Origin of the sequence: Hymenobacter metallicola (assembly GCF_004745645.1) — a bacterium.
GTDB lineage: Bacteria > Bacteroidota > Bacteroidia > Cytophagales > Hymenobacteraceae > Hymenobacter > Hymenobacter metallicola.
Genome location: NZ_SRMB01000001.1, coordinates 2,239,900 through 2,293,910, shown reverse-complemented (window position 1 = coordinate 2,293,910; position 54,011 = coordinate 2,239,900). Strand labels below are relative to the sequence as shown.

Here is a 54,011-nt window from a genome sequence, read left to right as displayed (position 1 = left end):
GGAGGTGGGGTAAAACGTCGCGCAGTTTGGGAAGAAGGCAAAAAGGCTTCCTTCGTCACCTTCTAGCCGTTGCAGAGTGGCTGCGAACCTAAACCACCGTTACCCTGAACGCTTAGACACTATTCTGACGCAGGTAATTGGGAAAGTAGCAAAATACCCAAAACTGGGTATGGGAAAGGGCCCGAACTACGCGTAGCTTTGGAGCTTCCAGGCCGTCAGATAACCCGTTGGTTATCAAGTTTCTTATCGATTTCATGCCCTACTGCTCCACTTTCACGCCCCCTTCTATCTCCCGCCGTCTGCTCTGGCTCCTTAGTTGGCTGCCTGTGCTACTGCTGGCCTTGGCAATGGCCTCATCGGCCCACGCCCAAAGCCAAACCTGCGCCCTTCGGTTCAACACCCAGGAAGAGCTGAACAACTACCTTGGCTCTGGAACTCGCTGCTCCACCGCTCAGTCCATCTTTATCCGGGGCTACAACCGCAACGCCGACGGCACGCCGGACGGAGGTGTTACAGACGTGAGCGGCTTGCTACACATCACTGCTGTGACAGGGGACGTAATTATTCAAAAGAACCTGCTGGCCAGCTTGGCGGGTCTCAATGACATTGGCACTGTCGGTGGAGTGGTGCACATTCAAAGCGGAGTGGGCACGTTCGACGACTTCCCCTTCTTAGTAAGCGCGGGCGGTGTGGCCTTCTCTGGTACGTCTTTCACAGAAATTCGCGGGTTTGGACTATTGTCCAGCGCAGGGGAGGTCTACATTTCGCAAAACTCCGCCCTGCGCTCCGTCAATGCTTTTAACAACCTGCGCACGTTAACGAGCCGGCTGACCATCACCAACAACCCCTTGCTGGATAGAATTTCGACATTTGGCGCGCTCACTGCCGCGGCAGATATTCAAGTCCAAAGTAATCCCCAGCTGCAGGCAATAGTCGGCTTCAACGCGTTGCGCAGCCTTGGTTCCGTCAATATTACCGTAAACGATGCCTTGCGCACCATTTCAGGCTTTAATGGAGGACTGGTCGCTACGGGGCAAGTGGGCATCATGGAAAACCCGGTTTTGGAAACCCTGTCCGGCTTCGATAACAGCGATGTCTCGCTCGTGAACATCAGCCGCAACCCGCGCTTGAAAGAGATTGCCAACTTCAATAACAGCCGCTTTGGCGTGTCTATCGCCATAACCTACAACGCGGGCCTGGAACAGATCACCGGCTTTCGGTCGATGGCCGCACCGCCGCGGGACCTAAGTATCTCGCAAAACGTCTTGCTCGACAGCATCAGCGGCTTCACGGGTGCCACGGCCCCGACAAACCTCGCAATCGACGACAACCCTGCGCTGCGCACGCTCACGCAGGGGTTGACGTTTACCACCTATTCGACGCTGAATTATCTCTATTTGCGCAACAACAGCAGCCTGACGGGGTGCAACGTGCCTTGGCTATGCCAGCACTTGGTCCGCGGCGGCGGCGCCAACATCAGCGGTAACGCGACCGGTTGTTCGGAGGCGGCCATTCGGCAGGCCTGCACGACCCTGGCCGCGCGGCCAGTTGCCACGAAGCGGCCCGCGCCTTTCCCGAACCCAACGGACGACATGTTGCAACTGCCCGTCCGTGGTGCCTACCGTGTGAGCGACCTAGCAGGGCGGGTGCTGCTCCATGGCACCGGATTCCAGGTGTCGCTAGCAGAGTTGCCCACCGGTCTGTACTTGGTGCACACCGGCGCCGACTTCCAGGACCGCTTCCGTATTGTAAAGCGCTAGCTTCTACCTCACCTACGCAAAAGCCTCAGCCTATCAAGCTGGGGCTTTTTGACATTCGGTGACCTCGACTTCTTCAATTAACTCCTATTCGTGAACCGCTGCCCATCCATGTCCACTAGCATGGCAAAGTGGTCCTAAAGCTCAGATTGAGTTCAAGAAATAGGTTCAATTTTCAAAATTCACAAAACTCGGATTCGAGATGAGTTTCGTGAACTCCTGGCTTTGCTTATCTGCTGGAAACGTCGCGCAGTTTATTGTTCGACGTGGCGCAGCATCCGGCGCAGCTGTACCGGGCTTACCCCCAGCTCCCGAGCCGTCTCCCGGCGGGCCTTGGCCTGGGTCCACTTCTGATGCAATTGGAGAAGCTCCGCCACCCGGCGGGCGGCCCGCATGCATTCCCCGATGGGGTAGGCCTTGGGCTTCGGTGGCTCAGGGGGCATGCTGATGTAATCGAGGATGCGGCGGCGCTCCTTGGGGTCGAGCTGAGCCAGTACTTGGCGAAGGTGCTCGGCGTGCTGTTGCCAAGGCTGGGAAATAGTCTGAAGAAAAGCCATTTTGATTTTCCTATCCAGTTGGACTTCGCAGGTATCAAAACTGGCTCCATTCAGCATTTAGAGCTAGAAAAGGATAGTTAAAATTTTACAATTCTAATGTTTAATCATACTTTGGGTCTGAACGTTTCAAAATTCTATAAATGCCTGCTAGGAACCAACCCAAGACAGTAGAGGAAAATATCCCAGTTATAACCCAAGAAGAGTTCTACAGACAATATGATGAGCTTCGACCTGATTATGAAAGATTGGGAATCAATATGCAGCAAGCCATAAAAAGCTTCTTGGGCGAGAAGAAGATTCCTTATCTAGACGTCCTGTACAGAGTGAAGGACGCCGCTTCTGCTTACGAAAAAATAACTCGGAAAAATTATAATAGTCCTTTTGAACAGATTGAAGATTGGTGTGGCCTACGGGTTATATGCTATTACCCGAGTGATGTAGATCGGATTTGTGAGATTTTTACCACCGAGTTTGACGTAAAAACCCAAGAAGATACAGCTTCGAGGTTAGCCCCGCATGAGTTCGGATATCGGTCGACTCACTTTATCTTAACTATAAAGGAGTCCTGGTTAAAGCCTCCAAATTATCGTGGCCTTGAAAATCTTAAGGTAGAAGTTCAGGTCAGAACTATTCTAATGCATGCTTGGGCAGAGATAGAGCATAAGTTAGCTTACAAGAGCACCGAACAGGTCCCTGATCAGTTTAAACGACAGCTTTATCGATTAAGCGCAAAATTCGAAGAGGCCGATGAGCAATTTGAAACCTTGAGGTATGGCTTGCAGGAGTACCGTGAAACTCTTGCGAACCAAGTAGGCGAAGCCGAACCATTCCCTGAACAAGAATTTAACCTTGATGTGCTTAAGATATTTATAGATAAGCATTTTCCTCACCACAAAAGATCGAATGTATTATCTGTGAGTGACGTATTTAATGAGCTTCTTACATTAGGCTTAGGGATGAAAGAGATACAAGAGGCCTATTCAATAGGAATCGAATCACTGCCAAAACTTGAAGCAAGGTGGGTACGAGAGGCACCGCAGCATAGAACACGTCTAGCTCAAGTTGGAGCCTTTCGAATGGTAATGGAAGTTGGAAATGATGCCTACTTTAAACTTAGGCTTAGAGGGCGTGAAGGAACTGATTGGGTGCAATCAGTCATTGAGGAACGGGAAGAGCTAGCAAAAAAGCGGAAACCTAACTCCTAATTAGTCGAATGAAGAAGCCCCGCCATACTAGCGGGGCTTTTTCATGCCCGCCCCCGCTTCTTCAGCTCTGGGTGGGCGTTGATGAAGTATTTGAGGCTGCCAACCGTGCGGCCCAGGTCAGAGGCACAGGCCGCCGCCTTCTTTTGGCCATAGTTGATCAGCAGGTAATTGTAGTCGGCAGTACGGTAGGCCCGCCGGGATTGCACAGTACGGGTAGGGGACATTGGGAAAGAGGAATGTGGGTCGATAATGCTTTCTGGAAGGGGGGAGTTTCTCGGAGTTTCTGAGATATCTTGGGCGCTATGAAAAAGCTATTCTTTCTTCTGAGCTGCCTGCTGGTGCTGGGCAGTGCACCAGTGTGGGCGCAAACGAGTGAGCCTCCTATGATCGTAGTGCGCGTGACCGAAGACACAGATTTGGTTCGGCTTGTGATCGAACGAGGAACGGGTAAGCAGGAGGAATTAGAGTTCAGATCCGGCTATACCCGTAAGGACAACCAGGTTGCGGCAAAGGGGTATTTTGATTTCCTGAACAAGTTGTATCAGCAGGGGTACATTCTTCAGGCAAGCATCGTGGGTGTGCCATCACAAATCAGCAATAGCACAACCCTCGTCTTCGTCAAACCCTCGAAGCCGTAGGCGGCTTAATAGGGATGGAAGCCATGTTGCTTTAGCAGTAGCTCTAGCGCCCGCCAGCGTTCAGGACTCATGCTGTTGATTTTGCAGTGCCATAAGCCGGGCTCCGTCTTGGATTCGGCGGCCATGTAGCGGGGCCGGTCGGTAGGAGGCTTGGGGCCGGGCGTGATGATGCGCCCGGCCAGGCCTTCAGGGGTGAAGCCTTTAGCCATTACCTGCTTCCTTTCTGATGTATATTGGTAGCATGAAAAAACTTGTATTCTTAGGGGTGTTCCTGTTGGCACTAAGAGCTTCACCCGTGATGGCACAAACCGCTGGGACGGATGTAGTAGTCGTGCGAATAGTTGACACGGTATCGGGCACAGGCAAACTGATCATTGCGCGCCCCGGCGATAAGACAGAAGAAATGAAGTTGAATGGCGGGACAAACTCGAGCAGTATGCAAGAGGCGGCTCTAACAATCCAACACGTAACTACCGGCCTCTACCAGGAGGGCTATGTGCTCAAAAGCACGTTTAGTGGATCAGGTGGCTTTGGAGCAACTCTCATTTTTGTGAAGGAGAAATAGGCCCAGCGCGGCGGGTTCACGACGAGTACGGCTCTTGCCTTTTCTTCCAGCTCAAATTTCATCAGGACAAGCTGGGCTTCAGTTTCTACTTGGTGCTTCATGGTCGGTATCGTTGAACTTTGGCTTTAATGTTCGCCAGCTGCTGGCGGTGATTGATTTCGGCGGTAATCAGGCGCAGGGCCTCAGAATCGGCGGCATAGAGTCGCAGCAAACGCGGCAGCCCCTCCGTGTGCTCGGTGCGCAGACGCGCTTTGATTTTGGTGATGGCACTCATACGTTGACTTGTTGACGTGCTTGGAGTTCGGCTTTGACCAGCTCCAGGCCGGGGCCGCCGCGCTGCTCGTAGTATTTGCGCCAGTTGTCGAATTCTTTGGGGGAGGCCTTACGTAGCACCTTGGCTACCCACTGGGCCATTTCGGGGGAGTAGGCTTCCATCAGAAAGGCAGATCAACTTCCTCCTCGAAGCGGCTGGCTGGCAGCTTGCCTAGCTGCACCGTCTGCTTGGACTCCTTGTCGTAGAAGGGCCGCTCCCCGGCCGGAGCCGGGCTGCCGTTCAGGTCGGAGAAGAGCCCCCGCTGAATGCGGCAGCCGAACACCATCTCCCCCAGGGCCCCACCCCGGTGCTTGGCAATGTCGTAGAGGATGGTATCCTTGGTGGGTGTGCCGTCAGCGTACTCCTCGATGTTGTAGTACTCACCACGCCAGAGGAAAATCACCATGTCCGCATCCTGCTCGATAGTGCCCGACTCGCGCAGGTCGCTGAGCTGGGGCCGCTTCTCCCCGCCGCGCTGCTCGACCGAGCGACTAAGTTGGGACAACGCAATGACCGGCACGTTCAGCTCTTTGGCTAAGGCCTTACAGCCGCGGCTGATTTCGGCAATATCGGTTTCCCGGTTGCCGCCCCGGCCCTTGTTGGTACCGGACATCAACTGCAGGTAGTCAATCAGGATCAGGCCCACCCCGTGCTCGGCCACCAGGCGCGCAGCCTTGGCGCTGAGTTGGTGAATGTTCAGCGCCGGTGTATCGTCGATGAACAGGTTGTGAGCGCCACCCAGGCGCTGGGCTTTGCTGGCAATGTGATCCACCTCTTCGACACCACCAGCAAACTTGCCTCGGCGCAGGTCGTTGTTAGAATAACCGTCAACCTCGGTGGCCAGCAGGCGCAGCACCAGCTGGGCCGCCGGCATCTCCATCGAGAAGATGGCCGTGGGAATGTTGTTGACAATGGCCGCTTCCCGGGCGTGGTAGAGCAGGGCCGCCGTTTTGCCCATCCCGGGCCGGGCGCCAATCACCACGAAGTCCGTGGGCTGCCAGCCGCCGGTAGCGTCGTTCAGCTCGGTCAGGCCCGTGGGCACGCCCGTCATGCCCTTTTGGCCGACGGCCTTGCGAATGCTGTCGAGTACGGAGGGCAGCAGCGCAGCGGCCGACACAGCACCTCGGGTATCAAGGCCCTGTTGCAAGCGAGTGAGCTGCATTTGCGCCTGGGCTACGACCTCCAGCGGGTCCTGGCCTTCGTCGTATCCGTGCTGCTCGAGCAGATGCCCGGCCTTGATAACCACACGGCGGGCGTACTGCTGCTGCAGGATACGGCAGTAGGATTCCAGGTTGGCTACGTTGCCCAGGTTCTGGCTCAGCGACGCGATGTAGTGCGTGTCGCCGGCCTTTTTCAGGGTGCCTTTGCCACGCAGGTGCTGCACCACCGTCAGCAGGTCAACGGCTTCCTTCTGCTGGTGCAGGTGCAGAATGGCGGTGTAAATGAGTTGGTGCTTTTCGACGTAAAACACGTCGGCAGTGCTCAGAATCGATAGCACCGTGTGCAGGGTGCGAGCCTCAGCCAGGATGATGCCCAGCACGGACATTTCGATTTTAATGGAATTCGGAGATAGATGGGCAGCAGCGTGCATTAGCTCCAGGATTTTTTCATGGTGGGGGAAGCGCTGGACCGAGCAGCCAGCGGTTGGATGGCGCGCGGGTCGCCTTTGGTTTGGCCGGGCACAGCGGCCAGGATTAGCCCGTCACGGCTCTTCTTGGAGTTGTTGAGCCAGTGCCGGAGGTATTTGCGCCACTCGTAGGCCGTTTTGCGCAACTTCTGCCCACGGGCTTCGAAGAGGATTTCCAGGCGGTAGTGTTCGAAGTCGATGGTAGCGTAGGCGGGGTTGAGTTCGAGGCATGCGGCCCGGAAGATTTTCGGGTTGGTCAGCACCAGCGCGCCGTCGGCATCGGTAGCGTCGGCTACCGCATCGGCCGCCGGCAGCGCCGCGCCCCCCTCTGTTCCCGGTACCGGGTTTTGGCTGGCAGGTTGAGAGGTAACCTTTTTATCGAAAGCCTGGGCCGACGAAGGCGAGGACGTGCCTTCTTCTTCGTTTTTACTTTGGTTTCCCCTTTTGTTTAAACTGGTGTTTATGTCTGCGGATTTCGCATGGAGTCCTTGCGGATTTCGCATGGACTCCATGCGGATTTCGCATGAAGTAATGGCGGATTTCGCATGCTCTTCGGCTAATGGTTGCGAAATCCGCAAGGACTTACCTAAGAGCAATGTTGCTTTTTCCGTAGGCAGAAGGTTACGCTTATTACGCGCCGAGTTGTCCAGCTCACGCGTAATCCAGCCATTATCCTCCAGCCATTTTAAGGCATCCCCAACGCTTCGTTTACCAATTTTATACCGTTCAGCGAAGTACTCATCCCGCGCAAATACGTGCCCGCTCACCTTGTTCAAGTCCAATATATCGGCTAGTAGCGCCTTCGCATTTAAGGAAGGCGCTTCAAGAGCCAGCACCGCTGGTGGTATCACAAGAGGGCGGTTTGAAATCAGGGACATTTTCGCGGAGGTACTGGGCGTAACGGAATGGCTCACGAAGAGCTGAGCAGCGGAACTCATGCTGATAGGGAGCGTACAGACTCAACATCTAAGGCGGTCAGCGCAAACCACTCACCTCGCAAGCGCTTGTCTGCGAATCGTTGATGCAAGTCCCTCTCGTCAGCGGTAGAGCCCTCCCAGGCACAGAGCAACACTACCTCCGGCTCTTCCGACTGCAGTGTCTTTTCACGAAATTCAGGTACCGCAGAATATCCTATTTTGTAGTACCCATTTCGCTGGTTGTACATCAGGTATACCCAGCCCGGACGCGTGGTCTTCTTTTGGCGGGCTTTGAGTTGGCTGTCAAGCTGCCGAGTCACCATAGCTCGGCGGTCTTCGGTGTATTGAGCAACCAGACCGGGCGCGGCCTCAAGCAATGGGCGATAAGCAGCAATAGCCTGCTTCATTCGCTCCATCCATTGCTCAAGCTCTATAAGGCTCTTTTCATCAAACAGGTACAAGGAATGGTTGCAGACGATAGGCTGCCCATTAGAAAGGTGCTCAATGTTGACATCCGACTGAAAGTCACTAAATGAGCTATGCTGCTTTATAAACTCAGAATAAAGCAGGTGTAAGGAATGCGTATGGTTCATGGTCGTTGATTGTAGGTGGGCAGCAATTACTTAGGCAGCAACGGTAAAAAGCGAGGGAGTGCCGACCGTGGCCTTCTTGCCTTTGGCCTTGACCACCAGGGGCCCATTAATGGGTTCGAGCTGGTGAAAGCGCTGGAGCAGGCCAGCGCACATCTCGACATCACGCAGGGCCCGGTGGGCACCGTGGGCAGAAATACCGAAGCTGGTGCACAGGTCGCCTAGCTTATGGCTGGGTGCAGTGGGCAGTCGCTGGCGGGAAAGGGCCAGCGTGCAAAACCATTGATTAGGCAAAGGAACCGGCGCGCCCTGACGGGTGCGGGCGGCTTCCAGGATGCGCCGGTCGGCACTCAGGTTGTGGCACACCAGCAGCGAGTCATCGGCCAGCGCCTTGAACTGGCGCAGCACGGCCTTTTCCTCGGGAGCATTCCACACGTCGGCCGACGTGATGCCTGTCAGCTTTGTGACATGGTGATTGAGTGGGCCACGGAAGCGCACAAAGCTCTGTAGCTGGTTGACTGGTTGCCAGTCTTGGTAGCGGATGGCTGCCAGCTCCAGCAGGTCGGTGCCCTGGAATTCCAGGTCCAGCACCGTGAAGTCGGCCAGGAAGTGCGGCGTTGGAGCACTCCCCACCGGTACGGGCTCGGCTACATCGGCTTCCTCGGCCGCATGCTGATTGCGGCTCATGCCTTTGCGCAGCGACTTCAAGGCTTCCTCCTCTGCCTTTCGCTTAGCCTCGGCTACGACGAACAGCGTGTGCGCAGCCTCGTAGTCGGCCGCGGTGCAGGGCTCTGCCTCAGCTGGTACCACTAGAACGGCGTTGGGGTACTTAGCCCGCAGTTCCTTGCTGGGCACGGGGCTCATGTAGACAAAGCCATCCTCGTACACATTCACTGAGTACACACCCGTAGCATCCTGGCAGAAGTACTCCTCCTTATAGGTGCACACCTTCTTGTTAGCCGTGGGGTTATCGGTACCACGGCTCAGGCCTGTGCGGAGTTTGAAGTAGCTAGGCACGTGCTACCTCCTTTCTGCGCTGCTGCTCAGCAGCTAGGACATTCAGATGCCGACGCAGGGCGGGACCCAATTCTCCTCGAGGAGTTTCTTCAAATACAGCCAGGCCACGAGCTACAGCAGAGTACGTCTTAGCTACCTGCTCATCTGAGCAGGTAGCGTAGTAGTCGGCTAGTACCTGCTCTGGGTTGGCACTATCACGAAGAGCAGAGATGGAGAGGTAAGTAGACATCTATATAGAATCTTCTATGTTCTGGCGTGAGTGCAATACCTTCGAATTGGCACGAGAAAGCCCCGCCACCAGTGGCAGCGGGGCATGATGACTAGGCAGCTACAGCGAACTGATTCTGGCACTGACGGGCCTCGGCGCGCAGCTCTTCGGGCTTAGCCGTCAGCGCCTGGGCCCGCTGCATGAGCCGGTTGTATTCTCCTTCGCCCATTTCCTTGCTGTATTTGGCAGCAGCTGTGCGCAGCTGTTTGCGGGCGGCCTCCAAAGCCGTCTTGGGGTCCTGGCGCTCCGCATAGATTTTCTTTAGCCCGGCAATGGTGCGGGCTACCCATTCCGCTGGCCGCTGATCTACTGGCTTGGACAGCAGCAGGGTGCGCTCATCGGCATCGAGCAGTGGGTTGGCAATGAGTAGATTCAACTCATTCAACTCCTTCTCGGAGGCACGAATGACCAGGACAGGTTCACCACTTTCGGCCAGGGCAGCGGGTGCTGCGGCAGTTGTTGAAGCCGGCTCGGTGGCCACGGGTGTGGCAGCCGGCTGGGTAGGGCGCGCACCGGGTGCGGCCTCTACATCGTCCAGCGTAGGAGCACCTACATTCTTGGACTGCTTGAATTCATCGGCTTCCTCTTCCCCATACACGCCCAGCTCATAGAAGCCCATCAGCATCAGGATGGAGCGAGATTTGGCGCGCTTCTCCGCCATTTCAGCGTAGTAGCTTACTTGGCTATTCTTGGCATTGGCGCTGCCCAGCGACTCTACTTTGAGCTTCTTGCGCTCTATGGTGCGCGCGGCGGTGGCTTTCACCACAGCGAAGTCTACGCCGGCGGCGGCTACCTCAATGCCGATCTGAATGTTGTTCAGGCCCTGGATTTTCTCAATGCCAGCCCGACCGATAATCCAATTTCCAGACTGTTTGTGCTGCCATACATCGACCTTTCCCAGGTTGTTAGCCTTGCACAGGTTGCGGAAAGTTTCTAATTGTTCTTTGGTTTGCATAAGTTTGTGGCGTGTGATGCCTTTCGTAATTGAGAGGTTTAATGAGGGCTGTGCCATGCCGGGCGCGGCCCTTGTTTGTTTACAGGCGGGCCGGGTCGGCTTGCTCCTGCTCCAGCAGGAGCAGACTAGTGCGCTTCCAGGCGGGGCGGGTGTGCTTTGTGCCTGAGCTCTGGGTGAAGGCCTTGCGGTGGCAGGCCTGGGCCAGCAGCAGGCTGAGCATAGCCACGAGCGTGATTCTATTGGCCCGGATAGCAGCGGCGCGGATAGCAGTAATTCGCATTACAGACGCTCAGCTAGCAGGCGAGCCTGGGTGGTAGAAGTAGCCTGGGCAATGTGGAGGCGGCGCTCCAGGTTCTCGGCCGAGCGGCGCACGTGCTGAGCCAGCTGCACGGCCACGCGGGCCCCAGTGCCTGACCACGTTTCAGCGCATAGAAAAACGCCAGCGGTTGTTTTAGCCGTTACAGTGGTTTCCCGTAGGACTCTGTTGGTAGTAGTGGAGAGCGTAATCACAGGGCAAATGCGGGTATGATGAGAGGATGATTAAGCGGCGTGCTCGTGTTGTGCGTGGTGGCGGGCCTCGACGGCGCTGCGGATGCGGGCAGCGTGCCACTCGAATTCCGCCTGGGTGCTGCGCAGCAGCTTTGGTTTAAGGTCTATGCGCTCTTCGGGCTCCACTACTCCGGACTCTTTTAGCTCTGTGAGCAGGGCCGCTACTTCATCCCGGTCGGCCAGCGGCCCAGCGGTGCGAGCGGCTTCCAAGAAGAGATAGAGGTTGAGCCAGGACTTCGCTACTCGGGCCGGCAACCAGGTGGGCAGCTCGGCGCGGGTGGCCTCGGCTTTGGTGGCCGGTACTGCGGGATGGCTCAACCAGAAATCCAGCACGGCGGCTTTATTGAAGTAGTCGGGGCACCACAGGGCGCAGGCGGTAGCAGTGGGGAGCGACATGAACTTAGCGGAGGTGGGCGCCTTCGAAGGCAGCCCGGCGGCGGGTTTCGTTTTTCAGGTAGAGGGGTGTTTCCTCAGCGAGGTGGGGCTTTTCCCGTGCTACTTCCGAGAGGCGGCGTTGCAGTTCTTCAAGGGGCACCAGCTTGGCAAAGGCTTCGGGAACCACCGTGGTCACCAGTTCGGAGTAGTCTCGGATGCAAGGCTTGGCAGTGGGGGTAGGGGTAGTAGTAATATGCATGATGTGAAAGTTTGCAGTTATTGATGGTTCAAATCTATGCAAACTTTCATTAATAACAAATGCATTTGTGCAAGTTTGCAAATGCATGGACAAAAAAAGAGCCTTATACATATGCCTCTACAGGCATATATTCCGAATACCAATACTTCAACACAGGCCAGTCTACTACCCCGGTCTGCTTAACTGCACGAATATGCACTCGATTCCTTGCAGGAAATTTGCGGGCTGTCTGCTGGGAATAATACTTGTCCATGTGCGGAATAACTTCATTCAAAGCCTTTTGAAAGCGAATTTTCTGTTCGCTGTAGCTTTCTTCGGGCAGACGCTCAAAAATTACTTCGGCGTTTTTCATGCAAGTTTTCGTATATCTGTGTATGTTTGAACAGATTATTGGCAGTAGGCCACATAATCTAACACTGTAAACATACGAAAACTTGCAGTTATAAGTGCATGTTTTCACTAATAATAAATGATACAGCTGAAATGGAAGCAATTAGCAGCAGGCTACAGGCCTTTCGAGAAAGCACCAACCTTAGCAAAAAGGGCTTTGCCGATAAAATAGGAATGGATCCAGGTCTGTATGGTCGCTATGAGGCCGGCCTGAATAAGCCATCCATTGAGACTTTAGAAAAGATAGTCCTCACCTTTCCATTGCTGAATGCTGCCTGGCTTATTGGTGGTAAAGGAGAGATGAAGACCAAGACGCAGCCAGCCGACCCGATGCCAGCACCAGTTGAAGCTAACTCAAGTGAGCTGGCTGTTGTCCACGAGTCAGCCGAGATAAAGGAACTCAAGCGCGACCGGGATATGTGGCGTGATATGGCCCGCACGTTGGCGGATGCTCTAAAGGCTGGTAAAGGAGCAACGGCGGAGTCTTTTAATCTGGGCAACCACATCGCAGCTGAGCAGTCAATCCCTTCTATGGTTGTGTCCTACCGGGCCGACCTCGATAAGGCTGCTTAGTTGGTTGCCCTGGTAGGCCGATGTACAGGTGATGTATACAATTTCGTATAACATTCCTTTTTACTCCGCCTACTCGCTGCAAGTACTCAGGTAGTTAGGACTTCCTATTCAAGTTCCTCCTCCTCTGCAAACAGAAAGCCCCGTTTCCAGCGCTGGAAACGGGGCTTTCTGCTGTTATTCGTCTGGGGCTACCGGCTCTTAAACTGGCTGATGGCCGCGCGGGTAAAGTCCGACAAGACCAGTCGGCCGCTAATGGCCGCGCGCTGGGGCAGCAGCGTAGCCCAATGCTCGGTGCCCTGCCAGAACACCTGCTTCAGATCTGCTAGCGCCTCAGGATTGTAGCGGGCCAGCTTTTCGGCAAAGGTCTGCACGGCTTGGTCCAATTCGGCGGCGGTGGGCAGTATTTCGGCGTAGAGGCCCCGGTCCCGGGCCCACTCGGCTGAGCGGAACTCGCCCGCATCCAGGGCCAGCTGGGCGTAGGCCGACTGCCCGATTTTGCGCTCCACGGCCGGACCCACTACGAAGGGACCAATGCCGACCACCAACTCGCTCAGCTTTACTGCGGCCTGGGCGGTGGCAAAGCAATAGTCGGTAGAGGCCGCTACGCCCACGCCCCCGCCGATGGCCTTGCCCTGCACCCGGCCGATGATGATTTTGGGGCAGGTGCGGCAGGCGTTGATGACTTTGGCAAAGCCGGAGAAGAATTCCAGGCCCTGGGCTTCGTCCTGAATGGCAATCAGCTCGTCGAAGCTGGCGCCGGCGCAGAAGGTTTTTTCGCCCTCACTGCGCAGGATGATGACTTTGGTGGCCGGGTCGTGCCCCGTGGCAGTAATGGTGTTGGCCAGTTGGGTAAGCAGGGCGCCGGGCAGGGAGTTGTGGCTGGGGTGGAAAAAGGAAACGGTGCTGATGCCGTGGGCATCGGTAGTTACGGCGACTTGGCCGGCAGAAAGGGTATCGGTGGTCATAGTGGGTGCTTTTGGTAAATCGGCTGTCATCCTGAGCTTGCGAAGGACCTTATCACGCCAGAACCAAAATCGTTGTTACGACTCGTGCTGCTGTAATAAGATCCTTCGCTTTGCTCAGGATGACACACGGCAGTTTTACTCCTGGTTCTTTTTCTTGACCATGGTCAGAATCGTGGCCACGGCTACGGTTTCGCCGGTTTCGTCGGTTACGTCCACGAGCCAGCGGACGATGCCCTTGGCAACATCCTCGGCGTCGCGCTTCTCCTGGCCAATTTTCTCTTTCACCGTCAGCTGCACGCCGATGGTCATGCCCGGGTAGACGGGCTTGGTGAAGCGGCACTCGTCGAGGCCGTAATTGAGCAGCACCGGGCCCTTGCGCGGGTCGACGAACATGCCGGCGGCCTTCGAGAGGATGTAGTAACCGTGGGCCACGCGGCCTTTAAACAGAGTGCCTTCCAGGGAAGTCGCGTCGACGTGGGCGTAGAAATTGTCGCCCGACACTTGGGCGAAGTTGGTGATGTCGGCTTCCGAGACGGTGTGGCGGTGAGTGGTGTAGGTCTGCCCGATTTCCAGCTCCTCGAAGTAGTGCTGAAAGGGGTGCTTGTCTTTCTCAATCTGCTTGGCCTTGGGCTGATATACCTCCGTAATGGCCGTAATCATGGTGGGGGAGCCCTGAATGGCGACGCGCTGCATGAAGTGCTCCACGCCGCGAATGCCGCCCATTTCCTGCCCGCCGCCGGCCCGGCCGGGACCACCGTGTATCAGCAGGGGCAGGGGCGAGCCGTGCCCGGTGCTTTCCTTGGCAACTTCGCCGTTGAGCACCAGAATCCGGCCGTGGTGGGTGGCCGAGCCCAGCACGAACTCCTGGGCCGTGCGCGGGTCGTTGGTCGCCACCGAGCACACCAGGGAGCCTTTGCCCATGTTGGCCAGGGTAATGGCTTCGTCCACGTCCTTGTAGGGCATAATGGTGCTCACCGGCCCGAACGCCTCAATTTCGTGGGTGTCGGTGAACTTGAACGGCTCGGGATTGAGCAGCACGATGGGCGACATGAATGCGCCCACTTTGCAGTCGCCGCCAATTACCTGTACGTCGTCCAGGTTGCCATACACGATGGGCGTGTTTTTGGCCAGGTGCTCCACCCGCTCACGCACGCGCTGCATCTGCTCCCGGCCGGCCAAAGCGCCCATGCGCACGCCTTCGGCCAACGGGTGACCAATGGTGGTTTGGGCCAAGGCCTTGCCCAGGGCAATCTGCACGTCCTCGACCAGGTTTTCGGGCACGATGATGCGGCGGATGGCGGTGCACTTCTGGCCCGCCTTCGAGGTCATTTCCTTGCGGACTTCCTTGATAAACAGGTCAAACTCTACGGTACCCGGCACGGCGTCCTGGCCCAGCACGGCGGCGTTGAGCGAGTCGGCTTCCATCGTGAAGGGCACGGCTTCCGAGAGGATCTTCGGGTGGCCCTTGAGCTTACGCCCGGTTTCGGCCGAGCCGGTGAAGGTGACGACGTCCTGGTAGTTGACGTGGTCCAGAATACCATGGCCCGAGCCCACGACGAGCTGCAAAGCGCCTTCGGGCAGAATTTTGGAGGCAATAATTTCGCGCACCACGGCCTCGGTCAGGTAAGCCGAGGGCACGGCGGGCTTCACAATGGCGGGCATGCCGGCCAGCATGTTCACCGCAATTTTCTCCAGCATGCCCCAGATGGGGAAGTTGTAGGCGTTGATGTGCACGGCCACGCCTTCCTTGGGCACCAGAATGTGGTGGCCCATGAAGTTGCCCGCCTTGGACAGCGCAATCGGGTCCGACTCGACGTAGAAGGGCTTGTCGGGGAATTTGCGACGCAGCGAGGCGTTGGCAAACAGGTTGCCGATGCCGCCTTCGATATCAATCCAGGAGTCGGCGCGGGTGGCCCCGCTGCGGTAGCTCAGGGTGTAGAAGTCTTCCTTTTTGCTGTCGAGGTGCAGGGCCAGGGCCTTGAGCATGCGGCCCCGCTCGTGGAAAGTCATTTTGCGCAGGGCCTTGTTGCCGACGCGGCGGGCGTAGTCGAACATCGAGGCGTAGTCGAGGCCTTCGCCGTTGGCAATGGCAATGACTTCGCCGGTGGAGGCGTCGTAGAGCTCGTGCTGCTCGCCCGAGCCGGCCGTCCAGCGGCCCAGCACAAAGTTTTCGAGGGTGGGAGTCATAGGTAGGGGAAAGGAAGGGGGTAGTAAAAGAGGAATTTTATCTAGGCCGTCATGCTGAGCGAAGCCGAAGCATCTCTACTGCTGCTCTATTGCCACGTCTATTCCCTCGTACAGCGGGAACAGGTGGTAACCGCAATGCTCGGTAAAGACGGCTATTTCTTTGAATTCAGGAGCTTCGATGACGAAGGCATATTTGAATTCAACTTTTGATTCATCTTCAAATGTGATGCGCAACAAGCTGCCATTAGGAAAGTCATGGCAGCCGAGTGTTTCGTACTCACTGCCCTTTGCAATCAAGTAATTTCGCAGCTTGGCTTTCCAGCGTTCTGGTAAATCAGTTTGGCGCATAGGGTGGAGCATTATAGATGAAACCTAGTCAAGTCAGCGCCCATTCGAAGCGGTAGAGATGCTTCGGCTTCGCTCAGCATGACGTTCTGATTTATTCGCCGCTTTTCCGCTCGGCCCAGGTTTGGTAGCTGCCTTGCTGCACGGCGCGGTCGGCGGGTACTTCGCGCAGGGGCTCGCAGGGCTGCAGGGTGGCGTGCAGGTCGGCGGGGAGCTGCATGTAGATGTGGGTGCCTTCGGTTTTCCAGCGCAGCATTTCGTCGCTGACCTGGCGGATGATTTTGTGCGGGTTGCCCACCACCAGACTGCGGGGCGGAATCACCTCGTCGGCCTTGATAAAGCTCAGGGCCCCGATGATGCACTCGTCGCCGATGTCGACCCGGTCCATGAGCACGGCGTTCATGCCCACCAGCACGTTGCGGCCCACGGTGGCGCCGTGAATGATGGCGCCGTGGCCGATGTGGGCCATTTCCTTGAGCCGGGTGGTGGTGCCTGGAAACATGTGCACGGTGCAGTTCTCCTGCACGTTGCAGTTGTCCTCGATGATGATCTGACCCCAGTCGCCACGAATGGCCGCGCCGGGCCCCACGTACACGTTGCGGCCAATGATGACGTTGCCCGTTACGGCCGCCTGCGGGTGCACGAAAGCCGACTCGTGCACGACCGGAACAATGCCGTCGAACGAGTAGATCATACCTTTTCGATGATGGCCGCGTAGCCCTGGCCCACGCCCACGCACATCGTGATGAGGGCGTAGCGCTTGTTTTGCTGGTGTAGCTCCAGGGCGGCGGTGTTCAGGATGCGGGCCCCGCTCATGCCCAGCGGGTGGCCCAGGGAAATAGCGCCGCCGTTGGGGTTGATACGCGGGTCGTTGCCTTCCAGGCCCAGGCCCCGCACGCAGGCCAGGGTTTGGGCGGCAAAGGCTTCGTTGAACTCGATAATGTCTATCTGGTCGAGGGTGAGGCCGGCTTTTTTCAAAGCCAGCTGGGAGGCCGGTACCGGGCCGATGCCCATCGTGCGGGGCTCCACGCCGGCCACGCCCATCGAAACCAGCCGGGCCCGGGGCGTGAGATTGTGCTGCTTGAGGCCGTCTTCCGAAGCCAGCAGCAAAGCCGCGGCCCCGTCGTTCAGCCCCGAGGAATTGCCGGCCGTAACCGAGCCATTCTTGCGGAAAGCTGGGCGCAGCTTGGCCAGCACGTCCAGAGTCGTTTCCGACTTGATGAACTCGTCCTGGGCAAACAGCACCGGCTCCCCCTTGCGCTGGGGGATGGGCACGGCCACGATTTCCTCGGCGAAACGGCCCGAGTCCCGGGCCCGGCCGGCCCGCTGGTGCGACTCATAAGCAAACTGGTCCTGGTCTTCCCGGCTGATGTGGTACTGGTCGACCAGGTTTTCGGCCGTTTCGCCCATGGCATCGATGCCGTACATAGCCTCCAGCTTCTCGTTGACAAAGCGCCAGCCGAAGCTCGAATCGTACATTTTGGAGTCGGTGCCGAAGGCCTTGCTGGGCTTGGACATGACGTAGGGCGCGCGGGTCATGCTCTCCACGCCACCGGAAATGAACAGGTCTCCGTCGCCCGACTGAATGCCGCGGGCGGCGGCAATGCTGGCCGACAAACCCGAGGCGCAGAGGCGGTTCACGGTTTCGCCGGGTACGGCGGTGGGCAGGCCAGCCAGCAGCAACGCCATGCGGGCCACGTTGCGGTTGTCTTCCCCGGCCTGGTTGGCGCAGCCCAGAATTACGTCGGCCACGGCCGCGGGGCCGACGCCGGAGTTACGCTTGAGCAGCTCCTGAATCACCAGGGCCGCCATATCGTCGGGGCGGACGGACGACAGGCTGCCGCCGAAATTACCGATGGGCGTGCGGATACCGTCAACTAAATAAGCTTGTTTCATGGGTAGTTTCTTCGGTTAAGAACGTCATTCCGAACGCAGTGAGGAATCTCGCGTGCAATGGAAATCAGATTACTTGCACAACGTCAGCACGCGAGATTCCTCACTGCTTGAAGCGCAGAATGTTCGACATGACGGCCTATTTGTGTCTCACAAGATTTCATTGCTGGTGCGGTAGGCGGTGCCTTTAAACAGGGCCAGGAGCGTACCGTGCTGGTTGGTGAGGCGAATGGTGTAGACGCCCACTTTGTGCTTGAGGCCTTCTTCCCGGGCCTCCACGGTAATAACGTCGCCAAGCTTGCCGGCTTCGAGGTAGTCGATGGTGACGGTAAGCCCCACGCTCTGGCGGCCGTGGCTGTTGCAGGCAAAGGCAAAGGCTGAATCGGCGGCTGAGAAGGTGACGCCGCCGTGCAGTGCCGCAAAGCCATTGAGCATGTCGGGGCGCACGGTGAAGTGCAGGCGGCAGTAGCCGGGGCCGACTTCGTCGACTTCCAGACCCAGCAGCTTACTGAAGGCGTCGTTTTGGAGCATGCGCTCCTTCACGGCTTCGGCCCGCGCGGTGCTAGCGGCTGAGGGCTGACGCATGCTGGAAAAAGGTCTGGTTCTGGCGGACCATGCGGCGCAGCAGGGCGCTGGCGCGGTACCGGTCCTCGTGGTATTCGTCGTAGAGTTCGTCGAGGGTGGCTAGTACGGTGGCCAGGCCCAGCTCGTCGGCCCAGGCCAGCAGGCCTTTGGGGTAGTTTACGCCCTTGGTCATGGCCAACTCCAGGTCCTGCTTGGAAGCCACGTTCAGGTGCAGCGCGTCCACGGCTTCGTTGATGAGCATGGCCAGTACGCGGTTCAATATCGTGCGGCCCAGGGCTTCGTCGCGGGTCGGCTCGGGCTGCACGGCGCCTTCGGCGTAGCTGTAGAAGCCCCGGCCCGACTTGCGGCCGTAGTAGCCGGCCTCAAACAGGCGCTTCTGGGTAAAAGAAGGCTTGAAGCGCGGGTCGAAGAAAAAGGCGGTGAAAACGGACTCCGTGACGCGGTAGTTCACGTCGTGGCCGATGAAATCCATGAGCGTGAACGGGCCCATGCGGAAGCCGCCCAGCTCGGTCAGGGCCCAGTCGATGGTGGCCACGTCGGCTATGCCTTCCTCCAGAATCCGGATGGCCTCGCCGTAGAAAGGCCGGGCCACGCGGTTGACGATAAAGCCCGGGGTGTCCTTGGTCAGGACGGGCAGCTTGCCCCAGCTCTGTACTAGGTCCCGCACTTCTTCGGCCAGCCCTTCGCGCGTTTGCACGGCCGGAATGACTTCGACCAGCTGCATAACGGGGGCGGGGTTGAAGAAGTGGATGCCAATAAACCGCTCCGGCTTCTGGCAGGCCGCGGCAATGGAAGCAATGGACAGGGAAGAGGTGTTGGAGGCCAGTATGCAGGTGTCGGGCACCATCATTTCCACCTCCCGAAACAGCTGCTGCTTCACGGCCAGGTCTTCCACAATGGCTTCGAGCACCAGCTCACAGTCGTTGAAGGCGCCAATGTCCTGGGTCAGGTGCAGGCGGTTGAAAATGTCGGCGGCTTTTTCCGCGGTTAGCTTGCCTTTCTCGGCTAGCTTGTCCAGGCTGCCCTGTATCGACTTACCGGCGCGGTCCAGGGCCTGGCGGTTCTGGTCGAGCAGGCGCACCGTGTGGCCGGCAGAAGCTACCACCTGCGCAATTCCCGCGCCCATGGCGCCACTGCCGATAATTCCGATGATCATCTTGTAGTTGTTAGTACTAAGTAGTTAGTAGCGAGACGTTCAGGGGGTGAGTAAGGGAAAAGCGGAGTGACTATTATTTGTCTCACTACCTAATACCAACTACTCAATACTGAAGCGTCTCACGCGTGGCATTTGAAGTAGTCGAAGGGCTCGTGGCAGTCGTCGCACTGGTAGTGGGCTTTGCAGGCCGTGGAGCCGAACTGACTGACGAGGTGGGTGTTATCGGACTTGCAGAGCGGGCAGCGCACGGCCGTGTCCTTGCCGAAGAGGTTGAGCACGTGGCCGGTGGCGGTGCCATCCACGGGCGGGGCAATGCCGTAGGCTTCCAGTTTTTCGCGCCCGGCCTGGCTCATCCAGTCCGTAGTCCAGGCCGGGCTGAGCTGGTTGTGAATCGTTACCTGGGTGATGCCCTCGGCCAGGAGGCGCAGCCGGATTTCGGTGGCTATGGTGTTCATGGCCGGGCAGCCCGAGTACGTTGGCGTAATGCTCACCGTGACCTGCTCGCCCTGCACCTGCACGCCGCGCACGATGCCCAAATCCAGAATGCTGAGCACGGGCACCTCGGGGTCCGACACCTCTTCCAGCAGTTGCCAGATGCGTTCCTCGGTGGGCATAGTACCTACCATTTCATTCCCGGATACGTGCGCTGCATGTACTGGAGCTCGGCCAGAATGTAGCCCAGGTGCTCGGTGTGCCGGCCTTCTTTGCCGCCGGTCATCATAAACACGCCCTGGGGCACGGGCACCGTGGCTTCCTGGAACACGTGGTTCAGGTGGGCTTCCATGGTGGGCAGCAGCGTGGCATAATCGGGGATAATGCCGGCGGCTTGCAATGCCTGTTCGGTGGCCGTGGGCTTGGTCAGTTCGCCGGAATAGCGCCAGAGGGTATCCAGGGCTTTGTCGAGGCGCTTGCGGCTTTCCTCGGTACCGTCACCTAAGCGAATCAGCCACTCCGAGCTCCACTTCAAATGGTAAGCGGCTTCCTTCACGGCCTTTTCGGCAATGGCGGCCAGGCGCTCATCGGGGCTGTTTTTGAGAGCCCGCAGGAAGTGGTAGTGGAAGTTGTCGAACAGAAACTGCCGGGTCACGGTGTCGGCAAAGTCGCCGTTGGGCTGCTCCACCAGCAGGGGGTTCTTGTACTCCACGGCCAGGCGCAGAAAGGCCAGGTCGTCCTCGGTGCGGCCCTGGCCTTCCAGCTCGGCGGCGTACTGGTAGAGGCTGCGGGTTTCGCCCAGCAAGTCGAGGGCAATGTTGGCCATGGCCAGATCCTGCTCCAGCACCGGGCCGTGCCCGCACCACTCGGAGAGGCGGTGGCCCAGAATCAGGCTGGTGTCGGCCAGCTGCAGCACGCAGAGAAACAGCTGCTGCCGCAGTTCGGGCGAGTACGAGTTCAGGGCGGCGGTTTCGGAAGGGGCAACTTGCATAGCGGGCGGAGGGTTAAGACGGGAAAGGTCGGCGCTGATGAGGCCGACAGCCTACATGTGCTTGATGGAGTCCGGCACCTGGTAGAAGGTCGGGTGGCGGTACACTTTGTCGTTGGCCGGGTCGTAGAAGGCCTCGGCGTCGTCGGGGTTGGAGGCGTGCACGTGCTGGCTTTCCACGACCCAGATGCTGATGCCTTCGAGGCGGCGGGTGTACACGTCGCGGGCGTTCTGGATGGCCATGGTGGCGTCGGCGGCGTGCAAGCTGCCCACGTGCTTATGGTCGAGGCCCTGCTTGCTGCGGATAAAAACTTCCCACAGCGGCCATTCGGATTGGTTCATCTTCGTCTGAAATGTAGAGACGCATATTTGCGTCTCAATCGTTGTTTAGTGCGCGGCGGTGAAGGCGAAGTTCGTTCAATGGGAGACGCAAGTATGCGTCTCTACATCGTTCGGTTTTATGCGGCCTGGGTTTCAGCTTTAGCGGCGCGCTTCTTGGCGTGGGCCAGGGCGGCTTCGCGCACCCAGGCGCCTTCCTCGTGGGCTTTTACGCGGGCGCCGAGGCGGTCCTTGTTGCACATACCGTTGCCTTTCACCACGTTCCAGAATTCCTCCCAGTTCACCTCGCCGAAGTCGTAGCCCTGCTTGGTCTCGTTCCACTTTAGGGCGGGGTCGGGTACGGTGAGGCCCAGGAACTCGGCCTGGGGCACCATCATGTCCACGAATTTCTGGCGCAGCTCGTCGTTGGTGAAGCGCTTGATGCGCCACTTCATGCTCTGCTCGGTGTTGGGCGAGTCGGCGTCTTTGGGGCCGAACATCATCAGCGTGGGCCACCACCAGCGGTTCAGAGCTTCCTGGGCCATGGCTTTCTGCTCGGGCGCACCTTCGCACAGGGTCTGCATGATTTCGAAACCCTGGCGCTGGTGGAAGCTTTCCTCCTTGCACACCCGCACCATGGCCCGGGCGTAGGGGCCGTAGGACGTGCGGCACAGCGGCACCTGGTTCAGGATGGCGGCCCCATCCACGAGCCAGCCCACCGTGCCCATGTCGGCCCAGCTCAGGGTGGGGTAGTTGAAAATGCTGGAATACTTGGCTTTGCCCGAGTGCAGGTCGGCCAGCATCTGGTCCCGCGAAGCACCCAGGGTTTCGGCGGCCGAGTAGAGGTAGAGGCCGTGGCCGGCTTCGTCCTGCACTTTGCTGAGCAGGATGGACTTGCGCTTGAGCGAAGGGGCGCGGGTAATCCAGTTGCCTTCGGGCAGCATGCCGACCAGCTCGGAGTGGGCGTGCTGGGAAATCTGCCGGATCAGCGTCTTGCGGTACGCGTCGGGCATCCAGTCCTTGGGCTCAATGCGAATGTCCGCGTCGATGCGGGCCTGAAACTGCTCTTCGAGGTTGATTTCTACCGTTTCCATGCGCTTTCAACAAAGTTTAACTAACATTCGTTAGTTAAAAGTAAGAAAAATATTGAGCTTAATATAGCTAAGGCTAGTTCCCCTCCTCTGATGAGGAGGGGTTAGGGATGGTTGACCGGAGCGTTGAACGATTACCAGAGCTACTGCTACAAGGTCGTTCTGACGAGTTTACCACCCCGCCCTTCGGGCACCCCTCCTTGAAAAAACGAGGGGAATTTCGTTCTTAACTATTGGTCGAAATCCACCCGTACTTTCTCCGACGTGGGGCGGGCCTGGCAGGAGAGGACGTAGCCTTTGGCCACTTCAGTGTCGGAAAGGGAGTAGTTGACGTCCATTTCCACCTGACCTTCCACTACGCGGCAGCGGCAGGTGCTGCACATGCCGTTTTTGCAGGAGTAGGGCGCATCCACGCCGGTTTCGAGCAGGGCGTCCAGAATCGTGTTGCCGTAGTACGACATTTCCAGGACGCGGGTGTTGCCGTCGAGCTGCACCGTGACCTGGCTGTGCTTGTCGTCTTCGCCCACGGGGCGCACCTTGGCCGGGCCAGCCTGGGTTTTGCCGCCACCCGCGGTGCCGAACATTTCGAAGTGAATCTTTTCGGGCGCTACGCCGGCGCTGGTCAAAGCGGCTTTCACGCCCAGAATCATTTCCTCGGGGCCACAGATAAAGCACTCGTCAATCTGGGCGGCGGGCAGGATTTTCTGCAGGAACAGCTCGGTCTTGGGCTGGTCGATGCGGCCGAAAAGCAGGTCGGTGTCGCCCTGCTCCCGGCTCAGGATGTGGTATACGCTCAGACGCTTGAGGAACTTGTTCTTGAGCGCCTCGATGCCTTCCTTGAAGATGATGGAGTTGCGGCCCCGGTTGCCATAAATCAGCGTCACGCGGCTCTGGGGCTCGGTCAGCAGCACGGTTTTGATAATGCTGAACACGGGCGTAATGCCGCTGCCGGCGGCAAACATGACGTAGTGCTTGGCCTGCTCGGGATGCAGCTCAGTGTAGAAATGGCCGGCCGGCGGCATCACGTCCAGCTCTTCACCCACCTTGAGCACGTCCACGGCCAGGGACGAAAACCGACCCTCGGGCACTTTCTTAATGGCCACCTGCCACTCGTTTTCCAGCGGACTGCTGCAAATAGAGTAGGAGCGGCGCAATTCCTCCCCGTTGTGTTCCCGCCGAAACGTCAGGTACTGGCCCTGAGTGAAGCGGAACGTGTCGCGCAGATCCTCAGGCACGTCCAACGATACCACCACGCTGTCGGGCGTTTCCTTTTCGATGCGCTTGATGCGGACTTTATGAAATCGACTCATTACTGATTGGTTTTTTGTTTTTGGTAATTGGTTTTTGGTTGGTAGTCGTCTGCTGACCCTGCAAGAGGCCATAAACCAAAAACCAATCACCAAAAACCAGCTACTTTACTTGGCCAGTCCGTTGAGCAGGATGGTCATGATGTTTTCTTCCAGCTCCTCGGCCGTAATGCCGCGGCCCGGGCGGTACCAGAGTTCCACCCAGCGCACGGCCGACAAAATTGTGAACAAGGCCACCGACACGTTCATGGGCTGAAACTCGCCGGCTTCGATGCCCTGCTCGATGAGGGCCGCAAAGCCCTTTTCGTAGGTTTTGCGGGCGTCCTTGAACTGCTGGAGCTTGTCGTCGCTGAGGTATTTCCAGTCGTTGTTGGCCACCGACACGGCCGCGCCGTCCTCAATCATGAGCCGGATGTGGAGGCGGATCAGGGCCTTGAGCTTGTCGACGTAGGATACCGGCAGCTGCTCGATTTCGTGGAGCTGGGAAATGTAGGTGTTCGACACGTGAAAGCAGATACTTTCCAGAATGTCGTCCTTGGAGCTGATGTGGTTGTACATGCTGGCCGCCTCCATGCCCACCTGGGAGCCCAAGTCGCGCATGGAAGTGCCCCCGAAGCCTTTGGCTTTGAAGAGCTTGGCGGCTTCTTCCAGAATCACCTGCCGTTTGTTGGTTTTGACTTTTTTGGCCATTCAGCTTACAGAGAATAAGACGTGCACGTGGGGGCGGGTGGGGTTGTGGAGGGTAAAGCTAGAAGAAGCCCCGTATTTATGTACACGCATCAGCTAGAGGTTTCGCAAGTCTTGTACCCGGCTCAGCTTGCCGCCTTCACTGCGCGGCAGCTGCCCAAAGCCCACCAGCTGTACTTGCATACTCAGGCCAATGTTGTCCTTGATTTTCTTGGCACACGCGCCCTGCAGATTCCGCAGGCAGTCGTGCTGCTGCACGGCCGCTTCTGTCACCGCGTCCAGCTCCAGGCGGCGCATCAGCTCCTCACTGATTTCGACGCTGACTTTCACTTCGTCCAGGCTGCCGCGGCGGGACACCACCACCTGGTAGTACGGACTCACGTGGTCTAGTCCGCTGAGGATATCCTCGACCTGGGTTGGGAAGAAATTAACGCCGCGGATGATGAGCATATCGTCGGCCCGGCCCCGAATCGGGCCCATCTTCACGTGGGTGCGGCTCCGGGACTCGCCGTAGTAGATGTTGGTAATGTCGTTGGTCCAGTAGCGTAGAATGGGCATGGCCTGCTTGGTTAGCGTCGTAAACACGAGCACGCCCAACTCGCCCTCGGCCACGGGTTCACCGCTGTCCTTATCGACTACTTCGGGCAGGAAATGGTCTTCCCAGATGTAGCTGCCCGTGCCTTGCTCATCCACGTCCTCCTGCGACACGCCCGGCCCCATGATTTCGCTTAGGCCATAAATATTGGTAGCCCGCACGTGCAACCCGCTTTCCACCTGCTGCCGAATGGTTTCCGTCCACGGCTCGGCGCCCAGGGCGGCATACTGCAGGTTGATGAAATTATGCGAAATGCGGCGGCGCTGCATTTCCTCGGCCAACACTTGCGCGTAGGAAGGCGTGGCACAGATGATTTCGGGCCGAAAATCCTGGAGCAGCTGCAACTGCCGGTCGGTGCCCCCGCCCGAGACGGGAATGACGGTGAGGCCCAGCTTTTCGGCTCCGTAATGAATGCCCAGGCCGCCCGTAAACAGGCCGTAGCCGTAGGCATTCTGTAGCTTCATACCCGGCCGGCACCCCGCCGCGGCCAGGGAACGGGCCACTACTTCGGCAAAGATGGTGAGGTCCTGGGCTGTGTAGCCGACCACGGTGGCCTTGCCCGTGGTGCCGCTGGAGCAGTGCAGGCGGGCCACCTCGGGCTGGGGCACGGCAAACAGGCCGAAGGGGTAATTGTCGCGGAAGTCGGCTTTGCGGGTGAACCCCAGCTTGGTTATATCCGCCAACCCGTTGAAAGAGGAAGGATGAACGCCCAGCGCATCCAGCTTGGCCCTGTAAAAAGGCACCCGGTGGTACACGTATTCTACCTGCTGCCGCAGCCGCGCATCTTGCAGCTTCCGCAGCTGGGCCAGGGGCATCCGTTCGATTTCTGGTTGGAAGAGCATGGGCAGCAGAGCATACTGGGCAAAGGCGCAATTAAAAGTAGGCGGGTTTACTTACATAAACAAACGTTTGTTAGTTTATGATGTTGACTTGTCCTTAACCGCAACCCTGCCAGGTGAGGAGGTTAGCTTGGTCTGTGTTAGGCAAGTTGCTGATAACAAAATATATAGAAGCTGATAATGCACCCAGGGAAATGCAGTGCCAATTTCTATACGGTTGTTTGGATAAGCCCACGGCTAGGCCAGTAGGTTGTGCGGTAAGCTGATTAGACTCAGGTAAGGATAAAGCTGAGCTTGCTCAAAAAATGGGCGCACATACGCCACGTGCGCGGCCGGTAGCGGCCGCCATAGTTCGCAGTAGTAGCCCGCTAGGTAGTACAAGTCGACGATAAAGGAACCGCAGGGGCGCGAAACTATGAAGATGCCCCAGGTTTTGGCGTGGGCCTGCTGCTCCGCGGCCGACAGTGCCTGAAAGTGAGAGTACGTTAACATGGCGGCAGAGTACGGGGCGCAGATGAAAGCCGCATGAGGCTGGGTCCGTTAGTGAAATGGACGCTTTTTTACCATGCCGCCTTCCGCGTCGTCGATGCTGTGCTGAATAACGAAGGCTTGGGGGTCGAGGCGGCGCACCTCGGTGCGCAGCTGGGGCAGCTCGAGGCGAGTCACGACGGTAAAGACAATGTCCATGTCCAGGTCCCGGTCGCCGCGCTTCCCGTAGCCGCGCTTGCCCTGGTAAATCGTGACGCCCCGGCCCAGCGTGGTCGTAATAGCCTCGCGGATAGCCTCGCTCCGGGCCGAAATGATGGTGACGCCCGTGTATTGCTCGATGCCGTTGAGCAGGAAGTCCAGGGTTTTGGAGGCGGCCACGTAGGTCAGAATCGAATACAGGGCCGTTTGCACGCCCAGCACAAAGGCCGCCACGCCGAAGATAAAGATGTTCAGGACCAGAATCACGTCACTGACCTTGAGTAAGGGCGTGTGCCGGTTGATCAGCAAAGCCGCCACTTCCGTGCCATCGAGCACGGCTCCGCCCCGCATGGCCAACCCGATACCGGCCCCGATAAAGACTCCGCCAAACACGGCCGTCAGCAGCAGGTCTTTGGTCACGTCGGGGTAGGGCACCACGGCCAGGGCCAACGACAGCCCGGCAATGGCCGCGGCGCTTTTCACGGCGAAGCCCATGCCGATTTGCCGGTAGCCCAGTACTACAAACGGCAAATTGATGATGAGTAGCAACCAAGATAACGGCACGTGCAAGGTGGCCGATATCAGCATGGAAATGCCCGTAACACCGCCATCAATGAAATGACTGGAAAGCAGAAATCCTTTCAAGCCCATGCCCGCGCACAGGATGCCCGCCACGATAAGCGCCAGGTTTTTGATCTTCTCGGTTAAGTTGACGGGGGTATTGGTGGGAGCAGAAGGCATAGAGGCAGGAAGACGTTGGCGAAGCTGACGCAGGAAAATAAGTTGAGGAATTAGCATGGATAGTCAAGCGAAAAAGGGCTGTTGGAGAAGCCTTGAAGGCCAGATGTACACCAGAGAGGCCAGTAAGTCGGCCACGGTACGGGTTTGGTAGAAAGCTGGCCAAAGCACGCTTTAGCGGCCCTTCCCAGGCCCGTAATCAGCAAGCAGACGGCCGAGATACGCACGTGCTACCAGGGAAGTGCCTCCGGAGGGCACTACCAAAATAGCTACGACTGAAGAAGTTATGCTTGGCCTTAGGGGGCGTTGGGCAAAACGCTGGTCCAGAGCCAGGTGGCTAGCCAGCGCTGGTTGGGTGCGAGGCACCGTTGCCGCCGGCCCGAAGCGTCGCGCACTACTGGGCGCCGAGCCACGAGCAAGCCGGGACCGGGCGGCAACAGGGCCGGGCCCGCAAGGCTGGGGCGCAGCAGCGTTGGGTCGGTTTCTACCCTGGCTTCGGGGTGGAGGCCCTGCCAGTCGGCGGGCAGGGCCACGGCGGGCATAGGGGCTTCGGCAGGCCGTACCACGGCGGCCGGGGCAGAGGCCCTAGCTACGGGTGAAACGACCAGCAACCCCAGCACCAAGCCGAAGAGCAGGCCAGCGGTAGGCCGGAGCAGAATGGAAGCCAGGTAACGCAAAAGAGCCGGGGCGAAGGAGGAAAGTAGGCGGTTGAGCCCGTACTATGAGTCCCCCGGAAGTGCCGGGGCTACTAAGAACAACGGTAGAAGCAGCGCGTGGTTTTCATTCCCGATGGTTCGAGGCCGAAAATACCACGAAAGGCCCCACTCGTTACCGAGCAGGGCCTTGTTGTCGACTACTTATTTCTGGAAACAGGCTACGCCGCCAGTTCTGCCGTGGGTAGCCACACGGTAAATGTCGTGCCCTCCTGCTCCGTCGACTCGACCTGCAAGCGGAAGCCGTGAAACTGTGCAATGGTGCGCACCAACGCCAGCCCCAGGCCGTAACCTTCGGCGGTGTGGACATTAGAGGCCCGCCGAAACCGCTCGAACAGGTGGGGTAGGTGCTCGGCCGGAATCACGCGGCCCGTGTTGCGCACCTGCAGGCGGTAGGGCTGGCCTGCGGGCTGCTGGCCGCCAATCTGAATCCGGCCGCCGGTGTGGTTGTACTTCACCGCGTTGCTGAGCAGGTTGTAGAAAAAGGTGAACAGCAGGCTGGTATTGGCCGCGGCCAGGTGGGGACGGCCTTCCAGGGCCCATTCCACCGTCAGCTGCTCGTCGGCAATACGGTCTTCCAGCTCGTCAACTACTTCTTGCAGCACGGCCCCGAGGTCGGCCTTGTCGTTGCGGGCGTACTGCTCGTTTTCGATGCGCGAAATCATGAGTAAGGTGCGCAGCGTGGCCGTCAGGCGGTGCAGGGTGCGCTGGGAGGTCACAATCTGCTGTTCGGCTTCCTCGGGCAGAATTTCGGCCTGGAGCATGTTCTCAAAGCGGTTTTGCAGAATGCTGACCGGCGTGAGCAGCTCGTGGGAGGCATTGGCAATAAATTCGCGCTCCTGCTCAAACACCCGCCGGATTTTCTGCAGCATGCGCCGAATAGTGGCATCCAGGTACTGAAAGTCGGAGGTGGTGGTTTGCAGAGGCGGCAGGGGCGCGGGCATGGGGCCTTGTACCGCCCGCAGGCGCTCCACAATCTGGTCGACGGGCCGGAGCAGGTAGTTGATGACGCCCAGCTCGATGAGCAGTGTGGTCAGTACGGCAAAGAGCAGGGCGTAGGCGGCCAGGGAACGGAGCAGGGAGTAGACGTCTTCCACCGAGGCAATGCTCTTGCCGATTTCCACGACGTACCACTGTCCCTGGAGCTGAAACGTGTGGCGCAGCACCCGAAAATCGACCAGGGTGCCGTGCTGCTGCCGGGGCAGGGTGGCCACGGTGTCGGGTAGGGGCGTGGAAGCGCGGCGCAGGTCAATGAATTCGTCCTGCAGCAGGTCGTAGTGTACTTTTTGGTTGGGGTTGGGCTCAGTCAGAAAGCTCGCAATGCCGATTTCGCCAATGCGGCGCATCACCTGCTGCTGCTCGGCCCGGAGCGAGGCGTCGGTGTGGCCCAGGGCCAGGGTTTCCACAATCCAGGGTAGGGCCAGCAACAGCACCACCGCCATCAGGGCCTTGGAAAGCGTGGTGAGCAGAACGAGCTTTTGCTGGAGCTTCACACTTCCTGGGTCGGCTTGAAACGGTACCCGATGCCCCGCACCGTCTCGACCCACTCGTGGGTGTCGAAGGCACTGAGCTTCTTGCGAATATTCTTCACGTGCACGTCGATAAAATTCGAGTCGTGGTCGTCCCGGTCGCTGATCATGTTGCCCCAGATATGCTCGCTGAGCTGCATGCGCGTGAGCACCCGGCCGCGGTGCAGCAGCAGGTAGTGCAGCAGGTCGAACTCGCGGCGCGTGAGGACTACTTCGGTGCCGCCGTGGCGCAGGGTCCGCTCGCTGAGGTTAATCACGAAGTGGCCAAACGACAAGGTTTCCTGCGTGAGGCCGTGCTTGCGCCGCGTAATGGCCTGCATCCGCGTGGCCAACTCCATCAGCGAGTAGGGCTTGGGCAGGTAGTCGTCGGCGCCCAGCTGCAGGCCGCTCACCCGGTCATCGACCGAGCCGCGGGCACTCAGAATAATAATGGATGCCTGACTGTTGTGCTCCTGCCGGGCTTCGGCCAGCAGGTGCAGCCCATCTTGGTCGGGCAAGCCCAGGTCGAGCAGCACGAAGTCGTATTCGTTGACGTAAAGCTTTTCCGAAGCCTCGGCCCCGGTCCGGGCAAAGTCGCAGTGGTAGCGCTCGTGCTGCAGATACAAGGCCAGCTCCTGGGCCAGGGCATTGTCGTCCTCAACAATCAGAACATTCATGGGAAAAAGTAAAAAAGCACAGCCTCCGTGGCTCGGCCGCAGTACGGGGGCCGGAAGGTAAGATACAGGAAAGCAAAACGGAAAGTTGACCCAGGGCAAGGCTACTGCGGGTGGCACAGGCGCCGGCCGAAGGGCTGCACCAAGCCCGGCACTGTTGCCGGATCAACGCTGCAAACTTGCTCGGCAGGCAGTGAAGAGAGTATGAAGAGGAAAAATAGGCCGGGCTGCAGGGCTATTCTGCAGCGGCCGCCGAGTACACTGCGTAAGTAAACAGGCTGGTGCGGTGCTAGAACCAAGGCCGCGACGCATCTTTGCGCTTGCTCGTTGGAGCCACCGGCTGCCGGGCAGTCAAATTACTCAACCAGTAGGCGCCAAGCTGCGTCTCTACCGTTTTCCCCCTACACCACCCCGCATGAGCACGGTAACCATTAACAGCCTCCAGGAGCTGGAGCAGTACCAAGGCCAGGAGCTAGGCGTCTCCGAATACCACACCATCACGCAGGAGCAAATCAACCAGTTTGCCGCCGCTACCCTAGACTTTCAGTGGATTCATACCGAGCCCGATAAGGCCCAAGCCGAGTCGCCCTTCGGCGCTACCATTGCCCACGGCTACCTGACCGTGTCGTTGCTGCCCTACCTGTGGACCCAGATTGTGCAGATTGAGAACCTGAAAATGCAGGTGAATTACGAAATCGAAAGCCTGCGCTTCAACCAGGCCGTCACGGTTAACAGCGAGGTGCGCCTGCGGGCCAAGCTGCTTTCGGTGAAAGATCTGCGCGGCATTGCCAAAGCCCGTATCGAGGTGACGATGGAAGTAAAAGACGCCAAGAAACCGGCCTACAGCGGAGTCATTACTTTTCTCTACCACTTTGTATAAGGCTGGCTACAAGCCCAGGGTACGGCGCCGGCTTCGGGCGAAAACCTTATGGGGAGCTTATAGTTTAGAAAAAAGGCAACGGCTGGAAGTCGTTGCCTTTTTGGTTGGTTAAGGCCTGAAATTCAACCTTTCCAATTATAACTCCTGTTCAGCTTTCCCGTACTGACAAAGCTTCCCACCCGACATCGTAGTCCCGCGCGGAAGTATCCTATTGCATGCTCAAATGGTTACTGTGCAGCGTCTGGGCCGTATTGCTCGCGCCGCTTTCCGCCTCTGGCTACTCGGTGCTCACCCACCAGGCCAATATCGACTCGACCTGGCAGCGCTGCCTGATGCCCTTGTTGCAGCGCCGCTACCCCGGTGCCACCGATGAGCAACTGCTCGAAGCCAAGTCCTACGCCTACGGCGGCTCCATCATTCAGGACATGGGCTTTTACCCCTTTGGCTCCACGCTGTTTACCAACCTGACCCACTACGTGCGCAGCGGCGACTTCGTGCGCAACCTGCTCGATGGGGCCCAGGACCGCAACGAGTACGCCTTTGCCCTGGGCGCGCTGGGCCACTATGCGGCCGACATCAACGGCCACCCCGAGGGCACCAACAAGGCCATGCCGCTGGTGTATCCGGAACTGGGGCAGAAGTTTGGCAGGAACATTACCTACGTCGAGGCGCCCAAGCAGCACACCCAGCTCGAGTTTGCCTTCGACGTGGTGCAGGTGGCCAATGGCCGCTACCGCACCAGTGACTACCAGCGCTACGTGGGCTTTCAGGTAAGCAAGCGGGTGCTGGAAGAGGCTTTCAAGAAAACCTATGGCCTGGAGCTGGGCAAGGTTATTTTCAACGTGGACCTGAGCATCGGCTCCTTCCGCTTCGCCGTGCGCCAGCTTATTCCCATTGCCAGCCGCGCCGCCTGGCAGTCCCAGAAAAAGGAAATTCGTAAGCTGAGCCCCCTGGCCCGCCGGCGCGAATACGTATATAAGGAGAGTGAGCGGAAATTCCGCAAGCAGTACGGCACCGCCTACGAGCATCCCGGCACCGGGGCCCGGATTCTGTCGTATTTCGTGCGGGTAATGCCCAAAATTGGGCCGCTGAAGCCCTTTGCCTTCCGGCCACCCACGCCCGAGGCGCAGGAGCTGTTCAAGGCCAGCTTCCGGCAGGTAATCGTGAAATACTGCGCTCTGGTGGAGCAGGAACCCAAAGACACGGTAGCCGCGGCCCCGCGCCTGGCCAATGCCGACTTCGACACCGGCCACCAAACCAAAGCCGGCGAATATGCCCTGGCCGACCAAACGTACGGCGAATGGGTGCGGGAGCTGGCCAAGGCCAAGTTCGACGGCGTGAGTGGCCCGCAGAAGCAAAACATCCTGACTTTTTACGGCACCACGCCGAAGGAACCCAAAGACGAAGACGAGAAAGAAGCCGCCAAGCGCCAGGAAACCCAGGAAGCGCTGCAGCAGCTGCGGGCCATCAACATCAAATAGCAACCATCAGCTTTTTCGGTTCTTCCCGGAGCTACGACTCACACAAAAAGCCTCGACCGTAATTCCGCGGCCGGGGCTTTTTGTGGGAGTCGTAGCTGCTAAGCCAGCTTACTCCACGGCTAGCGGCTGGGTGGCGGTGTGGGTGCCAATCTGCACTCGTAGCGTGTAGAGGCCCGGCGCCAGGTTGCTTACGTCGAGGGTATGGCGCAGACCGCCGGCAGGGAGAGCCGCCGAGGTGGTGCGCACGGCCCGGCCCACAGCATCAGTAAGGGTTAGGGTGGCCTGCGTAGCGCCCAGCACGGCCGGCAGCTCCACGGTAGCCGCATTCCGGGCGGGGTTGGGGTAGATGCTCAGGCCCGGCAACTGCGAGGCGGCCCGCTGGCTTAAAGGGGCATTGTCGACCAGGGAAGCCAGAAAGCCGACGGTGCCCGTGCTGGGGCTAGGCAGCAAACCAAGCACGCCGAAGCTGGCCGGTGGGCTGGCCGTACCGCCGACGTATACTTGCTTGCCGATAACGGCTATCGAGCTAGCAAAATCACCGGAGGTGCCGCCAAAGCCCAGGGCCCAGGTAAAGTTGCCACTAACCCCGGCATCGGTCAGGCGAGCTGCGAATCCGTCGGTGCCGCCGGCGTTGGGAAGCGTGGTGCTGCCAAAGGTGGCGGGGCTCTGGTCGAAAGTACCGGCCACGTACACACTAGAACCATTGACCGCCAACGCCGCGGCTTGGTCGTTCTGGGCGCCGCCCCCACGCTGGGCCCACACAAAGCTGGCGCTGCTGCCCGTATCCAGGAGCTTGGCCACGTAGACGTCGCCAAACGTGCCGGCATTGGTGAGCTGCTGCGTGCCGAAGCTGGCGGTGCGGCCCTGGAAACTGCCGGCCACGTAGATACCCGTGTTGCTGACTGCTAAAGCCGAGGCCTGGTCGAAGCCATTGCTGCCGCCCCGGGTGGCCCATTCGAAGCTGCCGGAGGTGCCGTTGTCAATCAGCTTGGTTACGTACAGGTCGCCCTGCCCGGCATCCGTCAGCGTGTTGGCGCCAAAGCGGGCCGAGCCGCTGAAATTACCGGCTACAAAGACGTTCAGGCCATTCACGGCAAGCGCCTGGGCCTGGTCTACGCCCGGGCCGCCCGCTTGCCGTACCCAGGCAAAGCTGCTGGTAGCGCCGGCATCGGTGAGCTTGGCGACGAAAATGTCGTCGAAGCCGTTGCTGGTGAGGGTCGTGCTGCCAAAGGTAGCCGTCGAGCTTTCGAACCGTCCGGTCAGGAAAACCCCGGAGTTGCTGACGGCCAGGGCGGCGGGATAGTCGCCGATACTACCGCCCGCCCGCTGCGCCCAGCTGAACGAAGGGGCGGAACCCGCATCCGTAAGCTTGGCCACGAAAATATCATTCCCACCGGCCGAGGCCAGCGTCGTCGCGCCGAAGTTGGCGGCGGCGCCTACGAAGGTGCCGGCTACGTACACATTGGTCCCGCTCACGGCTATAGCATTCACGGCATCCGGGCCGGAGCCGCCCGCCCGCCGGGCCCAAAGGAAGCTGTTGGTAGCCGTGCTCCACTTGGCTACAAAGATGTCCCGGTTGCCGGCAGTAATCAGCGTGGTACTGCCCAGGGTAATAGTACCGTCGAACGTGCCGGCCAGGTAGACGTTGCCCGCCGCGTCGGCTGCGCTAGCGGCTACGTCCCAGCCCGCGGCTACCACCGATTGCCAGGCTGGGGTTTGGGCGCGGCTGGTTAAACTAGCTAGCAGGAATGCAGCAACTAAGGAAGGGCGCAGAAACGGAGTAGTTGTTTTCACAAAGGTGCGGTTCAGGATAAGTGAGTGGGGTAGGCCTACCAATACCTGACCCGTTCCGCCGACCACGAAGCAGCCGTCGGCACGGGTGAGTGCCGGGCTATATTCGGAAAACCGCGTCCTATTGTTGTGTATTATACCACTGCTCTGGCTTTGCTGCCCGGCTGGAAAAACCGAAATCCAGACCTGAATAGGGCATGCAGCTAGCTATACAGCCATTCCATAGCCGTTCCTTCACTGCCAAATAAACGCAGCCGGTAGGTCCGTTCCGCCGAAAGGCCATACGCCAGGTAGGCCCGCTGCTGGGCATCCGAGTCGTATACGGCCAGGCGGGCCGGGGAGCACAGCACGGCTATGCGCAGGAGCTGGGGCGCCAGGCGGGTGCTGGCCAGCGGGTAGAACGTATAATTGGCCCACTGCCCTAATTCGGGGCTGAGCTGGTCGCGGCGGCGCACATCGAGCAGCCAGCGGGCTACGCTGTAGCGCTCCGCCTCCTGCAGGATGGCTTCGTAATCGGCTTGCAGCTGGGGCACCGGCGCGTCGCCGGGCCAGCGGCCTACCAGCAAGTGCAGGTCGGGGCGGTAAACGATGCTACAGGTAGCAGCAGGCTCGGAAGCGGCCATAATACGTCGGGGCAGTACGCCTCCGGGCGTGGGGGCGTGGGCCTTTAAGATACAGAAGCTGCCGTTGTCTGCGTGCTAGTGCTGCTACTTATTGACCCTGTTGCTGTACCAGGCCGCTGCTCAGGCGGCGCAGCACAATTTCGGCCTGCTTGGCTTGGAAGCGGATGTCGAGCAAACGCACTTCGGCATCGAGCTGGGTGCGCTGGGCTTCCCGCAGGGCAATAGGGGTGAGCAGACCCAGGCGGTACCGCTCCAGGGCAATGGCCACATTTTCGCGGGCCAGCAGAATGTTGGCTTCTTCCAGCTCCAGCAGCTGCAGGCGGTTCTGGTACTGGGCAAAGGCCTGTTCCGCCTCCGATTCGAGCTGCAGTTGGGTCTGGCTGAGCTGCAACTGGCTTTGCTCTTCCCCGATGCGGGCATTCTGCTCGAGGCGGCGGCGGTTGAAGCCGTCGAAAATAGGCACCGAGGCTACCACGCCGTAATTCAGGCCGTAGTTGCGGCTGGTGTTGGTCACGAGCTGGCTACCGAAAAAAGCGGCTCCGTTCACGTTGCGGTTCAGCCCGTAGCCCGAGGTCAGGCCAACCTGGGGAAAGCGCGAGGCGCGGACCAGTTTCCGGTCGAAGGTAGCTACTTCCGTGTTGGTGCGGGCCTGTTGCAGGCGGGGGTTGTTTTGCTCAATAGCCTGGGCCACGGCGTCGCGGTTCAGGTCGCGGGCCACCACAATGGAATCCGAGGGCAGAAAGTCGAGGCGGGGGGAGCGGCCCAGCAGGTTGTTGAGGGTAATCTTCGCCGTAGCCAAGGCCTCCTGCTGCTGAATCAAGGCCGATTGGTCGGCGTTGTAATCCACGCGGGCCGTTAGCACTTCTACCTTGGCACTCACGCCCACCTCCACGCGGGCCTGGGTCAGGTCGATGCGGGCCTGACCAATTTTGAGGGCTTCCTCAATCGACTTGATCTTGCCCGACTCGCGCACCACGGCAAAGTAGGCACTGGTAATATCGGCCACGGTTTCCTCCAGCGTAGCCCGCGTGAGCTGCTGCTGACTCTGGTTCAGGGCCTTGAGCCGGTCGTAGGCGATGAACATGCCGAAGCCGTCGAATACGGTCCAGGTAGCGGCCACGTTGGCATTCAGCTGGTTCGACTGCGCATTGCTGGCCGTGCTGGGCTCGGGCCGGCTCGACGACTCCTGCCGCACGTTGTTGCGGTTGAAGTTGCGGGTCAGGTTACCGTTCACGACCGGCAGCTGCCCGGCGTTGCCGCGGGTCACGTTGTTTTCGGCAATCTGCTCATCGGTAGCCGCCAGGCGAATATTGTAGTTGTTTTCCAACCCGATACGGATGGCCTCGGTCAGGGAAAGCGGCGCCGCGGAAGCTACCGTTACAGGCTTTTCCGTTTGCGGCTTTCCCTGGGGCTGGGTGGCTGGTTGCCGTGGCATGGGCACGGGCTGCTGGGCCAGCGCGGGCAAGGCCAGCAGAAAAAATGCGGCTAGGGGTGAGAAAGAGCGAAGACGGGCGGAAAACTGCATTCTAGACAAAATAATGGGCAAAAATCCGGCCCCGCCCGGTACGAACGGCGGCCGGATTTTCAATGGGCATTAAGCCGTTACAGCTTGCTTGGGTTCGGCTTCTTCCTGGTTCTTATGGTGCTTCTTAGCCGTGGCGAAATACGAGTACATCACCGGCACTACGTACAGGGTCAGGGCAGTGGCGAAGAACAAGCCACCCACAACCCCGATACCCATAGCCCGCCGGCTCAGGGCGCCGGCCCCGGTGGCAATGGCAATGGGCAGAATACCCAGAATGGCGCACAGCGAAGTCATCAGGATAGGGCGGAAGCGGGCCGTAGCTCCTTCGATCAGGCCGGTCATGTAGTCCTTGCCATTCTCGACCTGCTGGTTGGCAAATTCCACGATGAGAATACCGTTTTTGGTAACCAGACCCACCAGCATGATAATGCCGATCTGGGAGAACAGGTTGAGCGTCTGGTTGAAGTACCACAAGCTGAGCAAGGCCCCGGACAAGGCCAGCGGTACCGTCACCATGATGATGATGGGGTCCCGGAAGCTCTCAAACTGGGCGGCCAGCACCAGGTAAATCAGCACCAGGGCCAGGCCGAAGGCAAAGAGCAGGGACGAAGAGCTTTCCTCAAAGTCGCGCGAGGCGCCCGACAGTTCGGTGGAGAAGGTGTCGTCGAGATTTTTCTCGGCGATGCCGCGCATGGCCGCAATACCGTCGCCCAGGGTTTTGCCCGGCGCCAGCGAGGCCGAGAACGTAGCCGAGTTGTAGCGGTTGAAGCGGTAGAGCTGGGGTGGGGTGCTGCTCTCGGTCAGGTTAATCACGTTATCGAGCTGTACCAGCGTGCCGTCGGTGCTTTTCACCGACAGCAGGCGCACGTCCAGGGGCTGGTTGCGGTCTTCGCGCGCCACCTGGCCAATAATCTGGTACTGCTTGCCCTCCCGGATAAAGTAGCCGAAGCGCTGTCCGCTCAGGCCGGCTTGCAGGGTCTGGCTGATGCTTTGCACCGATACGCCCAGGCTTTGGGCCTTTTCCCGGTCAATGTTCACGCGCAGCTCGGGCTTGTTGAACTTCAGGTTGACATCCACGAACTGGAACGTGGGGTCCTGGCGGGCGGCATCCAGGAATTTCGGTACGGCTGCGCGCAGCTTGTCGAAGTCCTGCGTCTGGATAACGAACTGCACCGGCAGGCCCCCGCCACCCCCGCCGCCCCCGCCGATACTCTGGTCTTGCGACACGGAGGTGCGGGCGGCAGTCAGACGCTTCACGCCCGAGCTCAGGGCCGTAGCAACCTGATCCTGGGTCCGGGGCCGCTGGTCGGCATCGAGGAGCAGCACCCGGGCCGTGCCCGAGTTGGAACCCCCGCCGAAGCCCGGCGACGTCACGGCAAAGACGCTGCTCAGGCTGTTTGTACCGGCCGAGTCCATGGCCATCTTGGTAATCTGGGCCATGTAGGCGTCCATGTACTCGAAGGAAGCGCCTTCCGGCCCGGTGGCGTTGATGTTCACGCGGCTGCGGTCTTCCACGGGGGCCAGTTCCGAGGGAATAGCTTTCATGAAAAACCAGATGCCCACGCCCGTACCGGCCACCACGAGCCACGCCAGCCAGCGGTTGCGCAAAAAGGTTTGCAGGCTGTCCTGGTAGCCGCCAATCATCTTCTGGAAGAAGGGCTCGGTTTTGCGGTAAAACCAGTTGTGGGTTTCCTGGCGCTTGAGCAGCACCGAGCACATCATCGGCGTCAGCGTCAAGGACACGAAGGCCGAAATCAGTACCGAGCCGGCCACCACAATGCCAAATTCGCGGAACAGGCGGCCGGTAATCCCCGTCAGGAATACGACGGGCAGAAACACGGCCGCCAGTACGATGGTGGTACTGATAACGGCCATCAGAATTTCCTCGGACCCCTTAATGGCCGCCTCCTTGGGGTCTTCACCCTCCTCGATGCGGGAGTAAATATTTTCCAGCACCACAATGGCGTCGTCCACTACCAGACCAATGGCCAGCACGATGGCCAGCAGCGTCAGCACGTTGATGGAGAAGTTGAGCAGGTACATCACGAAGAAAATACCCACCAACGACACCGGAATGGCCACCACCGGAATCAGCGTGGAGCGCCAGTCGCGCAGGAAAAGGAAGATGATGATAACCACCAGCACGAAGGCTTCGATAATGGTGTGCTCTACCTCACTGATGGACTTGCGGATAAACACCGAGTTGTCGAAGCCGGGCTTCAGCACCAGGTCCTTGGGCAGGTCTTTGCCGTAGAGCGCAATCCGTTTGTTGAACTCCGTGGCAATGTCAATCTGGTTGGAGCCCGGCTGCGGAATAACCGCCAGGCCCACCATCGGCACGCCGTTCACCTTGAAGATAGTCTGGTCGTTTTCGGGGTAGAGCTCGGCGTAGCCAATGTCCGACAAGCGCACCAGCGACGATTCGTCCTTGCGGATAATCAGGTTGTTGAAATCTTCTACCGAGGTCAGCCGGCCCATGGTGCGCAGGGTGAGCTGGGTGTTTTGGCCCTGCACGGCGCCGCTGGGCAGCTCCACGTTTTCGCGGGTCAGGGCAGCCTGCACGTCCACGGGGCTCACGCCCAGGGCCGCCAGCTTCACCGGGTCCATCCACAGGCGCATGGAGTACTTCCGCTCGCCGTATACCCGCACTTCCGACACGCCCGGAATGGTCTGCAGACGCTCTTTGAGGGTGTTATTGGCATAGTCAGTCAGCTCCAGCAACGTGCGCTGGTTGGAGCTGAGGTAGGTCATGACGATGGGTTGGGAGTCGGCGTTGGCCTTGCTCACCACGGGCGGGTCGATGTCGCGCGGCAGCCGGCCCTGGGCCCCCGATACCTTGTCGCGCACGTCGTTGGCGGCCGTTTCCAGGTCGGCGTCGAGGTCAAACTCCACCGTAATCTGGGTGCGGCCGTCCCGGGAGTTGGAGGTTAGGTTCTTAATGCCCGCAATGCCGTTCAGGGCTTCTTCGAGCGGCTCCGTGACCTGGCCCTGCATCACGTCGGCCGAGGCGCCGGTGTAGGCCGCTGACACCGTAATAATGGGCGGGTCAACGCTGGGGTATTCCCGGATGCTGAGGTAGCGAAACCCGATAACGCCAAATATCACGATGACAAGGCTCATCACGATGGCGAGGACCGGGCGGTTGATGCTGGTGGATGATAAGCTCATATACAGTTACACGCAGTGGTTGCGGTGAAATTCACCGGGCCGATTATCGTTGCTACTCAGTTGGTACAAACCAGAGTAGTAGCACGATGGACGGCCCGGGACAGAAATTACTTTGTCACGCGTACCGCGTCGCCGGGTTTCACTTGCAGAATGCCCGTGCGAATCACGGAGTCCCCCACGGCCAGGCCGTCGGTAATCTGAATCACTTTGTCGGAGCGAATTCCGATTTTCACTTTCTTCGGTACCATCTTGCCTCCTTCTACGGTGTAGACGCTGTAGCCGCTGGCCTCGGGAATCACCGATTCGGTGGGCACCTGCAGGGCGTCGGTCGATTCCCCCAGTTGCAGGTTGACTTTCACGAAAGCGCCGGGCCGCAGCTCGTTGTTGGCATTGGCGTAGCGGGCCCGCACTGGTTGGGTGCGGCTCACGGGGTCAATCTGCGGGTCAATGGCGTACACCTTGGCTTCGTACTTTTTGTTGGTGCCTTCGTCCGTCACGGCTACCACGTCGCCTACGCGCACGTTGCTGGCAAAGCGGCCGGGCACGGCAAAGTCAATCTTGACCGGCCGCACCCGCGAGAGGGTCGTTATTTCGGCACCGGGGCTTACGTAGGTGCCCACTGTGGCCGTCGTCAGGCCCAGCACCCCATCAAAAGGCGCCCGCACGTAGGCTTTATCCAGAGAAGCCTGCAGGGCTTTCAGATCCGCCTGGGCCGTCAGCAGCTGGTTGTTGGCTTGCTCGTATTCCTGGGCGCTGATGTATTCTTTGTCGAGCAGGGTGCGCTGGCGCTTTTCCTGGTCGCGGAACAGCTGAATATTATACTGTTGCTTGCGAATGGCGGCCTGGGCCTCATCGGCGTTGATGCTGAACAGCAACTGACCTTTGCGCACGGGCTGGCCTTCCCGGATATTGAGGCTGGTGATTTTGCCCGACAGCTCACTCTTTATCACCACCGACTCGTCGGCCAGTACCGAGCCGGTCGCAGCTACTTCGTCGGAAAGATTGGTGGGCTTCACCACGTACACCTGCACCGGGAGCTTCTGCCCGCCGCCTTTGCCACCCGGCCCCCCGCCGGGGCCACCTTTGCCGCCGCCACCACTGCCTGCACCCCGGCCACCACCGCCTTTGGCGTCGGCATTGGGGGAAGGAAAGTATTTAATCTTAACAAATGCCAGGGCGGCAATGATGGCTATAGTTAATACAATCCACAACACCTTGCGCCCGGGGCGCGACTCCGTTTCTACCGTTTCTTGTTCGTATTGCATGTATAAGGGGATGTTTCCCAACTCAATCACCGCGGTCCACTTGCCAGACCGCTGACGTTCAACAACGACAGGCCCCCGGGAAGGGTTCGGCCGAATCGGCGGCTTTGGTTGCCACAGGGGGTAAGACACAAAAAAAGCCTGCTGGTTGCAGGCTTTTTTGAGTAGGGCAAGGCCCCTTACATAGCTTTGGCGTTGATGTAGTTCTTCGCCAGGTTGTTGAGCAGCGTGTCGGTGGCCTGTTCTTCCTGCAGCGTCTGGCGCAGCAACTCGGCCGCCTCCGTGTGGCCCAGGCGCAGGGCATAGTGGGCCGCCGTGCCGTAGCCGGCAATTTCGTAGTGCTCCACGCGCTGAGCCGAGGCAATCAGAGCCGCGTCTTTTACTTCGTCGGTAGCGTCTTCCGCAATGGTTTCCTTGCCCTCGGCTACCAGGCCCTGCATGGCTTTGCAGGTGTGGCCTTCCAAGTCGGCACCCAGGCCGCGGCCTATTTGCTCGAGGCGGGCAATCTGGTTTTTGGTTTCAATCAGGTGCTGGTCGAAGGCTTGCTGCAGGCGCGGGTCGCGGGCCTCTTTGGCCATATCGGGCAGGGCCTTGGTCAGCTGCGTTTCGGCGCTGTAAAGGTCTTTGAGTTGTTCCTGAAACAGGTCGTCGAGGCTTTTGAGTTTGTCAGACATAGCAAGTAGGAGTAGTGGAGGTTAGGGAAAGAATATTTCCTGCTAAGCAGCAGTACCTCCTCTACGCACTACAGCTCAGGAGGTTTGTAGGGCCAAGGCTAGTGTTGAGCTTCGGGCGGGGCGTATCCACGACCCCGTTTCCCCGTACTTTGCCGGTATGAAAACGCCGAAACAGCCCACCGACGCCCACCGAAATTTCTTCCGCGACGTGCACGACGTGGTCCGCCTGATTCCGCGCGGCCGCGTGACCACCTACGGAGCCATTGCCCACTACCTCGGGGCCCGGCACGGCGCCCGGATGGTGGGGTGGGCCATGATGGCGGCGCACCCCACCGTCGGCCCCGAGGCCATACCCGCCTACCGGGTTATCAACCGGTTAGGGCTGCTCACGGGCCGCCAGCATTTTGCCACGCCCACGGCCATGCAGGAGTTTTTGGAAGCCGAAGGCATACGCGTCGTCGACGACCAGGTACAGGATTTCAAAACCCTGTTCTGGGACCCAAGCGTGGAACTGGCCTAAAGGCAGATGCGTGACGCTACTTGCGGGGCCGAAACCTCTTCACGTAGAATATGCCCTCCTTGGTAAGCACCCTTCTAAAGGTTGGCACCTCATTCACGGCACTTGGAATAGCGCATTCCAGGTAGGTAGCTACCGCAAAGTCGGGAATGAAGCTGTAACAGGCCTGCTGAGCACCCTGCACGCATAAGGTAATCTTGTGGCGACGGTCACGCCAGCCCAGGGCCACGTAGCTGCTGGGGAGCAGGGTTGCCACTTCCTGATTGTCGATAACTACTTTCAGGGTTTGCGAAGGAACCGCATCGGGCCGGCGGTACAGATAAATAGCTGCCGTGTCGGCCTGGACAAAGCCTTGCGCATCGGTAGCTAAGGCCGGCGCACTGGCCACAACCCGGCCCGAAGCCAAGTGTACTTCGTAAGGGCGGGGCTGGCCCCCGGAAATAGCCCCGGCCAAGACACCGCCGGCAAGGCCGCCCAGCAAGGTTGCCGCCGCTACATCCGAGGAGTTGGCCGGGGTTATGCCCGTAAAGGTGTACCCACAACCCTGCGGCTGCAACTCAAAAAAGTCATTGCGGTGCAGGATATAAAGCTTTTCTCCGTCACAGAGGCCCCAGACATCCCGTACCGGCCGTTCGGGCTTCTCTGGACTCATATACAGATAGTTGGCATCGATACGGGCCGCTCCGTCCCACTGCTTGCCCGTACGCTTCCGATACGTAAGCACAAAGGGCTCCTGGTTGATGCTGGGCTGATTGGCCTGAAACTCGGCAAAGGTGCGGTAGATGCCGCGCCGCAACGGTTCCTGTTGAATAGGGTAGCGTACGGCGGCTATTCCTCCCGTGCCGTTGAGAACTTCTGGTTCGCTCAGCACTGGCCCTAGAGGGGCGGCATTCGCCGGCAGCGCCGCTAGTTTCAACAAGCTATTGCGCAGGGCCTGGGAAAGTAGAGGCGCCAGCTTGCCCGTTACATCCAAGCCCGTGCTTTCCAGCGTTTCGCCGTGCGTAGCCAGCACGGCGTAGCCCTGGTCGCGTTTTTCCAAAAAGTCTACGACCAGCTCCACGGTGCCAGTTTCGACGGATGGCCGGATGTCTTCTCCCAGGCTCAGAACATGCACCCGCATGCTTACTGGGCGCGCCGGTGCTGCGGGCTGAGTGGGCAGTATATGGCGCAGCAGCGTTTCTTCGAGCGGCTCGGCAAAGGTGGCCGACGTTAGCACATTGTCCAGCCCCTGATACACTGCGCCCAGCCGAGTACGGTCGGCGCGGGCATCTATTACCTGCACCACCCGATAACTGCCCGTTGGCTCCAGAGCAATAGCGTGCTTGCTTACGTCAACAATATAGGTTTGGGCGGCGGCCGGATAGGTCTTTAAAACTAAGAGCAGCAGGCCCGCAATAATGAACTTGTGCACAACAAACTGTAGAGAGGAATAAACGGGTAAGGCCCACTTGGAGCCTCACAAAGATAATCGAGGCAGAAGTGGCTTAGACTGGGAAAATACAAAACAAAACGCCGCGGAGCTTTCCGCGGCGTTTTTTAAACCAAGACAAAATAAGGGAACTGTTACAGCACTGCCATGCTCGAGCGAGTCGAGCTGCCCTGGCCTGCTGCCGATAGAATAGCGCCCCGTACTTCTTCCGGATTCGCGTTCTTGAGCAAATAGCCGTGGGCGCCTTCTGTATGCAGGCTGTCAATCAATTCGGGCTCATCATGCATGGAAATGATGACTACCCGTACCCGGGGATACTGAGCGCGCATCAGGCGCACCGTCTGCAGACCGTCAAGGGTGGGCATCTGCAAATCCATCAACACAACATCGGGTATGATCCCCTGGTCGAGGTGCTCTAGAAGCTCCTGACCGTCACCGGCTTCGAAAAGCACTTCCATATCCGGGAAGCCACTAATCAGGGCCCGCAGCCCTTTACGAAATAGAATATGGTCGTCGACGACGGCTAAGCGGATACTAGGTGTGCTCATATAGAGGTAGTTAGGGCGGGTTTCTGATCGGCCGGAAGATACGGAATAGGGAAGGAAATCCAAACTTTGCTGCCTGCCCCCGGGGCCGACTCATGGCGCAGGGTGCCGTGCAGTACCGCTACGCGGCTGCGCAAATTGGTAAGGCCAAGCCCTGAGCGGACGCCGGGCGCGGGCGGCAGGTCGCCGGCCGCGGGGTCAAAGCCAACCCCGTTGTCGCGGTATTGCAAGGAGAGGTAATCCGGCCCAAAATCCACACTTACCTCTATCGTGTCGGCGTGGGCGTGGCGCAGGCCGTTGCCCAGCAGCTCCTGCACTACTCGGAATACGATAAGCTCCCGTTTGGGGTCGAGGCGGCGGGGTTGGCCGCGTTGTTCAATGATAACGTGGGTAGGGCCATCGGCCGGGACGGTGCGCGCCAGGGCATCCAGGGCGAAGGGTAAGCCGAACTTCTGCAGAGCGGCCGGCAACAGGTTGCGGGAGATGCGGCGCACTTCGCCAATAGCTTGGTCGAGCAGGGCAGTTGCTTCTTCGGTCAAGTTTGGTTGCCCCAGGGTACTCAGGTGCAGTTTGGCAATGGCTAAAGTGGTGCCCACCCCATCGTGCAGATCAGCCGCAATCCGGCGGCGCTCATCTTCCTGCGCCAGCAAGGCTGCTTCCAAAGCCTGTTGCTGGGAGGCGTCGCGGACTTGCCGGAGCTGCTCCTGCTGGCGCAGTAGACGGCGCTGATAGCGTAGTACAAAGCCCACAATGCCCAGGGCTAGCAGCAGCAGCACCGGCGTAGCCAGCATAACCGGGAGCAGCCACGTATTCATGAGTGCGACCGGGAAGACTGGGCCCGACCAGCATACCAAAACGCTAGGGCAAACAGCAGATACTGAACCAAATTGACCATAGCATTAAGAGTATAAATCACTTGATGGCTCGCGTAATCAGCGGGGGCGGAAAGCTTGTTAACGAATACATACAGCAGTACCGTACCCGAAAAATACAAAACAACCGCGGAACTTACCAAAAAAAGTGGGTCTTGTTCTAAACGCGTAATGTGTAGCTCGTTGAGCAACTGCTCAAAATACAGCAAGGCTAATCCAATCAGCAGGGCACTCTGGGCTACATGGGTATAGGAGTTCACCTGCTGAAGACCCTCTAAGTAGAAGGTGTCGAGCAACGCAAAGACGGTGAAGCCCCCGGCCATAAATTTAATTAAGCGACGCACCGTGCGAGCCGACAAGGTGAGATAATAAATCCGGAAAAAGAACAGCGTCTGGACTAGCGTGAATACATGCCAAAGCGCGTAGTTCCACTGGGGCCGGTATAGTTCAACAAGGCTGGAGAGCAGCAAGGCTAGTTCCGTAAACACTAAGTAGCCCGTCATAAGCCGCATCGGGTTCGGGAGGCGAGGCCACCGCCAAAAGGCCAATCCCAGGGGAATCAGTACCATCAAGCTGGCTGTATGCTCCAAGTATTCGCAAAACGTGAGAAGCCACGAAGGAATCTGCATGCAAAGCGCGGCAAGGGTGTGAAATGGGATGGGAGTGAAGAGAGGAAATTACACAATCCCGAGTAGGATTGATATGATTGAGCTAAGAAAATTTGGTGCTAGTGGTAAAGCAGGTCCCAAAAATAGGGGCTTGAGAGTATCGTTGCCGGCTACGGTCCAGCTATTGGCTTACGGAAGAGATACACTCCGTCTGATGGTTGCCATTCCAAATAGCAATAGTTAGAAATACATTAAACACGATGAGTAGGATAAACTGAATCATATACATAGTCCAGATAAGGTCGGGCTGTGACTGCATCTGGCTTTCAAGTACAAAAACCATTAATGTACCCGCATAATATAAGATAGAGCCAACACTAACCATAAACATAGGGTCTTCTCCAAGGTCAATATTGCGTAGCTCGCGCAAGGTCTGCTCGAAATAAGCTACGGCGGCTCCAACTAATAAAAGGCTCTGGACAACATGAGTGTAAATATCCTGCCCAACGCCAAAATCATTTATGTAGAATGCTTCGATAAAGTAAGTAGCTAAAAAAATTAGTGCTCCTCCCGCTAAAACTTTGCGAGCAAAACTTGAATGAAAGGCATAGTGATAGGCCCATCCTAGGAATAAGGTTTCCCCAATGGTTGCCAGTTGTAGAAAGAAGATATTATTGTGTAAGATGTGTCTGCCTATCTCAGCTAGTAAGCCATTTAGCAAACAGCCCGGTACTATAGCAAACCAAACTAATGGACGATACACCGTCAGCAAGGATTTCCACCGCCATATGCCTACTACCAAAGGTATAAGATACGTAAGCAAAGCAACGTTGTTGAACTGGCGGGCAAAAGCCACAATTTGCTCGGTATCCATGGCAACAAAAAGAAACACAACGCCTGGGAGAGCGGTAAGAAACTGAGGCAATAGGGTGGGCCTGTCTGTTTACTGAAGCTACCCCTCGTCAGATTAAGAGGTTTACGCGCTTGGCGTTTTGCCCAGTTCGATATAAAGCGAGAGCTAGTAGAAAGTTGAATACAATAAGCAGAATGAATTGGATGCTGTACATTATCCAAACCTGGTCATATTGCTTTTGCGCATACATTGAATCCTCTAAAACATAGACCATCAGCGAGCCAGCAAAGTAAATTAGTACTCCTGTACTCACTAAAAACATCGGGTCATGATTGAGACGAATATTGCGTAGTTCTTGTAGCGTCTGCTCGAAATAAACCAGAGAGGCCCCACTAAGTAGGATACTTTGGGCTACTCGGGCATAAGTATTGGACGCGTATAGACCACGCAGAAAAATCACCTGAACAAGGGCTATTGCAATAAAGGCACCAATAGCCCAGCTGAAACGCCGTCGAATAATGGGTGACCGAAACGATAGGTAAAATGTCCAGCTTAGAAAAAATGTCTCGGTCCAGTTGGTTAGGTAAACGAATGCCAAATTGTTTTGCCAAACTATCCGGCATATTTCAGACAAAGTATTTAATAGGCTGCCCGCAATAAGCACGAACCATACTATTTTTTTATAGGCTGGGCTTAAGTAATGCCAACGCCAAATACCAACCGCTAACGGCACTAAATAGGTAAGCAGAGAAATTATGTTTAATTGCTTGCTTATTGCTATTAGGCCTTCTGTATCTGGCGCTGACATACTTCTTGGTTACTCGTTTAAAGGACTATCAGGGGCGCAGCAGGGGGGGCAGGAAGGGCCATTGGCCAACAACTTATTCTCGTACAAGTCGTTTTCATCGGCTTTCACGGCCGTTATTACGAAGCACGTATTTCCCGACTCATCCAAAGCATTGTAGATGCGAATCCCGACATACTCTGAGCCGGCATCATCTAAAACTTCCTTGAGCTTGTTTTTGCCAAAAAACTGACCTTTAAAAGTGGTGCCTTTTTCGTCGCGGTAGGCGCGGGTCATTGGTACGGCCGTACTCTGATAAATGATTTCGCCTTCGTCGCCGGTGAATGCCATACAATGGTGTTGTTAGGAGGTAAGTAAGAATTTGTTGAACAAAAAACGCTACTGCTGAACATTCAAATATAGGGCAAACCGTATTGGATGCAAGCAGCGAATCTTCTTTTACCTCGGGGCGAATTAGGGCTTAAAAGGGCAACTGGCCGGGCTGATGGTTGTTAGGACGCGGGCGAACTGGAGCCGGGGCAGGAATGGTAGGAGAAGCCGGCTCCTCGGGGTCAGAGTCTTCTTCATCTTCCGCTTCCAGGTTTTCAAATACTCGCTCAATGGCTGACTCAGCATTGCGCAGCTTTTGTTTGCACAAGCGAATCAATTCTGCGGAGCGTTGTACGCGGGACGTCAGGTCGTCGACGTCGACAGTATCGGTTTCCAGAGCCCGTAAAATAGTTTCGAGCTCTTCTATGGCTTGGCGGTAGGTAGTATCGTTGGTCATTGGTTGGACGCGGAACTGGCAGAAGCAGAAGAAAGAAGGGACGGGGCCAGATGCGGCGTGCGGTCCGTAATCTGGGCCGCCAACGTGAGTTGAGGCAATAAAAGGCGAACTTCATCCCCGGGCTGCAAGGTGGCGTCGGGCTGCTGATGATCCGTGATGAGTTGCACGTAGCCGTGGCGGGCCAGGGCACCGGCGTCGGGCAGGGGTGGGGTGCTGAGTTGAGTCAGCCGCAGCGTGGCCCGGTGTAGTAGGCGCTCGGCGGCTAGCTGCAGCTGATAGTGGCGTTTGAGCAGCTGCTCCCGGCGGCGGCGGTGCAGACGGCGAAAGCGTTGCGCCAGCTGCCGCCCAAACGTGCGCAGGCCCTGCTGCTGCTGGGACAGTGCGCGCCAGCTGGCCCGGTACAAAGCCTGGCGGTGGCGGCCCAGCTGCCGATGCTGCTGCTGCAACTGCTGAAGTGGCACGCGGGCGGCCACCCGAATGCGCTGGTACAGCTCGGTGCGGTGGTCGGCCAGTTGGTTCTGAGAGGCCCGCAGCACAAAGGTGCCCGCCTGGGTAAGTAAGTCCGCCGCGTCCTGCAGCTGCTGAGTAGCTACTTCCCGGATTCGCTCCCCGTAGCCGGAAAAAACAGCATCGAGCCGGGCCAGGCGCTCAGCCAGGAAAGCTGCTACGGCCGTGGGCGTTTTCAGGGCCAGGTGGGCGGCTAAGTCCAGCACGGCTTCGTCCCGTTCGTGGCCGATGCCAGTCAGGATCGGTAGGGGAAAGGCGCCGACGGCCGCGGCTAGTCCATAATCATCAAAGGCCAGCAGGTCCGTTTTGGCGCCGCCGCCCCGGATAATGATGACGGCATCGAGCGAAGCGCGGCGGGGGCGAATAGCATCCAGGGCGGCCAGGATGCTGGCCGGCGAATCGGTGCCTTGCATAACGGCCGGGAAAAGCGTCACGGTAAAGTCGAACGGCGACTCGCTCAGGTGCTGCACAAAATCCTGAAAACCGGCCGCTGTCGGCGACGAAACTACGGCTAGACGCTGCGGACCTAAAGCCAGCGGGAGCCTTTTCTGGCGTTCCAGCAAGCCCTTGGCTTCCAGCTTGCGCACCGTTTCCAGGCGCTGGCGGGCCAGGTCGCCCACCGTGTAGCTGGGGTCAATTGTCAGTACGTCGAGGCTCAGGCCGTACTGCTCGTGAAATTTGATTTGCACGCGCAGCATCACCTTCAGGCCGGGCCGCAGCTCTTGGCCGGTCTGCTCCAGGAAAGCCGGGGCCAGCTGCTGGAAACGCTGGCTCCAGATTGTGGCCCGGGCCTGGGCTTTGAGCTGCGCCCCCCGCCCAGTGACGTGCTGGTCGGTGAGGACCAGGTAGCAGTGGCCGCCGTCGTGCCGGGGCAAGGTGAGGTCGGCAATTTCGGCTACCACCCAGTACGAGTCGGCAAAGCGGGTTTCCACCGCCTGGCGCACGCGCACCAGCAGCTCGGCCAGGGGCAGCGGGGCCGGCGGCAGCGGCGCGTTCAGGCCAGGTTCCGGACGACGATTAAACAGCGGGGGCATAGGACGGCAAGGTACGAATTCGGAAAGCGCAAACGGTACGAGGCAGGACAACGGTTCCGCGCAGAATGCCTGGGCCTGGCTTTAACCTGGTATGCAACTCCGGTGGAAAAGTAATGTTGGCGGCCTCGTGGTAAAAAATGCCCGCCTGCAATCTGATAGGAAGCCTGGCGGCGGCTATCTGCTGCCGATGCAGCTTTTTTTTTACCTTTCTAACCAAAATTCCGCCTTCCCATAATTCTTTTCCTTCTTTCCGCATGAAAAACCGAAACCGCCTGACCCTGGCTGCTACGGCGGCCGCTGGTCTGGCTCTGGCCGGCTGCGCCGCCAGCAATACGCCGGCTGCCTCCACCACGCCCGCCGCCAGCACGACCACGGCTGCTACTACCTCCAGCCAAGAATCCGAAGTAAAAGGAGTCGGGCTGAACGTGGCTAACATCGACAAGTCGGTAGCGCCCTGCGACAACTTCTTTCAGTATGCTTCCGGCAACTGGCTGAAAAACAATCCGGTTCCGGAGTCGGAGTCCAGCTGGGGCAGCTTTAATGAGCTGATTGACAAAAACAGCGCTGTGCAGCGCCAGATTCTGGAGGAAGCCGCTGCCAACCGCAGCGCCGCCAAAGGCACCAATGCCCAGAAAGTAGGCGACTTCTACGCCTCGGCCATGGACTCGATGGCTATTGAAAAGGCCGGTATTGCGCCCCTGAAGCCCGAGTTGGCCCGCATCGACGCTATCAAGGATCTGAAGGGCCTGCAGGCTTCTCTGGGCCGCCAGCAGCTGATCGGCACCGGCTCGGTGTTCAACATGGGCGTGGGCCAGGATGAGAAAAACAGCACCCAGTACGCCGTGCTGCTCTACCAGGGTGGCCTGCGCCTGCCCGACCGTGACTATTACCTCAAGGACGACCCTCGGTCCAAAGCCATCCGCGACGCCTACGTGACCTACGTGACCAACACGTTTAAGCTCATGGGCGACAGCCCAGCCGCGGCGGCCAAGAATGCGGCGACCATTATGCGCCTGGAAACCCGGTTGGCCAAGGCCAGCAAAACCCGCGTCGACCTGCGCGACCCCTACGCCAACTACAACAAAATGACGGTGGCCGAGCTGCAGAAGCAGTTCCCCAACATCGGCTTTCCCACCTTGCTGGCCCAGCAGAATTTGTCGGCGGCCAAGTCCATCATTGTGGGCCAGCCCGCTTTCGTGAAGGAAGCCAATGCCATGATGAAGGCCGAGCCCATTAGCGACTGGAAAACCTACCTGCGCTGGCACTTGGTTAGCTCCGTGGCCAACGCCCTGCCCAAGGCGTACGTGGACGAAAGCTTTAAGTACACCCAGGCCCTGACCGGGGCCAAGAAAATGCAGCCGCGCTGGAAGCGCATGCTCCGCTCGACGGATGCTGCCCTGGGCGAAGCCTTCGGCCAGGTGTACGTAGACAAGGCCTTCACGCCCGAAGCCAAACAGAAGGCCCTGGAGCTGGTAAACAACCTCAAGGCCGCTTTTGCCGAGCACATTCAGAACAACGAGTGGATGAGCGCCCCTACCAAGGCGGAGGCCCTGAAAAAGCTCAATGCCTTCACCGTTAAAATCGGCTACCCCGATAAGTGGAAGGATTATTCGGCCCTGAATATTACCCGCGACTCCTACCTGCAGAACGTGCTGGCAGCCCGCATGTGGTCGGCCAACTTTGAGAACAGCAAGCTGGGCAAGCCGATTGACCGGAGTGAGTGGGGCATGACGCCGCCCACGGTAAATGCCTACTACAACCCGCCGATGAACGAAATTGTGTTCCCGGCCGGTATTCTGCAGCCGCCCTTCTACGACCCCAACGCCGATGACGCCGTCAACTACGGAGGAATCGGAGCCGTTATCGGCCACGAAATGACCCACGGCTTTGATGACCAGGGCCGGCAGTACGACTCGGAAGGCAACCTGCGCGACTGGTGGACCAAGGAAGATGCCGAAAAGTTTGACCAGCGGGCCGCTATGGTGGGCAGCCAGTTTGATGCCTTCACGCCCCTGGACTCGGTGCACGTGAACGGCAAGCTGACGATGGGTGAAAACCTGGCCGACCTGGGCGGGTTGAACATTGCCTACACCGCTTTGCAGAAAGCGTTAGCCGGCAAGCCCAAAACCAAGCTCGACGGCTTCACGCCCGAGCAGCGCTTCTTCCTGTCGTGGGCTCAGGTATGGCACGCCAACGCCCGGCCCGAATACCTGCGCCAGCAGGTCCTGACCGACCCGCACTCCCCGGCCCAGTTCCGGACTATCGGGCCGCTGCAGAACATGCCCCAGTTCTACGAGGCCTTTGGCTGTAAGGAAGACGCCAAAATGGTGCGCGTGCAAAACAAGCGCGCCAAAATCTGGTAGGCTGTCCGCATTGCTTCTTAGCAAAAAAGGCGTTCCGTGCGACACGGAACGCCTTTTTTGCGTTCTGGTCGGGCGTTGAGGCTTTCCCGGGGCTTGCGTTATCTTGCGGCATGCAAAACCGGCTGCCTTTCGTCTTTCTCAGTGCTCTGCTCCTGTGCGGAGCCTGCAACTCCTCCGAAACCAAGCCGCCGGCCGCCGAGCCGGTCGCAGCTACAGCACCCGCTGCCAGTGCCCCTACGGCGGTGCAGAGCCAGGTGGCCCGCCCGCAGGTGGGCGACGTGTACGTGGTGCAGTTTCAGCCCCAGGGCACGGCCGAAATGCGCTATTTTTTTTACCACCTCTACCGCGTCACGCCCGACAGCGCCTACCTGCACCCGGCCCGCAAAGAGGCCACCGACCCGGCCGCCGACCTGACTCAGCCCGATTTCCAGCCCTCTGCTACTACCATAGCCTACACCCGCGCCGAGCTGGTCGGCCTACTGAAGCTACAGCCCGGCGACGTGCTCAAAACCCAGCTGATTCAGGTGCGGCGCGCCAAGTAGCTACTTGGTGACTTCTATCTTGATGTGCACATCCTTTTTGGGCCACTTGTAGGGGTCTACGGGTTCGGCGGCAATTTTGTCGATTACCTCCAGGCCTTCTACTACCTCCCCAAATACGGTGTATTTGCCATCCAGGGACGGCACGCCACCCACGGTTTCGTACACGCGCTGCTGCTCGGCCGTGAGCTTGCGCCCCGCCATAGCCTGCGACTGGTAGGGCGTCATCTTTTCGCCCTGCACGAGGTAAAAGTCGACGTTGGAAGAGAGCTTGCCCGGATTTTGGTCATCGTCGTAGCGGGCCATGCCCAGGGCGCCGCGCTTGTGGAAGTGGGCTGGCCGGATTTCGGGGGGCAAGTGGTAGCGGGCCAAACCAATGGTGCGGTGCTCGGAGCGGCCACCCTGCACGGCAAACCCGTTGACGACGCGGTTAAAGACACTTTCGTCGAACACTCCCTTGCGAGCCAGCAGCAGGAAGTTGGCCTTATGAATCGGGGTGTCATCGTAGAGCTTCACCCGAATGTTGCCCAGGCGGGTCTTCACCACTACTTCCGAGCCCGGATACTCCCGCAGGTACTCCGTGAGGACGGCAGCCGCATTGCTGTCCCGCAGGCTGGTAAGGTCCGGGCCCGGCACGGGTGGGGGAGTAGGCTTAGCTGGGGCCGTAGTTTCGGGGGGCGGCGTTTGGTTGCAGCCGGCCAGCCAGAGGCTAGTAGCCAGCAGCGCGGCCCTCGAGAAGGGGGAAAAAGCAAAGATGGAGCGCAAAGAAGCCATGGGGCAGAAAGCAGGGCGGAAGTAGCCAGCCGGGCTGGCATAAAAAAAGTTGCTGCCTTCTACTACGAAGGCAGCAACTCAAAAGTATAGCGTCGGCGGCATATGCCCAGGGGCTTCAGCGCGTAGAAGCCAGTCGGGGCAGGTAATTGGGCAAGCTGAAAGAGGTAATACGCCTAGTTCCAGCCGTCATTTTCCTTCTTGTCCTCTTTCTTTTTCTTCTCCTTGCGCTTGGTGCTGCCCTCGTCCGACTTGGTTTTGACTTTCACCTTTTCCGGGGCCGCGGCACCAGTCGTGGCCGCGGCTCCAGTGGCCGGGGCTACGGGAGCGGCCGGGGCAGGCGTTTCGACGGGTGGGGGAGCCATATCCTGGGCCGAATTGATCTGGTCGGGCCGTTCCACTGCTTTTTCCTTGTGCAAAGCCAGCAACAGGTCCTGCGTTACCAGTTCACCCTTGTCCCAGGCCTTGAGCTCCAGGGCCAGCTTTTCTTTCTCCTCCTTGCTGGGCTTGTTGCCGAGCAGCGCCTCCAGGTCGGGTTTGCCCGCGTCCTGCCAGGCCGACAGCCACATCGACGCTACCATGGTGGGGGCCTGCTTGAGGCGGTAGGCCACCTGGCCGCCTACTTCCTTGTAGTAGGCATCGGCAAAAGCATCGGAATAGGCCCGGCGGGTTTTGCCGTACTTGTGCGAGAAGGTGTACTTGGTTTCGTTGGTGAACGTGCGGGTTACTTTTTCC

61 protein-coding genes (1 of these 61 running past the window's edge) are annotated in these 54,011 nt (G+C 58.6%); 10 read left to right on the top strand and 51 right to left on the bottom strand.

What is annotated here, in order from left to right; genetic code table 11:
• Positions 1-254 precede the first annotated feature (254 nt).
• Complete coding sequence (locus E5K02_RS09735) at positions 255-1,760, top strand: hypothetical protein (protein ID WP_135394443.1); 1,506 nt, start codon at positions 255-257, stop codon at positions 1,758-1,760.
• Between the two features lie 251 nt (positions 1,761-2,011).
• Here E5K02_RS09735 and E5K02_RS09730 read toward each other — a convergent pair whose 3' ends face one another.
• Positions 2,012-2,314, bottom strand: a complete 303-nt coding sequence (locus tag E5K02_RS09730) for a hypothetical protein (protein WP_135394441.1) — start codon at positions 2,312-2,314, stop codon at positions 2,012-2,014.
• A 140-nt stretch (positions 2,315-2,454) separates the two neighbouring features.
• Between E5K02_RS09730 and E5K02_RS09725 the strand changes: the two genes are divergently transcribed.
• A complete protein-coding gene (locus E5K02_RS09725; RefSeq protein ID WP_135394439.1) occupies positions 2,455-3,519 on the top strand; it encodes a GTP pyrophosphokinase in 1,065 nt (354 codons plus the stop codon).
• A gap of 41 nt (positions 3,520-3,560) precedes the next feature.
• On the opposite strand, the gene E5K02_RS09720 is transcribed toward E5K02_RS09725, so the two are convergent.
• On the bottom strand, positions 3,561-3,743 hold the full coding sequence (locus tag E5K02_RS09720; protein WP_135394437.1) for a hypothetical protein: 183 nt from the start codon (positions 3,741-3,743) through the stop codon (positions 3,561-3,563).
• 78 nt (positions 3,744-3,821) lie between these two features.
• Here E5K02_RS09720 and E5K02_RS09715 point away from each other — a divergent pair, with 78 nt between their 5' ends.
• The gene (locus E5K02_RS09715; protein WP_135394435.1) at positions 3,822-4,157 is read left to right on the top strand and encodes a hypothetical protein; all 336 of its coding nucleotides are present in this window, start codon (positions 3,822-3,824) and stop codon (positions 4,155-4,157) included.
• Between the two features lie 5 nt (positions 4,158-4,162).
• Here E5K02_RS09715 and E5K02_RS09710 read toward each other — a convergent pair whose 3' ends face one another.
• Positions 4,163-4,366: a hypothetical protein gene (locus E5K02_RS09710; protein ID WP_135394433.1), complete on the bottom strand. Its 204-nt coding sequence runs from the start codon at positions 4,364-4,366 to the stop codon at positions 4,163-4,165.
• 32 nt (positions 4,367-4,398) lie between these two features.
• On the opposite strand from E5K02_RS09710, the gene E5K02_RS09705 reads away from it, so the two are divergent.
• Positions 4,399-4,722, top strand: coding sequence for a hypothetical protein (locus tag E5K02_RS09705; RefSeq protein WP_135394431.1), 324 nt, complete (start codon positions 4,399-4,401; stop codon positions 4,720-4,722).
• Between the two features lie 97 nt (positions 4,723-4,819).
• Here the strand turns inward: E5K02_RS09705 and E5K02_RS25495 are convergent, their stop codons facing one another.
• The 12 genes from E5K02_RS25495 to E5K02_RS09655 all read right to left on the bottom strand — a co-directional run bounded on the left by E5K02_RS25495 (position 4,820) and on the right by E5K02_RS09655 (position 11,944).
• Positions 4,820-4,996 carry a hypothetical protein gene (locus E5K02_RS25495; RefSeq protein WP_167856340.1) on the bottom strand — a complete coding sequence of 59 codons (177 nt, stop codon included), beginning with the start codon at positions 4,994-4,996 and terminating at the stop codon, positions 4,820-4,822.
• Positions 4,993-5,157 carry a hypothetical protein gene (locus E5K02_RS25490; protein WP_167856339.1) on the bottom strand — a complete coding sequence of 55 codons (165 nt, stop codon included), beginning with the start codon at positions 5,155-5,157 and terminating at the stop codon, positions 4,993-4,995. The genes E5K02_RS25495 and E5K02_RS25490 overlap by 4 nt, the downstream gene beginning before the upstream one ends.
• Positions 5,157-6,626 (bottom strand): replicative DNA helicase, encoded by a 1,470-nt coding sequence (gene dnaB, locus E5K02_RS09700; RefSeq protein ID WP_135394429.1) that lies wholly within the window; start codon positions 6,624-6,626, stop codon positions 5,157-5,159. The genes E5K02_RS25490 and dnaB overlap by 1 nt, the downstream gene beginning before the upstream one ends.
• Positions 6,626-7,540 carry a helix-turn-helix domain-containing protein gene (locus tag E5K02_RS09695; protein WP_167856338.1) on the bottom strand — a complete coding sequence of 305 codons (915 nt, stop codon included), beginning with the start codon at positions 7,538-7,540 and terminating at the stop codon, positions 6,626-6,628. The genes dnaB and E5K02_RS09695 overlap by 1 nt, the downstream gene beginning before the upstream one ends.
• A gap of 56 nt (positions 7,541-7,596) precedes the next feature.
• Positions 7,597-8,172: a GIY-YIG nuclease family protein gene (locus tag E5K02_RS09690; protein WP_135394425.1), complete on the bottom strand. Its 576-nt coding sequence runs from the start codon at positions 8,170-8,172 to the stop codon at positions 7,597-7,599.
• A gap of 30 nt (positions 8,173-8,202) precedes the next feature.
• Positions 8,203-9,186 (bottom strand): 3'-5' exonuclease, encoded by a 984-nt coding sequence (locus E5K02_RS09685; RefSeq protein WP_135394423.1) that lies wholly within the window; start codon positions 9,184-9,186, stop codon positions 8,203-8,205.
• 320 nt (positions 9,187-9,506) lie between these two features.
• Positions 9,507-10,409 carry a hypothetical protein gene (locus E5K02_RS09680; RefSeq protein WP_135394421.1) on the bottom strand — a complete coding sequence of 301 codons (903 nt, stop codon included), beginning with the start codon at positions 10,407-10,409 and terminating at the stop codon, positions 9,507-9,509.
• Between the two features lie 79 nt (positions 10,410-10,488).
• Positions 10,489-10,689, bottom strand: coding sequence for a hypothetical protein (locus E5K02_RS09675; RefSeq protein WP_135394419.1), 201 nt, complete (start codon positions 10,687-10,689; stop codon positions 10,489-10,491).
• A complete protein-coding gene (locus E5K02_RS09670; RefSeq protein ID WP_135394417.1) occupies positions 10,689-10,919 on the bottom strand; it encodes a hypothetical protein in 231 nt (76 codons plus the stop codon). Before E5K02_RS09670 ends, E5K02_RS09675 begins: the two co-directional genes overlap by 1 nt.
• Positions 10,920-10,949: 30 nt before the next feature.
• A complete protein-coding gene (locus tag E5K02_RS09665) occupies positions 10,950-11,354 on the bottom strand; it encodes a hypothetical protein (RefSeq protein WP_135394415.1) in 405 nt (134 codons plus the stop codon).
• Between the two features lie 4 nt (positions 11,355-11,358).
• Positions 11,359-11,592: a hypothetical protein gene (locus tag E5K02_RS09660; protein ID WP_135394413.1), complete on the bottom strand. Its 234-nt coding sequence runs from the start codon at positions 11,590-11,592 to the stop codon at positions 11,359-11,361.
• Positions 11,593-11,695: 103 nt separating this feature from the next.
• Positions 11,696-11,944 (bottom strand): hypothetical protein, encoded by a 249-nt coding sequence (locus E5K02_RS09655; protein ID WP_135394411.1) that lies wholly within the window; start codon positions 11,942-11,944, stop codon positions 11,696-11,698.
• Between the two features lie 98 nt (positions 11,945-12,042).
• Here E5K02_RS09655 and E5K02_RS09650 point away from each other — a divergent pair, with 98 nt between their 5' ends.
• Complete coding sequence (locus E5K02_RS09650; RefSeq protein ID WP_135394409.1) at positions 12,043-12,555, top strand: helix-turn-helix domain-containing protein; 513 nt, start codon at positions 12,043-12,045, stop codon at positions 12,553-12,555.
• Between the two features lie 188 nt (positions 12,556-12,743).
• Here E5K02_RS09650 and E5K02_RS09645 read toward each other — a convergent pair whose 3' ends face one another.
• From E5K02_RS09645 to E5K02_RS09555, 19 genes are all read right to left on the bottom strand, one after another.
• Positions 12,744-13,520: an enoyl-CoA hydratase/isomerase family protein gene (locus tag E5K02_RS09645; RefSeq protein WP_135394407.1), complete on the bottom strand. Its 777-nt coding sequence runs from the start codon at positions 13,518-13,520 to the stop codon at positions 12,744-12,746.
• 135 nt (positions 13,521-13,655) lie between these two features.
• Complete coding sequence (gene paaZ / locus E5K02_RS09640; RefSeq protein ID WP_135394405.1) at positions 13,656-15,707, bottom strand: phenylacetic acid degradation bifunctional protein PaaZ; 2,052 nt, start codon at positions 15,705-15,707, stop codon at positions 13,656-13,658.
• Between the two features lie 75 nt (positions 15,708-15,782).
• Positions 15,783-16,055 carry a hypothetical protein gene (locus E5K02_RS09635; protein ID WP_135394403.1) on the bottom strand — a complete coding sequence of 91 codons (273 nt, stop codon included), beginning with the start codon at positions 16,053-16,055 and terminating at the stop codon, positions 15,783-15,785.
• Between the two features lie 91 nt (positions 16,056-16,146).
• On the bottom strand, positions 16,147-16,746 hold the full coding sequence (locus tag E5K02_RS09630) for an acyltransferase (RefSeq protein ID WP_135394401.1): 600 nt from the start codon (positions 16,744-16,746) through the stop codon (positions 16,147-16,149).
• Positions 16,743-17,948, bottom strand: coding sequence for a 3-oxoadipyl-CoA thiolase (gene pcaF / locus E5K02_RS09625; RefSeq protein WP_135394399.1), 1,206 nt, complete (start codon positions 17,946-17,948; stop codon positions 16,743-16,745). The genes E5K02_RS09630 and pcaF overlap by 4 nt, the downstream gene beginning before the upstream one ends.
• Before the next feature lie 147 nt (positions 17,949-18,095).
• Positions 18,096-18,530, bottom strand: coding sequence for a hydroxyphenylacetyl-CoA thioesterase PaaI (gene paaI, locus E5K02_RS09620; protein WP_135394397.1), 435 nt, complete (start codon positions 18,528-18,530; stop codon positions 18,096-18,098).
• Positions 18,508-19,686, bottom strand: a complete 1,179-nt coding sequence (locus tag E5K02_RS09615) for a 3-hydroxyacyl-CoA dehydrogenase NAD-binding domain-containing protein (protein ID WP_135394395.1) — start codon at positions 19,684-19,686, stop codon at positions 18,508-18,510. The genes paaI and E5K02_RS09615 overlap by 23 nt, the downstream gene beginning before the upstream one ends.
• A 119-nt stretch (positions 19,687-19,805) precedes the next feature.
• Positions 19,806-20,300 (bottom strand): 1,2-phenylacetyl-CoA epoxidase subunit PaaD, encoded by a 495-nt coding sequence (gene paaD / locus E5K02_RS09610; protein WP_135394393.1) that lies wholly within the window; start codon positions 20,298-20,300, stop codon positions 19,806-19,808.
• Positions 20,301-20,305: 5 nt separating this feature from the next.
• Positions 20,306-21,109, bottom strand: a complete 804-nt coding sequence (gene paaC, locus E5K02_RS09605) for a 1,2-phenylacetyl-CoA epoxidase subunit PaaC (RefSeq protein WP_135394391.1) — start codon at positions 21,107-21,109, stop codon at positions 20,306-20,308.
• A gap of 51 nt (positions 21,110-21,160) precedes the next feature.
• Positions 21,161-21,448: a 1,2-phenylacetyl-CoA epoxidase subunit PaaB gene (paaB, locus tag E5K02_RS09600; RefSeq protein ID WP_135394389.1), complete on the bottom strand. Its 288-nt coding sequence runs from the start codon at positions 21,446-21,448 to the stop codon at positions 21,161-21,163.
• Positions 21,449-21,564: 116 nt separating this feature from the next.
• The gene (gene paaA / locus E5K02_RS09595; protein WP_135394387.1) at positions 21,565-22,518 is read right to left on the bottom strand and encodes a 1,2-phenylacetyl-CoA epoxidase subunit PaaA; all 954 of its coding nucleotides are present in this window, start codon (positions 22,516-22,518) and stop codon (positions 21,565-21,567) included.
• Positions 22,519-22,745: 227 nt separating this feature from the next.
• Positions 22,746-23,825, bottom strand: a complete 1,080-nt coding sequence (gene paaE, locus E5K02_RS09590) for a 1,2-phenylacetyl-CoA epoxidase subunit PaaE (protein WP_135394385.1) — start codon at positions 23,823-23,825, stop codon at positions 22,746-22,748.
• Between the two features lie 105 nt (positions 23,826-23,930).
• A complete protein-coding gene (locus E5K02_RS09585) occupies positions 23,931-24,512 on the bottom strand; it encodes a TetR/AcrR family transcriptional regulator (protein WP_135394383.1) in 582 nt (193 codons plus the stop codon).
• 93 nt (positions 24,513-24,605) lie between these two features.
• Complete coding sequence (locus E5K02_RS09580) at positions 24,606-25,946, bottom strand: phenylacetate--CoA ligase family protein (protein WP_135394381.1); 1,341 nt, start codon at positions 25,944-25,946, stop codon at positions 24,606-24,608.
• 234 nt (positions 25,947-26,180) lie between these two features.
• Positions 26,181-26,435: a hypothetical protein gene (locus tag E5K02_RS09575; RefSeq protein WP_135394379.1), complete on the bottom strand. Its 255-nt coding sequence runs from the start codon at positions 26,433-26,435 to the stop codon at positions 26,181-26,183.
• Between the two features lie 48 nt (positions 26,436-26,483).
• Complete coding sequence (locus E5K02_RS09570; RefSeq protein ID WP_240737215.1) at positions 26,484-27,371, bottom strand: YitT family protein; 888 nt, start codon at positions 27,369-27,371, stop codon at positions 26,484-26,486.
• A 293-nt stretch (positions 27,372-27,664) separates the two neighbouring features.
• Entirely contained in the window at positions 27,665-28,045 is a 381-nt protein-coding gene (locus E5K02_RS09565) for a hypothetical protein (RefSeq protein ID WP_135394375.1), read from the bottom strand.
• A gap of 197 nt (positions 28,046-28,242) precedes the next feature.
• A complete protein-coding gene (locus E5K02_RS09560; RefSeq protein ID WP_135394373.1) occupies positions 28,243-29,574 on the bottom strand; it encodes a sensor histidine kinase in 1,332 nt (443 codons plus the stop codon).
• Positions 29,571-30,266 carry a response regulator transcription factor gene (locus E5K02_RS09555; RefSeq protein ID WP_135394371.1) on the bottom strand — a complete coding sequence of 232 codons (696 nt, stop codon included), beginning with the start codon at positions 30,264-30,266 and terminating at the stop codon, positions 29,571-29,573. Before E5K02_RS09555 ends, E5K02_RS09560 begins: the two co-directional genes overlap by 4 nt.
• A 412-nt stretch (positions 30,267-30,678) precedes the next feature.
• Here E5K02_RS09555 and E5K02_RS09550 point away from each other — a divergent pair, with 412 nt between their 5' ends.
• A complete protein-coding gene (locus E5K02_RS09550) occupies positions 30,679-31,143 on the top strand; it encodes a MaoC family dehydratase (RefSeq protein ID WP_135394369.1) in 465 nt (154 codons plus the stop codon).
• A gap of 215 nt (positions 31,144-31,358) precedes the next feature.
• Positions 31,359-32,624 (top strand): zinc dependent phospholipase C family protein, encoded by a 1,266-nt coding sequence (locus tag E5K02_RS09545; RefSeq protein ID WP_135394367.1) that lies wholly within the window; start codon positions 31,359-31,361, stop codon positions 32,622-32,624.
• Positions 32,625-32,732: 108 nt separating this feature from the next.
• Here E5K02_RS09545 and E5K02_RS09540 read toward each other — a convergent pair whose 3' ends face one another.
• The 6 genes from E5K02_RS09540 to E5K02_RS09515 form a co-directional block, all read right to left on the bottom strand.
• A complete protein-coding gene (locus tag E5K02_RS09540) occupies positions 32,733-34,418 on the bottom strand; it encodes a T9SS type A sorting domain-containing protein (protein ID WP_167856337.1) in 1,686 nt (561 codons plus the stop codon).
• A gap of 200 nt (positions 34,419-34,618) precedes the next feature.
• Positions 34,619-35,038, bottom strand: coding sequence for a hypothetical protein (locus E5K02_RS09535; protein ID WP_135394363.1), 420 nt, complete (start codon positions 35,036-35,038; stop codon positions 34,619-34,621).
• Positions 35,039-35,126: 88 nt separating this feature from the next.
• A complete protein-coding gene (locus tag E5K02_RS09530) occupies positions 35,127-36,563 on the bottom strand; it encodes a TolC family protein (RefSeq protein WP_135394361.1) in 1,437 nt (478 codons plus the stop codon).
• A 69-nt stretch (positions 36,564-36,632) separates the two neighbouring features.
• The gene (locus tag E5K02_RS09525) at positions 36,633-39,731 is read right to left on the bottom strand and encodes an efflux RND transporter permease subunit (protein WP_135394359.1); all 3,099 of its coding nucleotides are present in this window, start codon (positions 39,729-39,731) and stop codon (positions 36,633-36,635) included.
• A 107-nt stretch (positions 39,732-39,838) separates the two neighbouring features.
• Positions 39,839-40,996 carry an efflux RND transporter periplasmic adaptor subunit gene (locus E5K02_RS09520; RefSeq protein WP_135394357.1) on the bottom strand — a complete coding sequence of 386 codons (1,158 nt, stop codon included), beginning with the start codon at positions 40,994-40,996 and terminating at the stop codon, positions 39,839-39,841.
• Between the two features lie 176 nt (positions 40,997-41,172).
• Positions 41,173-41,667: a YciE/YciF ferroxidase family protein gene (locus E5K02_RS09515; protein WP_135394355.1), complete on the bottom strand. Its 495-nt coding sequence runs from the start codon at positions 41,665-41,667 to the stop codon at positions 41,173-41,175.
• 157 nt (positions 41,668-41,824) lie between these two features.
• On the opposite strand from E5K02_RS09515, the gene E5K02_RS09510 reads away from it, so the two are divergent.
• Positions 41,825-42,187, top strand: a complete 363-nt coding sequence (locus tag E5K02_RS09510) for an MGMT family protein (RefSeq protein ID WP_135394353.1) — start codon at positions 41,825-41,827, stop codon at positions 42,185-42,187.
• Between the two features lie 16 nt (positions 42,188-42,203).
• Here the strand turns inward: E5K02_RS09510 and E5K02_RS09505 are convergent, their stop codons facing one another.
• From E5K02_RS09505 to xseA, 9 genes are all read right to left on the bottom strand, one after another.
• A complete protein-coding gene (locus tag E5K02_RS09505; protein WP_135394351.1) occupies positions 42,204-43,595 on the bottom strand; it encodes a hypothetical protein in 1,392 nt (463 codons plus the stop codon).
• 152 nt (positions 43,596-43,747) lie between these two features.
• On the bottom strand, positions 43,748-44,161 hold the full coding sequence (locus E5K02_RS09500) for a response regulator (RefSeq protein WP_135394349.1): 414 nt from the start codon (positions 44,159-44,161) through the stop codon (positions 43,748-43,750).
• A complete protein-coding gene (locus E5K02_RS09495; protein WP_135394347.1) occupies positions 44,158-44,973 on the bottom strand; it encodes a sensor histidine kinase in 816 nt (271 codons plus the stop codon). The genes E5K02_RS09500 and E5K02_RS09495 overlap by 4 nt, the downstream gene beginning before the upstream one ends.
• On the bottom strand, positions 44,970-45,533 hold the full coding sequence (locus E5K02_RS09490; protein ID WP_167856336.1) for a hypothetical protein: 564 nt from the start codon (positions 45,531-45,533) through the stop codon (positions 44,970-44,972). The genes E5K02_RS09495 and E5K02_RS09490 overlap by 4 nt, the downstream gene beginning before the upstream one ends.
• A 286-nt stretch (positions 45,534-45,819) precedes the next feature.
• Complete coding sequence (locus tag E5K02_RS09485) at positions 45,820-46,512, bottom strand: hypothetical protein (protein WP_135394343.1); 693 nt, start codon at positions 46,510-46,512, stop codon at positions 45,820-45,822.
• Between the two features lie 88 nt (positions 46,513-46,600).
• Positions 46,601-47,299, bottom strand: coding sequence for a hypothetical protein (locus E5K02_RS09480; protein WP_135394341.1), 699 nt, complete (start codon positions 47,297-47,299; stop codon positions 46,601-46,603).
• 9 nt (positions 47,300-47,308) lie between these two features.
• Positions 47,309-47,626 carry a hypothetical protein gene (locus E5K02_RS09475; protein ID WP_135394339.1) on the bottom strand — a complete coding sequence of 106 codons (318 nt, stop codon included), beginning with the start codon at positions 47,624-47,626 and terminating at the stop codon, positions 47,309-47,311.
• Between the two features lie 130 nt (positions 47,627-47,756).
• Positions 47,757-48,062: an exodeoxyribonuclease VII small subunit gene (gene xseB, locus E5K02_RS09470; protein ID WP_135394337.1), complete on the bottom strand. Its 306-nt coding sequence runs from the start codon at positions 48,060-48,062 to the stop codon at positions 47,757-47,759.
• The gene (gene xseA, locus E5K02_RS09465; RefSeq protein WP_135394335.1) at positions 48,059-49,603 is read right to left on the bottom strand and encodes an exodeoxyribonuclease VII large subunit; all 1,545 of its coding nucleotides are present in this window, start codon (positions 49,601-49,603) and stop codon (positions 48,059-48,061) included. Before xseA ends, xseB begins: the two co-directional genes overlap by 4 nt.
• Positions 49,604-49,857: 254 nt before the next feature.
• Here xseA and E5K02_RS09460 point away from each other — a divergent pair, with 254 nt between their 5' ends.
• Positions 49,858-51,966 carry a M13 family metallopeptidase gene (locus E5K02_RS09460; protein WP_135394333.1) on the top strand — a complete coding sequence of 703 codons (2,109 nt, stop codon included), beginning with the start codon at positions 49,858-49,860 and terminating at the stop codon, positions 51,964-51,966.
• A gap of 110 nt (positions 51,967-52,076) precedes the next feature.
• Positions 52,077-52,508, top strand: a complete 432-nt coding sequence (locus tag E5K02_RS09455; RefSeq protein WP_135394331.1) for a hypothetical protein — start codon at positions 52,077-52,079, stop codon at positions 52,506-52,508.
• Here E5K02_RS09455 and E5K02_RS09450 read toward each other — a convergent pair whose 3' ends face one another.
• Positions 52,509-53,279 (bottom strand): peptidylprolyl isomerase, encoded by a 771-nt coding sequence (locus E5K02_RS09450; protein ID WP_135394329.1) that lies wholly within the window; start codon positions 53,277-53,279, stop codon positions 52,509-52,511.
• Positions 53,280-53,452: 173 nt separating this feature from the next.
• A protein-coding gene (locus E5K02_RS09445) for a zinc dependent phospholipase C family protein (protein ID WP_135394327.1) crosses the window boundary here: on the bottom strand, positions 53,453-54,011 show its final stretch. It continues 653 nt past the right edge of the window; only the last 559 of its 1,212 coding nucleotides appear in the window; its start codon lies beyond the right edge, outside the window; the stop codon is at positions 53,453-53,455.

Excerpts from the sequence above, each read along its gene's own strand:
- E5K02_RS09550 (WP_135394369.1), top strand. The coding sequence starts at position 30,679 with ATGAGCACGGTAACCATTAACAGCCTCCAGGAGCTGGAGCAGTACCAA.
- E5K02_RS09655 (WP_135394411.1), bottom strand. The coding sequence starts at position 11,944 with ATGAAAAACGCCGAAGTAATTTTTGAGCGTCTGCCCGAAGAAAGCTAC.
- E5K02_RS09515 (WP_135394355.1), bottom strand. The coding sequence starts at position 41,667 with ATGTCTGACAAACTCAAAAGCCTCGACGACCTGTTTCAGGAACAACTC.
- E5K02_RS09555 (WP_135394371.1), bottom strand. The coding sequence starts at position 30,266 with ATGAATGTTCTGATTGTTGAGGACGACAATGCCCTGGCCCAGGAGCTG.
- E5K02_RS09545 (WP_135394367.1), top strand. The coding sequence starts at position 31,359 with ATGCTCAAATGGTTACTGTGCAGCGTCTGGGCCGTATTGCTCGCGCCG.
- E5K02_RS09715 (WP_135394435.1), top strand. The coding sequence starts at position 3,822 with ATGAAAAAGCTATTCTTTCTTCTGAGCTGCCTGCTGGTGCTGGGCAGT.
- E5K02_RS09575 (WP_135394379.1), bottom strand. The coding sequence starts at position 26,435 with ATGTTAACGTACTCTCACTTTCAGGCACTGTCGGCCGCGGAGCAGCAG.
- paaZ (WP_135394405.1), bottom strand. The coding sequence starts at position 15,707 with ATGACTCCCACCCTCGAAAACTTTGTGCTGGGCCGCTGGACGGCCGGC.
- E5K02_RS09480 (WP_135394341.1), bottom strand. The coding sequence starts at position 47,299 with ATGTCAGCGCCAGATACAGAAGGCCTAATAGCAATAAGCAAGCAATTA.
- paaA (WP_135394387.1), bottom strand. The coding sequence starts at position 22,518 with ATGGAAACGGTAGAAATCAACCTCGAAGAGCAGTTTCAGGCCCGCATC.
- E5K02_RS09725 (WP_135394439.1), top strand. The coding sequence starts at position 2,455 with ATGCCTGCTAGGAACCAACCCAAGACAGTAGAGGAAAATATCCCAGTT.
- E5K02_RS09720 (WP_135394437.1), bottom strand. The coding sequence starts at position 3,743 with ATGTCCCCTACCCGTACTGTGCAATCCCGGCGGGCCTACCGTACTGCC.
- E5K02_RS09500 (WP_135394349.1), bottom strand. The coding sequence starts at position 44,161 with ATGAGCACACCTAGTATCCGCTTAGCCGTCGTCGACGACCATATTCTA.
- E5K02_RS09705 (WP_135394431.1), top strand. The coding sequence starts at position 4,399 with ATGAAAAAACTTGTATTCTTAGGGGTGTTCCTGTTGGCACTAAGAGCT.
- E5K02_RS09645 (WP_135394407.1), bottom strand. The coding sequence starts at position 13,520 with ATGACCACCGATACCCTTTCTGCCGGCCAAGTCGCCGTAACTACCGAT.
- E5K02_RS09520 (WP_135394357.1), bottom strand. The coding sequence starts at position 40,996 with ATGCAATACGAACAAGAAACGGTAGAAACGGAGTCGCGCCCCGGGCGC.
- E5K02_RS09535 (WP_135394363.1), bottom strand. The coding sequence starts at position 35,038 with ATGGCCGCTTCCGAGCCTGCTGCTACCTGTAGCATCGTTTACCGCCCC.
- E5K02_RS25495 (WP_167856340.1), bottom strand. The coding sequence starts at position 4,996 with ATGAGTGCCATCACCAAAATCAAAGCGCGTCTGCGCACCGAGCACACG.
- E5K02_RS09510 (WP_135394353.1), top strand. The coding sequence starts at position 41,825 with ATGAAAACGCCGAAACAGCCCACCGACGCCCACCGAAATTTCTTCCGC.
- E5K02_RS09630 (WP_135394401.1), bottom strand. The coding sequence starts at position 16,746 with ATGATCTACTCGTTCGACGGCATTGTTCCGGTCGTGCACGAGTCGGCT.
- E5K02_RS09735 (WP_135394443.1), top strand. The coding sequence starts at position 255 with ATGCCCTACTGCTCCACTTTCACGCCCCCTTCTATCTCCCGCCGTCTG.
- paaI (WP_135394397.1), bottom strand. The coding sequence starts at position 18,530 with ATGCGTCAGCCCTCAGCCGCTAGCACCGCGCGGGCCGAAGCCGTGAAG.
- E5K02_RS09455 (WP_135394331.1), top strand. The coding sequence starts at position 52,077 with ATGCAAAACCGGCTGCCTTTCGTCTTTCTCAGTGCTCTGCTCCTGTGC.
- E5K02_RS09580 (WP_135394381.1), bottom strand. The coding sequence starts at position 25,946 with ATGCTCTTCCAACCAGAAATCGAACGGATGCCCCTGGCCCAGCTGCGG.
- E5K02_RS09680 (WP_135394421.1), bottom strand. The coding sequence starts at position 10,409 with ATGCAAACCAAAGAACAATTAGAAACTTTCCGCAACCTGTGCAAGGCT.
- E5K02_RS09635 (WP_135394403.1), bottom strand. The coding sequence starts at position 16,055 with ATGCGCCAAACTGATTTACCAGAACGCTGGAAAGCCAAGCTGCGAAAT.
- E5K02_RS09665 (WP_135394415.1), bottom strand. The coding sequence starts at position 11,354 with ATGTCGCTCCCCACTGCTACCGCCTGCGCCCTGTGGTGCCCCGACTAC.
- E5K02_RS09495 (WP_135394347.1), bottom strand. The coding sequence starts at position 44,973 with ATGAATACGTGGCTGCTCCCGGTTATGCTGGCTACGCCGGTGCTGCTG.
- E5K02_RS09450 (WP_135394329.1), bottom strand. The coding sequence starts at position 53,279 with ATGGCTTCTTTGCGCTCCATCTTTGCTTTTTCCCCCTTCTCGAGGGCC.
- E5K02_RS09485 (WP_135394343.1), bottom strand. The coding sequence starts at position 46,512 with ATGGATACCGAGCAAATTGTGGCTTTTGCCCGCCAGTTCAACAACGTT.
- xseA (WP_135394335.1), bottom strand. The coding sequence starts at position 49,603 with ATGCCCCCGCTGTTTAATCGTCGTCCGGAACCTGGCCTGAACGCGCCG.
- E5K02_RS09475 (WP_135394339.1), bottom strand. The coding sequence starts at position 47,626 with ATGGCATTCACCGGCGACGAAGGCGAAATCATTTATCAGAGTACGGCC.
- E5K02_RS09490 (WP_167856336.1), bottom strand. The coding sequence starts at position 45,533 with ATGACGGGCTACTTAGTGTTTACGGAACTAGCCTTGCTGCTCTCCAGC.
- E5K02_RS09675 (WP_135394419.1), bottom strand. The coding sequence starts at position 10,689 with ATGCGAATTACTGCTATCCGCGCCGCTGCTATCCGGGCCAATAGAATC.
- xseB (WP_135394337.1), bottom strand. The coding sequence starts at position 48,062 with ATGACCAACGATACTACCTACCGCCAAGCCATAGAAGAGCTCGAAACT.
- E5K02_RS09460 (WP_135394333.1), top strand. The coding sequence starts at position 49,858 with ATGAAAAACCGAAACCGCCTGACCCTGGCTGCTACGGCGGCCGCTGGT.
- dnaB (WP_135394429.1), bottom strand. The coding sequence starts at position 6,626 with ATGCACGCTGCTGCCCATCTATCTCCGAATTCCATTAAAATCGAAATG.
- E5K02_RS09525 (WP_135394359.1), bottom strand. The coding sequence starts at position 39,731 with ATGAGCTTATCATCCACCAGCATCAACCGCCCGGTCCTCGCCATCGTG.
- E5K02_RS09710 (WP_135394433.1), bottom strand. The coding sequence starts at position 4,366 with ATGGCTAAAGGCTTCACCCCTGAAGGCCTGGCCGGGCGCATCATCACG.
- E5K02_RS09730 (WP_135394441.1), bottom strand. The coding sequence starts at position 2,314 with ATGGCTTTTCTTCAGACTATTTCCCAGCCTTGGCAACAGCACGCCGAG.
- E5K02_RS09690 (WP_135394425.1), bottom strand. The coding sequence starts at position 8,172 with ATGAACCATACGCATTCCTTACACCTGCTTTATTCTGAGTTTATAAAG.
- E5K02_RS09660 (WP_135394413.1), bottom strand. The coding sequence starts at position 11,592 with ATGCATATTACTACTACCCCTACCCCCACTGCCAAGCCTTGCATCCGA.
- paaE (WP_135394385.1), bottom strand. The coding sequence starts at position 23,825 with ATGAGTCGATTTCATAAAGTCCGCATCAAGCGCATCGAAAAGGAAACG.
- paaB (WP_135394389.1), bottom strand. The coding sequence starts at position 21,448 with ATGAACCAATCCGAATGGCCGCTGTGGGAAGTTTTTATCCGCAGCAAG.
- E5K02_RS09695 (WP_167856338.1), bottom strand. The coding sequence starts at position 7,540 with ATGTCCCTGATTTCAAACCGCCCTCTTGTGATACCACCAGCGGTGCTG.
- E5K02_RS09530 (WP_135394361.1), bottom strand. The coding sequence starts at position 36,563 with ATGCAGTTTTCCGCCCGTCTTCGCTCTTTCTCACCCCTAGCCGCATTT.
- paaD (WP_135394393.1), bottom strand. The coding sequence starts at position 20,300 with ATGCCCACCGAGGAACGCATCTGGCAACTGCTGGAAGAGGTGTCGGAC.
- E5K02_RS09585 (WP_135394383.1), bottom strand. The coding sequence starts at position 24,512 with ATGGCCAAAAAAGTCAAAACCAACAAACGGCAGGTGATTCTGGAAGAA.
- E5K02_RS25490 (WP_167856339.1), bottom strand. The coding sequence starts at position 5,157 with ATGGAAGCCTACTCCCCCGAAATGGCCCAGTGGGTAGCCAAGGTGCTA.
- E5K02_RS09615 (WP_135394395.1), bottom strand. The coding sequence starts at position 19,686 with ATGATCATCGGAATTATCGGCAGTGGCGCCATGGGCGCGGGAATTGCG.
- E5K02_RS09650 (WP_135394409.1), top strand. The coding sequence starts at position 12,043 with ATGTTTTCACTAATAATAAATGATACAGCTGAAATGGAAGCAATTAGC.
- paaC (WP_135394391.1), bottom strand. The coding sequence starts at position 21,109 with ATGCAAGTTGCCCCTTCCGAAACCGCCGCCCTGAACTCGTACTCGCCC.
- pcaF (WP_135394399.1), bottom strand. The coding sequence starts at position 17,948 with ATGAAACAAGCTTATTTAGTTGACGGTATCCGCACGCCCATCGGTAAT.
- E5K02_RS09570 (WP_240737215.1), bottom strand. The coding sequence starts at position 27,371 with ATGCCTTCTGCTCCCACCAATACCCCCGTCAACTTAACCGAGAAGATC.